Raw genomic sequence first — 57,352 nt, 5'->3', positions numbered from 1 at the left:
GAGCGAGCCGCCGAATTTGCCGACCGCGGTCCGCGCGGCCGATACGATCACTACATCCGTCATTTCCCTTTCCTCCAGGCCCGCACGACACGGCGCATCGTTACCGGCCCTGTTAAAAAAACTGCGGTGCACCGGACAGCGTGCGCCGCTGTCCGGTTTTCGTCAATCGCGCTGCAACACGTAGCGCCCGGGCGCCGGCTCGATCACCGGGAATTGCGCGGAACCCGGCTGGGCCGGCGGCGCGACCTTGCGGCCGCCGTACGCGTCGAGCCACTCGACCCACGTCGTCCACCAGCTTCCCGGCTGCTCGGTCGCCCCGGCAAACCAGTCGTCCGCGGATTCGGGCAGGTCGCCCTCGTTGACCCAGTAGCTGCGCTTCTTCTTCGCCGGCGGATTGATCACGCCCGCGATGTGCCCCGACGCGCCGAGCACGAATTTCAGCGGACCCGACAGGATCGACGTCGATGCATAGGCGGTCTGCCACGGCACGATGTGATCCTCGCGCGAGCCGTAGATGAAGGTCGGCACGTCGATCAGCGACAGGTCGACCGATTCGCCGCACACGGTCAACGCACCCGGTTCGCGCAGCTTGTTTTCGAGATAGGTATGGCGCAGGTACCACGCGTACATCGGGCCCGGCAGGCTGGTCGAATCGCTGTTCCAGTACAGCAGGTCGAACGGCGCGGGCGTGCGGCCCTTCAGGTAGTTGTCGACGACGTAGTTCCACACGAGGTCGTTCGGCCGCAGGAACGAGAACGTGTTCGCGAACTCCATGCCGCGCATCAGCCCCGGTTGCGTACCGTTCTTGCCGCCGATGGTCTGCTCGCGCATCTGCACATGCGCCTCGTCGACGAACACGTCGAGGATGCCCGTGTCGGTGAAGTCGAGCATCGCGGTGAGCAGCGTCATCGACGCAGCCGGATGTTCGCCGCGCGCGGCGAGCACCGCGAGCGCGGTCGCGAGCATCGTGCCGCCGACGCAGAAGCCGAGCGTGTTGATCTGCTCGCGGCCGCTGATCTGCTGCACCGCGTCGATCGCCGCGAGCAGCCCTTCGTTCATGTAGTCGTCCCACGTCTTGTGCGCGACCGACGCATCCGCGTTGCGCCACGACACGAGGAACACCTGATGGCCGTTCGACAGCGCGTGCGCGACGAGCGAATTCTCGGGTTGCAGGTCGAGGATGTAGAACTTGTTGATGCACGGCGGCACGATCAGCAGCGGCCGCTCGAACACCTTGTCCGTCTTCGGCGTGTACTGGATCAGCTGGATCAGGTCGTTCTCGTACACGACCGCGCCCGCGGTACACCCGAGGTTCTTGCCGACCACGAACTGCGATTCGTCGGTCTGCGAAATCTTGCCGCGCTGCAGGTCGCCGAGCAGGTTCATCATCCCCTGCCGCAGGCTTTCGCCCTGCGTCTCGAGGATCGATTTCTGTGCATCGGGATTGAGTGCGAGGAAGTTGCTCGGCGCGGCGGCGGCCGTCCATTGCTGGACCGTGAAACGAATGCGCTCGCGCGTCTTCGGATCGGTCTGCAGCGCGTCGGCCAGCTCCTGCAGATAACGCGCGTTGAGCAGATACCACGCAGCCGCGAACGCATGCGCGGGCGACGCCTTCCATGCGTCGCCGCTGAAGCGGCGGTCTTTCAACTCCGGCGACTCGAGCTTCGCGGCGGCCGCCTGCTGCATCAGCGTCATGCAATCGCGCGCGTAGTCGGCCTGCAATGCCTGGAGCCGTTCGGGCGGAATCGCCGCAACTGGCAGCTTCAGCCCCGCGAACGGCGACGCCATCGCACCGAGGTCGGGCATCGACGGCAGCTGGAACGGAAACGACGTCGGGAACTGGAATGTCGCGAACGGATTGACGGTGGCCGAGGCCGTCGCGGCACGCGCCGGATCGGCAAAACCGCGCCACGCGTTCAACCACGACTCGAACATCTGCTGCATCGGCTGGGCGGCCGGATCGAAACCGGTGCTGCCCGCGGAAGTGCCCGCATGCGCGGACGTCGACGAATTTTTCGATGCTGTCATTACCTGCCTTACCGGTGATTCGTGAGCGTCAATCGTGAAATCCTGCTCGCGCGCGGCGTGCCGGCTGCGAGCCGGGCCGTCATGCTCTGGAGAGGCGTCTCCAGATTCTGCCGCAGTGCGGTATTTTTATCATTATCGTTTTCCCCATGTGAAGCGCCCGATCAAACTACTGAACATTTCACGGAGATAATCCGCGCACGACAGACGGGACAAGGGTTCCGGCGAAACATAAAACATTTTGCTTGACTTGACTCCGGGATTTTTCATTCAGTTGCGCATGCAGTGCCGCATTGCCGCCTCAATATCGAGATAACCCGATTTCGCGACGCAACAAAACCCGCGCATGCGCATGCGATCAATCGGCCAGCCAGATTGCCGCGGCCATGCGGCCCGTCACACGGTCGCGCCGGTACGAATAGAAGCGCGCGGGTTCGGCGACCGTGCAAGCTGTCCCGCCGCTCACGTGCACCACGCCCGCACGCACGAGTCGCACGCGCGCGAGCGCGTAGAGATCGGTAAGAAACTTGCCGGGCGCGCCGTCGATGGCAACGAACGCATGACGGGTTTCATCATGCTCCGACTGCGCAGCCGTGTCGAGAAACGCGTCGCGCACCTCGGCGCCGACCTCGAACGCCCGCGGGCCGATCGCCGGGCCGAGATACGCATGCAGCGTGTCCGTCGCGCCGCCCGCGAGCGCCGCGACGCGCGCCGCCGTCTGCTCGACGATGCCGGCCGCGAGCCCGCGCCAGCCCGCATGCGCGGCGCCGACCGCGCGACCCTGCGCGTCGCACAGCAGCACGGGCAGGCAATCGGCCACCATCACCACGCAGACGGCGCCTGCCTGGTTCGTGACGCTCGCGTCGGCCTGCACCGGCGCCGTGGCCGCAGGCGCCGCGGCGATCACCTCGTCCGCCTGCACGATCCGTGCACCGTGAACCTGCTCGAGCCATGCGGCGCTCGACTGCCCGGCGAGAGCGAGCACGCGCGCGCGATTGACCGCGACATGGTCGGGATCGTCACCGGTATGCAGGCCGAGATTCATCCCGCCCGGCAGCGCCACACCGTCCTGCCAGCGCCCGTACGGGCCCTCGCTCACACCACCGTCGCGCGTCGTGATCAGCGCGCGCACGCGCGGCGACACCTGCCAGTCGGGCTGCACGCAGTCCTGCCACGTCAACGGCGCCAGGTTCGTCATCGGCACTCACTCCTCCTCGTCGTCCAGGTACGGCTCGTCGTCGTGATACTCGCCGCCGAAGTCGTCATCGTCGTAGACACCGTCGTCGTCGTCGAATTCCTCGTCGCCCTGCCCGAAGCCCAGCGCGGCGACCAGCGTGTTCATGTCGTCCGGCAGCGGGCAGCGCCACTGCATCGCCTTGCCCGTGACCGGATGTACGAGGCCGAGCCGCCACGCATGCAGCGCCTGTCGTGCGAACCCGTCCGGCAGCGGCGTGACCGAGCGCTTGCCGCGCGCACGCCCGTAGACCGGATCGCCGAGCAGCGGATGCCCGGCGTGCGCGCAGTGCACGCGGATCTGGTGCGTGCGGCCGGTTTCGAGATCGCACTGAATCGCCGAAACCGGCTGACGTTGCCACAGGCATGTGTCAACCGTGCGGAAATGCGTGCGCGCGGGCTTGCCCGACGCGCCGGTGACGACGGCCATGCGCGTGCGCTCGCGCGGATCGCGGCCGATCGGCGCGTCGATCGTGCCCTCCTCGGGCATCGTGCCCCACACCAGCGCGAAATAGCGGCGCTTCACCGTGCGGGCCTGCAACTGGCGCACGAGGTCCGTCTGCGCGGCCAGCGTGCGGGCGACCACCATCAGGCCGGAGGTTTCCTTGTCGAGCCGGTGGACGATCCCCGCGCGCGGCAGGCCGGCCGCCGCGTCGCCGTAGCGATGCAGCAGACCGTTGAGGATCGTGCCGCTCCAGTTGCCGGCGGCCGGGTGCACGACAAGGCCGGCCGGCTTGTTGATGACGACGAGCGCGTCGTCCTCGTAGATCACGTCGAGCGGCACGGGCTCCGGCGTGAACGCGAGCTGCTCGGGCAGCAGATCGGGCACGAGCGCGATCTTCGCGCCGAGCGGCACCGGCTGACGGATCTTCGCCGGCGCGCCGTCGACGAGCACGCGCTGCGCCTCGATCCAGCTCTGCAGGCGGCTGCGCGAGAATTCGGGGAACAGTTGGGCAAGCGCCTTGTCGAGGCGTTCACCCGCGAGCGACAGCGGCACTTCGACGACGCGCGGCGCCTCGTCGACCGCCGCGGACGGCACGACGGGCGGCTGCATCGCGTCGCCGGGCAGATCGTCATCGAGGGAATCCCCCGACGCAGCGTCGGCGGGCCGATCGCTTGGGCTATAATCTTCGCGATTTGGTGTGCCCGGCTGGGCATTCTGCGAACTTGAACGGGTCATTTAGACTGGGTCACCGAGACTTGAAGCTAGGACATGCGAGCATGATGAATTCGACCAAACGCACGGCCAGAACCGTCGCCGCCCGGGCTGCGGCGGTAGCGGCCGCGGCCCTCATCGCCGGCTGCCACGGCTTGCCGCAGAAGCAGGACGAGACGGCTACCTGGTCGAACAACAAATTATACTCAGAGGCCCAGGACGCACTGTCCGGCGGCGACTGGGGCAAGTGCGCGAAATATTTCGAATCGCTGCAAGGCCGCGATCCGTTCGGCCATTTCGCGCAACAGGCGCAGATCAACGTTGCATACTGCAACTGGAAGGATAACGAAGCAGCAGCGGCCGACCAGGCCGTCGATCGCTTCATCCAGCTCCACCCCGATCATCCGGACATCCCGTACGCGTACTACCTGAAGGGGATGATCCACTTCAACGACGATCTCGGCCTGTTCGGGCGCTTCTCCGGCCAGGACATGAGCGAGCGCGATCCGCAGGCACTGCGCGAATCGTACGATGCGTTCAAGGTCGTGGTCGATCGCTTCCCGAAGAGCAAGTACGCGCCCGATGCGGCCGCGCGGATGCGCTACATCGTCAACGCGCTCGCGTCGCACGAAGTGCACGCGGCCGACTACTACTACCGTCGCGGCGCGTATGTCGCGGCCATCAACCGCGCGCAGCTCGCGATCAAGGACTACAAGGGCGCGCCGGCGATCGAGGATGCGCTGCACATCATGATCCTGTCGTACGGCAAGCTGAACCAGCCGGAACTCGCCGAGGACACCAAGCGCGTGCTCGCGGGCACGTTCCCCGACAGCCCGTACGTGACGGGCCATTCGCGCCCCGGTGCGAAGAAGTCGTGGTGGCAGTTCTGAAGCACGGCACGATGTAACACCCGTTGCGCACACAAAAAACCCGGCCATCGAGCCGGGTTTTTTATTGGCGCCGCATGCAAGCGGCACCGGGGCGATCAAGCGACAAGCGTCGCGCGTGCAATCAAGCGTGCTTGCCCGAGCGGTGCTCGTCGAAGAAATCCTGCACGACCGCGATCTCGCGCGTGCGCTTGAACGGCGGCAGGCTTTGCCAGATCCGACGCCCGTACGGCTTGTCGACGAGCCGCGTGTCGCAGATCATCAGCACGCCGCGATCCGTCTCCGCACGAATCAGCCGGCCCGCGCCCTGCTTCAGCGTGATCACGGCCTGCGGCAGCTGATGCACGGCGAACGGGCTCAGCCCCTTCTTCGTCAATGCATCGAGCCGCGCGGCCAGCACCGGATCGTCCGGCGGCGCGAACGGCAGCTTGTCGATCACGACCAGCGACAACGCATCGCCGCGCACGTCGACACCTTCCCAGAAGCTCTGGCTACCGACCAGGATCGCATTGCCGTACGCGCGGAAGCGGTCGAGCAGCTCGGTGCGGCTTGCGTCGCCCTGTACGAGCAGCGGCGTGTTCCAGCCGCGCGCTTCGATCACGTCGCGCAGCTTCGACGCGATCCGGTCGACCGCACGCAGCGTCGTGCACAGCATGAACACGCCGCCGCCGGATGCCTCGATCGCCGGCAGCGCGGCATCGAAGACGGCATCGGTAAACGCCGGCGAAGACGGCTGCGGCAGGTTGCGCGGCACGTATAGCAGTCCCTGCGACTGGTAATCGAACGGGCTGGCGAGCGTCATCGAACGACGCGAGCTGAGGCCCATCTGCGCCGCGTAGTGCGTGAAATCGCCGCGCACCGATAGCGTAGCCGACGTAAACACCCATGCACGCGGCACGCCCGCACGCTGTTTCGCGAAGATCGGCGCGACCGACAGCGGCGTTTCGTGCAGCTGGACGGTATGCGCGAACACCTCGACCCAGCGCACCTTCTCGTTCGGATCGCCGTCGGCTGCCGCTGCCGCGTCGGCTTGCGCGGCCGCTTCCGCCGCGCCGGGCGCGACCCAGCCGGCCAGCAGGTCCTGCAGCTCGCGCGCGCGCCGCAGGCACGCGCCGAGCGATTCCGCGCGCTCGGCCTGGCTCGCGAGCGCCGAGGCGAGCGCATCGAGCGCCACGTCGAGCGCGTCGAGCGCACCGAACATCGGGTGATCGTCGCCGAGCTGCGCAAGCGACATACGCACGATCTGGCCATCCGCGAACGCGAGGCGCAGGTCGCGCGCCGCGCGCTCGAGATCCCCGCCGAGCTTCACCCACTCGACCGCGTCGCGCGCATGGCTCAGGCCTTCGGCGACCGTGTCGCGCGCGAGTTCGAGGATCTGCGTCGTCGACAGCGTCTCACCGAAGAACAGCGTCGCCGTCTCCGGCAGCTGATGCGCTTCGTCGAAGATAATCGTGTTCGCATTCGGCAGCAGTTCGGCCATCCCCGTGTCGCGCAGCATGATGTCCGCGAAGAACAGGTGATGGTTGACGACGACGATGTCGGCCTGCTGCGCCTCACGCCGCGCCTGCATCACGAAGCATTCCTTGTAGTGCGGGCATTCCTGGCCGAGGCAGTTGTCGCGCGTCGACGTGACCATCGACCACACGGGCGCGTTTTCCGGCACGCTCGCGAGTTCGGCCTTGTCGCCGCTCTTCGTGATCTTCGCGAAGCGGACGATTTCCTGCAGATAGGCCGTGTCCTGCCGCGACGGCAGCCGGCCGTTGTCGGCCGTGCGTTGCAGGTAGTAGTGGCACAGGTAGTTGGCGCGGCCCTTGAGCATCGCGACCGACACCGGCACCGCGAGCGCATTGCGTACGGTCGGGATGTCGCGCTGGAACAGCTGGTCCTGCAAGTGCTTCGTGCCGGTCGACACGATCACCTTGCCGCCCCACAGCATTGCGGGCACCAGATACGCGTAGGTCTTGCCGGTACCCGTGCCGGCCTCGACGATCAGCGTGTTGTCGCCTGCGTCGCTGTCGGATTCGGCTGCCGCGGCATCGTCCGCGGCCGCCCCGGCCGTCTTGTCGGCATCGCCCAAGCGGCGTGCCGGCCGCTTGCGGGTTTCGAAGATCTCGGGCTCGGGCATCCGGCGCGCGGATGCCTCCATCGCGGACGCGACCGCGCGCGCCATCTCGATCTGCGACGTACGCGGCCGGTACCCGTCGAGCGCGCGCGCCAGCAACCCGCCTTCGCCAAAGATCGTGTCGAGCTCGTCGACGCGCTTGCGGCTCAGCTCGAAGGTGCCTTCGGACGCACGAACACGCCCGGCGGACGTCGTGTCACGCCGGGCATCGGGGGTGGCTTCAAGCGGTGAATTCAAGGCAAGCGTTCCTGTGTCCAGCGCCCGGGCGGCGCCGGCGCTTGCCAGGCCGCGCTCAGGCGCGCTTATCCGGTTCGAGCTGCGATTGCAGCAAAATGATTTTGTCCTTGGCCGCCAGCTTTTCCTTCTTCAGCCGATGCAGCGTGATGTCGTCGATGTCGGAGTGCCCTTCCTTCAGCTCGATCTCCCGAGCGAGCTGCTGGTGCTGCTCCTGCAATGCAGCCAAACGGTTGTGCAATTCCTGCTGCTGTTCCGTGTGACGGTTTTGCATACTTGCCTCCTCATCGAAGCAGCGCGACGACTGGCGTGCCGACGCGCCCGAGACTGATCCCGATCAATTCAACACGTTACTGCCCCTGCTGTTGCTGCTGCTTGGCCTTCTCGGCCGCTTCCTGCTGACGCCGCTCGACATCGGCCTTGTGCTGCGCGGCGTCCTTCTGCTTCTGCTCGTAGCGCGTGGCGTTGTCCGCCCGCTCCTGCGCCTTCTGCGCCGCCTGCTGGTGCGCCTGGTCGAGCTTGCGCTGGAAATCCGCCTGCTTCTGGTCGTATGCCTGCTTGCTCGCCGCGCGTTGTGGCCCTTCCGCGCCGCGCTGCGCCTGCTTCAGTGCATTCTGCTCCTGCTTGTCGCGGAATGCAGCCGCGTTCGCCGCGTCGTTCGCCGCCCGCTGCGGCGCTTCCGCCTCGTTCCGGGCCTGCTTCAACGCCTGCTGCTGGTCGCGCTGCTGCGCCCGCACCGCGCGCTGCTCGTCGTTCAGCGCGAGCTGTTCCTGGCGAATGCTCGCCCGCTCCTCGCGCATCTGGTCGCGCGCCTTGCCGAGACAGTGGTTGACGAAGAACTTGCTGTAACAGTCGTGCTCCGCCACCGCATAACGATAATCGTTTTCCGCGGAGCGTTGATTGAGCACTTTTTGACGGGCGTCGAAATCCGGGGCGGCGGAGGCTGCAACGGGCGCGGACGCGACGGTGTCCGGCGCGCTGGCGCCAGTGGCCTGCGCAAATGCACCGGAAGGCCCGGCAGACAAAGCCGCGGCGAGCGCTGCGCCGAGCGCGACGAGAGAAATGCGGGAAGTTGGCAACGTCGTAGGAAAGCTGCGGGACATGTGTCAAATTCTATCACCCCCGGCTGGACGCTCCGCCATTTATGGCAAAATGCCCCGCTTCATTCACCCGCGGCCTCTGGCCCGTCGGGCCCGCCGGGCAGCCCGCCGCTTCGGGCCTGCCGGCCCGCGCCGCGATTTCAGCAGGCAGACAGACCATCCACGACATGACGGAAACCGTAGCACTCAAGATCGTACAGCGCATCGCCACCGAACTGTCCGTCCAGCCGCGCCAGGTCGCGGCGGCCGTGCAACTCCTCGACGAAGGCTCGACCGTTCCGTTCATTGCCCGGTACCGCAAGGAAGTGACCGGCAACCTGGACGACACGCAGCTGCGCAACCTCGAGGAACGCCTCCTGTATCTGCGCGAACTCGAGGATCGCCGCGCCGCGATCCTGTCGAGCATCGACGAACAGGGCAAGCTGACCGACGAACTGCGTGCCGCGATCGACGCGGCCGACAGCAAACAGGTGCTCGAAGACCTTTATCTGCCGTACAAGCCGAAGCGCCGCACGCGTGCGCAGATCGCCCGCGAAGCCGGCCTCGAGCCGCTCGCGCAGGCGCTGCTCGCGAACCCGCTGCTCGACCCGCAGGCCGAGGCGGCCGCGTATGTCGACGCCGACAAGGGCGTCGCCGACGTGAAGGCCGCGCTCGACGGCGCGCGCGACATCCTGTCCGAGCAGTTCGGCGAGACGGCAGAGCTGCTTGGCAAGCTGCGCGACTACCTGCACAACCAGGGCGTCGTGTCGTCGGCCGTCGTCGAGGGCAAGGAAAACGAGGAAGGCGAGAAATTCCGCGATTATTACGACTACGCGGAAACGATCAAGACCGTGCCGTCGCACCGTGCGCTCGCGCTGTTCCGCGGCCGCAACGCCGGCGTGCTGACGATCAAGCTCGGCCTCGGCGAAGAGCTTGACGCGCAGGTGCCGCATCCGGGCGAGGCGATGATCGCGCGCCATTTCGGCATCGCGAACCAGAATCGCCCGGCCGACAAATGGCTGTCCGACGTCTGCCGCTGGTGCTGGCGCGTGAAGGTGCAGCCGCATATCGAGAACGAACTGCTCACGCAGCTGCGCGAAACGGCCGAAACCGAAGCGATCCGCGTGTTCGCGCGCAACCTGAACGACCTGCTGCTGGCCGCGCCGGCCGGCCCGAAGGCCGTGATCGGCCTCGACCCCGGCCTGCGCACGGGCGTGAAGGTCGCGGTCGTCGACCGCACCGGCAAGGTGCTCGCGACCGACACGATCTACCCGCACGAGCCGCGCCGCGACTGGGACGGCTCGATCGCGAAACTCGCGCGCATCGCCGCGCAGACGCAGGCCGAGCTGATCAGCATCGGTAACGGCACCGCGTCGCGCGAAACCGACAAGCTCGCGAGCGAACTGATCGCGAAACACCCGGAGCTGCGGCTGCAGAAGATCGTCGTGTCGGAAGCCGGCGCGTCGGTCTACTCGGCGTCCGAGCTCGCCGCGAAGGAATTCCCGGATCTCGACGTGTCGCTGCGCGGCGCCGTGTCGATCGCCCGCCGCCTGCAGGACCCGCTCGCCGAGCTCGTGAAGATCGAGCCGAAGGCGATCGGCGTCGGCCAGTACCAGCACGACGTGAACCAGCGCGAACTCGCCCGCTCGCTCGACGCAGTCGTCGAGGATTGCGTGAACGCGGTCGGCGTCGACGCGAACACCGCGTCGGCCCCGCTGCTCGCCCGCGTGTCGGGCCTGAACGCGACGCTCGCGCGCAACATCGTCGACTATCGGGATGCAAACGGCCCGTTCCCGTCGCGCGAGCACCTGCGCAAGGTACCGCGCCTCGGCGACAAGACTTTCGAACAGGCCGCCGGCTTCCTGCGCATCAACGGCGGCGAGAACCCGCTCGACCGCTCGTCGGTGCACCCGGAAGCGTATCCGGTCGTCGAGCGGATGCTCGCGAAGATCAACAAGCGCATCGACGACGTGCTCGGCAACCGCGAAGCGCTGTCGGGTCTGTCGCCGACGGAATTTGTTGACGAACGTTTCGGCCTGCCGACCGTGCGCGACATCCTCGCCGAACTGGAGAAACCGGGGCGCGATCCGCGTCCGGAATTCAAGACGGCCACGTTCCGCGAAGGCGTCGAGAAGGTCTCGGACCTCGTGCCGGGCATGATGCTCGAAGGCGTCGTGACGAACGTCGCGGCGTTCGGCGCGTTCGTGGATATCGGCGTGCACCAGGACGGCCTCGTCCACGTGTCGGCGATGTCGACGAAGTTCATCAAGGACCCGCACGAAGTCGTGAAGGCCGGCCAGGTCGTCAAGGTGAAGGTGATCGACGTCGACGTGAAGCGCCAGCGCATCGCGCTGACGATGCGCCTCGACGACGACGCGGCAGCGCCCGGCATGACGTCGCGCGGCGGCCAGGACCGCGGCAATGCGGGGCGCGGCGCCGCCCGCCCGCAGCGTTCGCGCGAACCGGAGCCGGCCGGCGCGATGGCCGCGGCATTCGCGAAGCTGAAGCGCTGAGCACGCGAACAGCCGTCGACGTACAAAAAAGCCCGCCGAAAGGCGGGCTTTTTTATTATCTGGACAAACGCGGCGCGCGCCGCGCTCGTCAGATCTCGATCTTCGTCCCGAGCTCGACGACGCGGTTCGCCGGAATCGCGAAGAAATCGGTCGGCTTCGCGGCATTCTGGTGCATCCACGCGAATACGCGCTCGCGCCAGATCGACATCCCCGGCAAATGCGTCGGCACGACCGTTTCGCGCGCGAGGAAGAACGACGTGTCCATCAGCTCGAACGTCATGTCGTGCGTCCGGCCGAATTCCTCGAGCACGGCCTTCACGTCCGGCGTCTCGTTGAAGCCGTACTCGGCCTTGACGATGTACAGGCCGCCGCCCGCGTCGCGCGCGCTCTGGCGCTTGTCGTCGCGCACGTACGGAATGTCGCGCGTGACGAACGTCAGGAAAATGGTCCGCTCGTGCAGGACCTTGTTGTGCTTCAGGTTGTGCAGCAGGCTGACGGGCACCAACTTGTCGTTGCCGGTCAGGTAGATCGCGGTGCCGGACACCCGGTGCGGCGGATGCGCGAGCAGCCCCTGCAGGAACGGCTCCAGCGGAATACCGTCGGCCGCCGTGCGTTCCTTGACGATGTGACGCCCCTTGTACCAGGTCATCAGCAGGAAGAACAGCAACGCGCCGATGCCGAGCGGCAGCCAGCCGCCCTGCGCGACCTTCAGCAGGTTTGCGCCGAAAAAGCCGAGGTCGATCGCAAGGAACACCGCGATGATCGCGCCGACCAGCAGCCGGTTCCAGTTCCACACCTTCACCATCACGACGCACGCGAGCACGGTCGTGATCACCATCGTCGCCGTCACCGCGATGCCGTACGCAGCCGCGAGGTTGTCCGAGCTCTTGAAACCGACGACGATACAGAGGATCACGGCCAGCAGCAGCCAGTTCACGACCGGCACGTAGATCTGGCCGATCGCGAGCTCGGACGTATGCAGCACCTTCATGCGCGGCACGTAGCCGAGCTGGATCGCCTGCGACGTCAGCGAGTACGCGCCGGAGATCACCGCTTGCGACGCGATCACGGTCGCGACCGTCGACAGCACGACGAGCGGCAGCAGCCCCCATTCGGGCGCCAGCAGGAAGAACGGGTTTTCGATCGCTTTCGGATTCTGGATCAGCAGCGCGCCCTGACCGAAGTAGTTCAGCACGAGCGACGGCATCACGAGCCCGTACGCGGCGTACCGGATCGGCTTGGCACCGAAGTGGCCCATGTCCGCATAGAGCGCTTCCGCGCCGGTCAGCACCAGCACGACCGAGCCGAGCACGACGTAGGCCTGCAGCAGGTGGTCGGCCATGAACGACGCCGCGTAATACGGATTGATTGCCGCGATGATGCCCGGCACGCGCACGATGTGATACACGCCGAGCGCCGCGATCACGACGAACCACAGCACCATGATCGGGCCGAACAGCTTGCCGACCAGCGCGGTACCGTGCCGCTGGATCCAGAACAGCGCGATCAGGATCACGATCGTGATCGGCAGCACGAGATGGGACAGGTGCGGCGTCGCGATCTCGAGACCTTCGACGGCCGACATCACGGAAATCGCCGGCGTGATCACCGCGTCCCCGTAGAACATGCACGCGCCGAATATCCCGAGCGCCATCAGCGCGCCCGCGACACGGGTTTTCGAATCGAGCGGCCGCAGCGACAGCGCCATCAGCGCGAGCACGCCGCCTTCGCCGTTGTTGTCCGCCCGCATCACGAACAGCAGGTACTTGACGCCGACCACCAGCAAGATGGCCCAGAACAGCAGCGAGATCACGCCGAGAATCGACCCTTCGGTCAGCGGAATGCCGTGCGCGGGGCTGAACGCTTCCTTGAGCGAATACAGCGGGCTGGTGCCGATGTCGCCGAACACGACGCCGATGGCTGCTATCGCTAGCGCCCGCATCGAGTGTTGTTGCGTCGAATGCGGCGAGTGTGCGGCGTCGGTCGCGTGAGTCGTGTCGTTCATATGAAGCGTAATAATCGGGTCCGGGTCGGACAAAACGAGCGCTATTCTACTCGCGCCCCCGTGAAACGCCGCCCTGCCGTGTTGCCGTGGAACCACGTGATCCACGCTGCGCATGCAATCCGGCGCGACCTGTGGCAGGGCTGCCATCATAGCCGGGGCCGCGCCGCCTGCCTATCGGGTCCGCAAGGCGCCCCGCGTGGCGCCACGCGCGCGCCAATGAAAAACGGCGCCGCAAGCGGCGCCGTACAAGGCTTTCCTTCGATCGGCCGGCCGCTTACGCGCCCGAACCGTCGCGCTGTGCGCGACCGCGCTTGATCCACGCCTCGAGGTTGTGCGGACGAACCGTGTCCCACTCCTCGAACGGCTGATGAATCCACGGATTCGTCGGCAGGAACTGCGTGTGATAGTCGGGCTTGACCTTCGAGCAACCCTTGTACCAGAGCACGGCCGAACGTACGGCCGTGACCGCCGGATAGCGCTCCTTCAGATGCTCCTGCACGCGTGCGAGCGTGACGCCGGAATCGACGAGGTCGTCGACCAGCAGCACGTTGCCCGCGAGATGGCCGCGCGTCATCGTGATGTACTGCGCGATGTCGAGCTCGCCCTGCTCGGTGCCGGCCGCTTCCCGGTACGAACTCGTCGCGAGGATCGCGAGCGGCACGTCATAGATGCGCGACAGCTGGTCGCCGACGCGCAGGCCGCCGCGCGCGAGGCACAGGATCTGGTCGAACTTCCAGCCCGAGGCGTGCACCTGGAGCGCGAGCAGCTCGATCAGCCGGTGATACTCGTCCCAGCCTACCCACAGGTTCTTGTCGTCGTTGCGCGGATCGGTCATCAAGTCTGCCGCCGTCATCGTGATTTGCTGCGTCATCTCGGAATTACACCTTGAACGGATGGCGGAGCAGGATCGTTTCGTCGCGGTCCGGGCCCGTCGACACCATGTCGACCGGCACGCCAGCCACTTCCTGGACGCGTGCGAGGTAGGCCTGCGCGTTCGCCGGCAGTGCGTCCCACGTGTTGATCCCGACCGTGCTTTCCTTCCAGCCGGCGAACGTCTCGTACACCGGTTCGCAACGCGCGACATCAACCGCGCCACGCGGCAGGATGTCCACGTCCTTGCCGTCGACCTTGTAGCCGACGCACAGCTTGACTTCGTCGAGGCCGTCGAGCACGTCGAGCTTCGTCATGCACAGGCCCGACACGCCGTTGATCTGGATCGAGCGGCGCAGCGCAGCCGCATCGAGCCAACCGGTGCGGCGCGGACGGCCGGTGACCGAGCCGAATTCCTTGCCGACGTTCGCGAGCGTGACGCCGATCTGGTCCTGGCGCTGCGGGTTGTCCGCATCGTACAGCTCGCTCGGGAACGGGCCCGAGCCGACGCGCGTGCAATACGCCTTCGTGATGCCGAGGATGTAGTTGAGCTTCTGCGGACCGACGCCCGCGCCGGCCGACGCCGCACCGGCGACGCAGTTGCTCGACGTGACGAACGGATAGGTGCCGTGGTCGATGTCGAGCAGCGTGCCTTGCGCGCCTTCGAACAGCAGGTTCTGGCCCGCATTGTTCGCGTCGTACAGGCGGCGCGACACGTCGGCCACCATCGGCTTCAGGCGGTCGGCATAGCCGAGCATCGTATCGAGCGTGGCCTGGAAGTCGACGGCCGCGCCGCCCAGATACTGGGTCAGCACGAAGTTGTGGTAATCGAGATTTTCGCGCAGGCGATCGGCGAAGGTCTTCGCGTCGAACAGGTCCTGCACGCGCAGCGCGCGGCGACCGACCTTGTCTTCGTACGCAGGGCCGATGCCGCGGCCCGTCGTGCCGATCTTGCCCGCACCCTTGCGCGCTTCGCGCGCCTGATCGATCGCGATGTGGTACGGCAGGATCAGCGTCGTGGCTTCGGAGATGAACAGACGGTCGCGCACGTTCACGCCTGCTTCTTCGAGCTCGCCGATTTCCTTGAACAGTGCTTCGGGGGACAGAACGACGCCGTTGCCGATGTAGCAGGCGACGCCTTCACGCATGATGCCCGACGGAATGAGGCGCAAGATCGTTTTCTTGCCGCCGATGATGAGGGTGTGGCCGGCGTTGTGACCGCCCTGGAAACGCACGACGCCCTGAGCGTGGTCCGTCAGCCAGTCGACGATCTTGCCCTTGCCTTCATCACCCCATTGCGTTCCCACGACGACGACATTGCGCCCGGGAGTCACGTTCACTGCGCTGGCAGACATGTTGATTCGTTAGCTGGTTAAAAACGTATTCTACCTATGTTCGCGGGCGATTCCGAATTTTTCCGTTTCGCTTCAACGATATGCACGCCGAAGCACGGCCCGCGAACGCCTCTTTACCGGGGTTCGACCACCCATGCGCCGTTGCGCTCGACGAGCGAACGATCGCATGCGAATTCGTCGAGTACGTGGTCGTGGCCCGGCAGTGCCTGGATCACGACCTCGCCCGCATCGCGCAGCGCCGCGACCGCCGCGCCCAGCGCGTCGTCCTGCGCCCACGGCGCGAGGATCGCGGTGCCGCGCGCCTCGACTGGCGAAATCCGCGCGAGCTCGCGCAGATCGAGCGAGAAGCCGGTTGCCGGACGGGAGCGGCCATAGGCCTGCCCCACGTGGTCGTAACGACCGCCGCGCGCGATCGCGTTCGGCACGCCGTCGATGTAGGCGCTGAACATCGCGCCGCTGTGATACGCGTAGCCGCGCAGGTCGGCGAGATCGATCGCGACTTCGACGCCCTTCGCCTGCGACGCAAGCTGCGCGAGATCGTCCAGCGCCCGCGTGATTTCCGGCAGCACCGGCAGGCGCGTGCGCGCCTCGGCGAGCACGCTCGCGTCGCCGTAGAGGTTCGGCAGCGCGCGCAGCGCGGCACGCGTGTCGGCGCCGAGATCGTCGGTGAGTTCGTTCAGCAGCGGCACGTCCTTGCCCGACAGCGCGTCGTACAGCGACTCGCCGCGCTCGGCGGCCTGCGCGTCGCGCGCCAGCAGCGCCGCGAGCACGCCCGCGTGACCGAGGTCGAGACGGATGCGCGACAGGCCCGCGAGGTGCAGCGCGTCGAGCATCAGTTGCTGGATCTCGAGATCGGCTTCCAGCCCCGCGTGCCCGTAGATTTCGGCGCCGATCTGAATCTGCTCGCGGGTCGCGTGCAGGCCGCGCGGACGCGTATGCATCACATGGCCCGCGTAGCAGAGGCGCGTCACGCCCTGACGGTTCAACAGGTGCGCGTCGATCCGCGCGACCTGCGGCGTGATGTCCGCGCGCAGGCCGAGCGTGCGACCCGACAACTGGTCGACCAGCTTGAAGGTGCGCAGGCGCAGATCGGCGCCGCCGCTCGTCAGCAGCGACTCGAGATACTCGAGCAGCGGCGGCATCACCATTTCGTAGCCGTACGAACGGAAGCGGTCGAGCAGCCTGCGGCGCAGCTCCTCGATCTTGCGCGCTTCCGACGGCAGCACGTCGGCGATATTCTCGGGAAGTAACCAGGTCGACATCGGTACGGTCCTACGACGGGAAACGGCGCGCGACACGCGCGCCGCGAGTTGAATCGGAACTTCGAAATCGGGCGGAACGAACGGCGGATGCGCCGTCCGGATCGGGGCTCCGTCAGGTCGCGAGCAGCAGCAGCACGAGCCCGAGCACCATCACGATCAGCCCGCCGATCCGGATATGATGCGGCGGCCGCTCGGCTATTCTACGAAACGTGTCGCGCCAGGCGACGGGAAACACGAAGGGGAACGCCCCCTCGATGATCAGCATCAGCGCTACTGCGAGCAACAACGAGCCAGCCAGGTCCATGCGAGCGACGGCGCCGCTCGACGCGGCGCCCCAAGGTCAATGTTTGCGGGGAGCAGGCGCCGCCGGTGCGGCACCGCCCGTCGGGCTGCGCATGAAGCGGAAGAACTCGCTGTCGGGATCGACGACGATGATGTCGTTGCGCTTGAACGTATTCCGGTAGGCCTGCAGGCTCGCGTAGAACTGATAGAACTGCGGATCGCGGCCGAACGCATCGGCGGCGATCGTCGCGGCCTTCGCGTCGCCCTCGCCCTTGATCGTCTGCGCGGACTTGTATGCGTTCGCGAGCACGGCCTGCTGCTCGCGTTCGGCGTCGGCCTTGATCTGCTCGACGTCGGCCGCGCCTTGCGCACGCACCTGGGCCGCCTGGTCGCGCAACGCGCCGATCATCCGCTGATAGACGGCGTCCGTCTGCGCGGCCGGCAGGTCGACCCGCGTCAGCTGGACGTCGACCACGTCGACGCCGAAACCGGACGCTTGCGCCTTCGCCGCATCGCGCGCCGCATCGGCGATCGCGCGCTGACCGCCGAGGGCATCGTCGAGCGCGAGCTTGCCGAATGCGTCGCCGAGCGCGCTCTTCAGCGCGCCCGACAGTCGTTCGACCGCCGCGGCCGGGTCACCCCCCGTCGCCGTGAAATATTTCATCGGATCGCTGATCCGGTACTTCACCGCATACGCGACGAGCAGGTCATGCTTGTCTTCGGTTGCCAGCTGCAGCGGATCGGCCGACTCGAGCGACTGCAGGCGCGTGTCGATCAGCGTGGCCGTCTGCAGCGGCGGCGGCAGCTTGAAGTGGACGCCGGGGCCCGCGAGCTCCGGCTGCGTACCGTCGCGGCCCGACAGCACGGCCGCATGGCGCGGATCGACGGTCAGGACCGTCGACGATGCCGCGAAGGCAACGATCACGATTGCGACGACGAGCGCAATGATTCGGTTCATGTTCTGCGCTCCCCGTTACTTCGTATCGTCTTCACGCGACCGGCTGCGAAACGCGTCGCGCGATCGCAGCACGTCGACACCCGACGCGGTGGCGGCCGGTGCGGCGCTCGCCGGCGCGGCAGCGGCTGCCGAGGGCGCCGTTGCGGCCGGTGCCGACGCCGCATCGGGCGCGGATGCGCCGGTCGACGCCGCGGCGTTTTGCCGCCCCTGCTCGACGAGCTTGTCGAGCGGCAGATACACGACGCTGTTGCCGCCCTTGTTGCCGACGAACACCTTCGTCGCGTTCGAATAGATTTCCTGCATCGTCTCGAGGTACATCCGCTCGCGGATGACCGCCGGCGCCTTCGAGTACTGCGCGTAGACCTGCTTGAAGCGGTCCGCGTCGCCTTCGGCTTCGGTGACCACACGATCGGCATACGCCTTCGCTTCGTCAATGAGCTTCGCCGCATCGCCCTGCGCCTTCGGCAGCAGGTCGCCTGCATACGCCTGCGCGGCGCGCTTCGCGGCCTCGCGCTCGTCCCGCGCCTTCGCGACTTCGGCGTACGCGGCCTGGGTCTGCTCGGGCGCCGCGACACTCTGCATCGTGACGGCCGTCACCTCGAGCCCCGACTGGTAGCGGTCGAGGTCGCGCTGGATCGCGGTGGAAAGCTGCTCGCGCAGCGCATCGCGATCCTGGTTCAGCATGTCGGCCGCGCTACGCGTGCCGACGATCGCGCGCACCGCGGCCTGCGCGGCCTGCGACACGCTGCGCTCGGGATCGACGCTGCGGAACAGGTAATCGGTGGCGGAACGAATCCGGTACTGGACGATGAAGCGCACGTCGACGATGTCGGCATCGCGCGTCAGCATCGCGGCTTCCTTCACGTTTGCAAGGCGCACGACGTTGTTGCGGCCGATCTCGATCGAGCGCACCTGCGACGTGTCGACGATCTCGTGCGACGCGAACGGATACGGCGCGCGCCAATGCACGCCCTGGCCGACCGTGCCCGACAGCTTGCCGAGCTGCAGTACGACGCCCGTCTGGCCTTCCTGCACGACGAACAGCCCGCTGCCCGCATACACCGCGACCAGCACGCCGATCACGATGCCGACGCCGACCCGTGCGGCCCGGCCGTTGTCGGGACGGAAGCCGTTGCCGCCCTTGCCGCCGAACAGGCCGCTCAGGCGCCGGTTGAAGTTGCGCCACATCTCGTCGAGATCGGGCGGACCATCGCCGTCGCCGCCTTGCGGACGCTTCGATTCGTTCGCGCGCGGGCGGGACCCGTCCTTGCCATTGCCTTCGCCGCGTCCCCAGCGGGGATCGTTGATCGACAGCAAGGCGCGCATCCGCCGCCAGGTACTCCGCTCGTTGTATTCGTTCACCAGAGTTTGTTCACCAGATTGGACGCCGGCGAACCGGCCGGGACCGGTTAGCGCCCGTGTTCGGAAATCGTGTGGTCTTCGTGCGGTTCAGCGGACGTGCCATCGAGCGCGTCGGGTAACGTCGCGCTGGAAAGGTGTTCCGCGGAGGCGATTTCGGCGATGGCGGCACGCAACGTATCAAGACCCTGACCGGTGCGCGCGCTCAAAAAGACGCGCGAAATATTACCATACTCGTCCCGCTCGACCGCGTCGCCGCGGGCCGCCAGCTCGGGCACGGCGTCGATCTTGTTGAACACCAGCACCTGTCGGATCGTGTCCGCGCCGATCTCGTGCAGCACGCCGTTGACCTGCTCGATCTGCTCGAGCCTGACCGCGCTCGACGCATCGACCACATGCAGCAGCAGATCCGCATGGATCGTTTCCTCGAGGGTCGCGCGGAACGCCGCGACGAGCTGGTGAGGCAGCTCGCGGATGAACCCGACCGTATCGGACACAACGATCTGACCGACCTCGTCGCCGAGATACACGCGCCGCGACGTCGTATCGAGCGTGGCGAACAGCTGGTCGGCCGCGTACGCCTGCGCTTTCGTCAGCGCATTGAACAACGTCGACTTGCCCGCGTTCGTATAGCCGACGAGCGACACCGACATCGTGCCGCTGCGCGCGCGCTGCCGGCGCTGCGTGCTGTGCTGGCGGCGCAGCCGATCGAGCCGCGACTTCAGCATCTTGATGCGTTCGCCGATCAGCCGACGGTCGGTTTCGAGCTGGGTTTCGCCGGGGCCGCGCAGGCCGATACCGCCCTTTTGCCGCTCGAGGTGGGTCCACGCGCGAATGAGCCGGGTCGACAGGTATTGAAGCTGTGCGAGTTCCACCTGCAGCTTGCCTTCGTGGCTGCGGGCACGCTGCGCGAAGATGTCGAGGATGAGGCTCGTGCGATCGACCACGCGCCTGTTAAGTGCCTGCTCCAGATTGCGTTGCTGGGCGGGCGCCAACGCGTGGTTGAAGATGACGATTTCGACGTTGTGCGCATCGCAGGCAAGCCGCAATTCTTCGGCTTTGCCGCTGCCGATGAACATCTTGGCATCGGGACTGGCGCGACGACCGGTGAGGGTGACGGCGGGACGGGCCCCCGCGCTGGAGGCGAGAAGACTGAGTTCTTCGAGACTGGCTTCGAAATCGGTCTTGCCGAAATCGATGCCGACGAGCGCTGCGTTGATCAAATTATCGGGTGTCAAGATAAGGCGGCTGGCATCGGTCGCTCGCGGCGACCGGATGCCGGCCGCTGCGATAAGTTAGGACGAGGCTTCCGCGTCCGGGTGGAAATTCACCGGGCGCGCCGGCACGACCGTCGAGATGGCGTGCTTGTAAACCATCTGGGTCACCGTATTACGGAGCAACACGACGTACTGGTCGAACGATTCAATGTTCCCTTGAAGCTTGATGCCGTTGACGAGGTAGATCGAAACGGGAACGTGCTCTTTGCGCAGTGCGTTCAAAAACGGGTCTTGTAACAATTGCCCTTTGTTGCTCATGGCGTACTCCATCTTTTTTTGCAGGTTGATCTGGATTGGCGACGAAGAAAAAGAGATCCGGCGCCAATCGCTACACTATAGCTGATTTTGCCTGCCCCGCCCGGCCACTGGCCATGGGGCCGATGCCTTGCAGGGCGTGCTTCAGCCCTTGTCCGCGTACGGGTTGTTCGACGAACGGAACTCTATGCGCAATGGAGTCCCGGTCAGCGAGAAAGTTTCGCGGAATCGGTTTTCGAGGTAACGCTTGTACGTTTCCGTCACCGCGTCGAGCGCGTTGCCGTGGATCACGATGATCGGCGGATTCTGGCCGCCCTGGTGCGCATAGCGCAGCTTCGGACGCACCGGGCCGCGACGGCGCGGCTGCTGGAACTCGACGGCCTCGATCAGCGCGCGCGTGAGCTTCGGCGTCGGCAGCTTCGCCATCGCGGCCGCGTACGCGTCGTCGACCGAGCGCATCAGCGCGCCGATGCCCGTCTTCTTCGCGGCCGAAATGAAGTGCGATTTCGCGAAGTCGAGGAATTTCAGCTTGCGGGTCAAATCCGCTTTCGCGCGGTCGCGCGCGTGGTCGTCCAGGCCGTCCCATTTGTTGACGCCGATCACGAGCGCGCGGCCCTGCTCGACGACGAAGCCGGCGATGTGTGCGTCCTGGTCGGAAATATCCTGCTGCGCATCCAGCAGAAGAATGACGACGTTCGCGTCGGAGATCGACTGCAGCGTCTTCACGACCGAGAACTTCTCGATCGCCTCGAACACCTTGCCGCGGCGGCGCAGGCCGGCCGTGTCGATCAGCGTGTATTTCTTGCCGTTACGTTCGAAGTCGACGTAGATCGAATCGCGCGTCGTGCCCGGCATGTCGAACGCGATCACGCGGTCTTCGCCGATCAGCGCGTTGACGAGCGTCGACTTGCCGACGTTCGGCCGGCCGACGATCGCGATCTTGATGCCGCGCGACGGATCGTCCTCGTCCGCTTCCTCGGGCTGGCCCGCGTACGCGACTTCGAGCGCCTCGTTGATCATGTCGGTCACGCCGTCGCCGTGCGCGGCCGAGATCGCGCGCGGATCGCCGAGCCCCAGCTCGTAGAAGTCCGTCGCGACCGCCGTGTACTTCATCCCTTCGGCCTTGTTGACGACCAGGAAGATCGGCCGGCCGGTCTTGCGCAGGTAGTCGGCGATCGACTTGTCCTGCGGCGCGAGCCCGTTACGGCCGTCGACGATGAACACGACGACGTCGGCTTCCTCAACGGCCTGCCGCGTCTGGCGCGCCATTTCGTGCAGGATGCCGTCCTTCGCGACGGGTTCGAAGCCGCCCGTATCGACGACCAGGTAAGGCCGTTCGCCGACGCGCCCTTCGCCGTAATGGCGATCGCGCGTCAGGCCGGGCAAGTCGGCGACCAGCGCATCGCGCGAGCGCGTGAGCCGGTTGAACAGCGTGGATTTCCCCACATTGGGGCGCCCAACGAGGGCAATGACCGGTTTCATCTGTGTTTTCTACGGTGAAGCGCAGCAGCGGGAGGCCCGCTGCTGCGGGCGGCTGCGCTGAATGAAAATATCACGAATTCGCGCCGCGCCGGATGCGCGCGCCCGGCACGCGTTGCGTGCCGTCGTCTTTCGTCTCGAACTGCCTTTCAAATACCGAGCGGCCGGGAACACCGGCCGCCTTCAAGTCGCGCGGCCGCGGCGCGCGGGAACTGCCCGCCGCGCCACGGCCGCACCTGTTTGCTGCGCGTCAGCGCGGACGGAACCCGTACAGGCCGCCGTCCTTCGTCTGCACGACGAGCGTGTTGCCCGCGAGGACCGGCGCCGCCGTGATCGCGCTGCCGTCGGTCTTCATCCGCGCGATGAAGCTGCCGTCCTCGCGCGACAGGAAATGCACGAAGCCCTTGTAATCGCCCATCACGACCGCATGCCCGAGCAGGTACGGCACGCCGACGTCACGGCTCTTCAGCTTGTCGTTGCGCCAGAGCTGATTGCCCGTGGCCGCATCGTACGCGGTGACGACCGACCAGTCGTCGCCGCCGGCGACCACCGAATCGTCCTGCGCAAGGCCGCTGCGGCTCGAGAACGGCTTTTCCCACAGCGGCCGGCCCGAGTTTGCATCGAAGCAGCCGAGCTGCCCCTGGAACGTCACCGCGCAGGCTTCCGCGCCCACGAGTGTCGGCGGGCCGCTGACGTCGTTGATGCGCTCGACTTCGGTCACACCCTTCGGGAACGACACCGGGGTTTGCCAGAACGGCTCACCCGTCTGCAGGTTGATCGCGACCAGACCGCCGCCCGGGAAGCCCGCGAGCACGGCCGCGTCGCCCGCGAACGTCATGCCCGCCGACACGCGCAGGTTCAGCGGCACCGCACGGTTGCGGTAGTTCCACTTCTGCTCGCCCGTCTGCGCGTTGAACGCGATCACCTGGCCGTCGATCGTGCGGACGACCACGAGGCCGTTGCCGACGAGCGGCGGCGAGAAGATCTCGCCCTGCACGCTGGTCTTCCACAGTTGCTTGCCGTCCGGGCCCAGCACGAACACGCCGCCCTTCAACGCACCGACCGCGGTCAGGTTGCCGTCGCTGCCGACACCGGCCGACAGATCCGAACCGACCTTCGAGCGCCACAGCGTCTGGCCCGTCTTCGCGTCGATCTTCTCGACCGCACCGTTTTCGCCCGCCGCATAGACCGCGTCGCCCACGGCCACCGGCGAGAACAGGTAGCGTCCGCCCTTGCCGACGCTCGCCTTCCAGACCTGTTGCACGTCCATGACGGGCTTGAACTCGGTGAGCGGCGTCGGCACGCGGCGCGCGTCCTTCGACGACGAGCAAGCCGTCAAAGCGAGGACAGCCGCCGCGCAGGCAACGGGCACAGCGTAACGTTTCAGCAAATTCATCGGTTAGCGAAGCAGAGTTAAGAGGTTGAGGGGACCTGAATTCAGCCGCCGAGCGCGTCCAGCTTGAACTGCACGAGCTGGCGCGCGGACTGGTCGTCCTTCGACAGGCCGTCGAGCGCGAGCTTGTAAGCCGCGCGCGCGTCGTCGGTCTTGCCTTGCGCGGCAAGCAGATCGCCGCGACGATCGGCCACGAGGCCCTTGAATGCATCGACCGGCGTACCCGACAGCAGCGCGAGGCCCGCATCGTACGCCTTCTCGTCGAGCAGCAGCGACGCGAGGCGCAGCTTCGCGATCTGCTTGTACTCGTCGTCCTTGGCGTGATCGACGGCCCATTGCAGCTGCTCCTTCGCGCCTGCCGCGTCGCCAGCCGCATACAGCGTCTTCGCGGCCGCGAGCGCCGTCATCTGCGCATACGGCGTGCTGCCGAACTTGTCTTCCATGTCGGCAGCCGCGCGGGCCATCGTTGCCTTGTCGTTCGCGGCGGCAGCCTTCTGGACCTGCTCGTACAGCCCGGACGCCTCGGCGGCCTGACGGCGCTGCCAGTAGTTCCAGCCGTTGAAACCGGCCGCGACGACGAGCGCCGCGAGCACGATCCACGTGGTGAGGTTGCCCCAGCGGGCCCACCACGCCTTGAGACTTTCAATCGATTCTTGTTCGTCGTGATAACTCATCGGCGAGCGATTCCTTCTTCCTGTTCAGGCTTTTCTTGTCGAGCGGATGCCAGCGCGATCAGTCGTCGCCGTCTTCGGCGGATGCAACCATCGCATTGATTAGGAATTCGGTCAAGCTTTCGACCGGTACGGTCTGCTGAACGTTCTTTTCCCCTTCCGCACCCGCGCCGCGCAACGCTTTCACGCCCACCGTGCCGTTCGCGACCTCTTCTTCGCCGAAGATCACCGCGAACGCGGCGCCGCTCGCATCGGCCCGCTTCATCTGCGACTTGAAGCTCGCCGGCGCGCCGTCGGCGCTGCAGTGGAAGATCACGTCGAGGCCCGTGTCGCGCAGGCGCTCGGCCGCGATGAACGCCTGTTCGCGCGCGGTGTCGCCCTGGTGCACGACGTACACGTCGACGCCTTCCTGCTCGGGCGCGAGATCCTCTTCCTTCAGCAGCTCGAGGATGCGCTCGATGCCCATCGCCCAGCCGCACGCGGCGGTCGGCTTGCCGCCGAGCTGCTCGATCAGCGGATCGTAGCGGCCGCCGGCCGCGACCGTGCCCTGTGCGCCGAGCTTGTCGGTCACCCATTCGAACACGGTCAGATTGTAGTAATCGAGGCCACGCACCAGACGCGGGTTGATCTTGAACGGAATGTTGTTCGCGAGCAGCAGGCGCTGCAGCCCTTCGAAATGCGCGCGCGATTCGTCGCCGAGGAAATCGATCAGCTTCGGTGCGTTCTGCGCGATGTCCTGCAGCGCCGGGTTCTTCGTGTCGAGCACGCGCAGCGGGTTCGTATACAGGCGGCGCTTCGCGTCCTCGTCGAGCACGTCGGCGAACTGCTCGAGGTACTTGATCAGTTCGACGCGGTGCGCGGCGCGCTCTTCGGCGAGGCCGAGCGAGTTGATCTCGAGCTTGATGCCGGTCAGGCCGAGGTCGTCCCACAGGCGCTGGCACATCATGATGATCTCGGCATCCGCATCGGGACCCGCGAAGCCGAGCGCCTCGACGCCGACCTGGTGGAACTGGCGATAGCGGCCGCGCTGCGGACGCTCGTGACGGAACATCGGGCCGATGTACCACAGGCGCTTCGGGCCGTCGTACAGCATGTTGTGCTCGATCGACGCACGCACGACGGCCGCGGTGTTTTCCGGGCGCATCGTCAGGTTCTCGCCGTTCAGCGCGTCGGTGAAGCTGTACATCTCCTTCTCGACGATGTCCGTGACTTCGCCGATGCCGCGCGTGAAGAGCTGCGTATGTTCGACGATCGGCGTGCGGATGTTCTGGTAGCCGTACGCGCGCAGCAGCGATTTCACGGTAGCTTCGAAGAATTCCCACAGGCCGGCATCCTGCGGAAGGATGTCGTTCATGCCTTTGACGCCGGTGAGCTTCTCGATCTTGCGTTTCTGTTCAGTCATCGTTCGTGTGTGTGGACGAATTAGTTCAGGGCCTCGGTGCGGCCGTAATTGCGTGCGACGTAGTCGCTGACGATCTGCTGGAATTCCTCGGCGATCCGCTCGCCGCGCAGCGTCTTGACCTTCTCGCCGTCGATGAAGACGGGTGCGGCCGGGTTCTCGCCCGAACCCGGCAGGCTGATGCCGATGTTCGCGTGCTTCGATTCGCCCGGGCCATTGACGATGCAGCCCATCACCGCGACGTTCATCTTCTCGACGCCCGGATATTCCTTGCGCCAGACCGGCATCTGCTCGCGCAGGTAGGTCTGGATCTGCATCGCGAGTTCCTGGAACAGCGTGCTCGTCGTGCGGCCGCAGCCCGGGCACGCGATCACCATCGGCGCGAACGAGCGCAGGCCCATCGTCTGCAGGATTTCCTGGCCGACGATCACTTCGCCCGTGCGCGACGCGCCCGGCTCCGGCGTCAGCGAGATGCGGATCGTGTCGCCGATGCCTTCCTGCAGCAGCACGCCGAGCGCGGCCGTCGACGCGACGATCCCCTTCGAGCCCATGCCGGCCTCGGTCAGCCCGAGGTGCAGCGCGAAGCCGCAGCGGCGGCCGAGTTCGCGGTACACGGCGATCAGGTCCTGCACGCCGCTGACCTTGCACGACAGCACGATGCGGTCACGGCCGAGGCCGAGCTCGACCGCGCGTTCGGCCGAGCCGATCGCCGACTGGATCAGCGCCTCGTACATCACGCTCTGCGCGTCCCACGGCTGCGCGCGCGCGCCGTTCTCGTCCATCATGCGTGCGAGCAGGTCCTGGTCGAGGCTGCCCCAGTTCACGCCGATCCGCACCGGTTTGTCGTACTTCGCCGCGGCCTCGATCATCTGCGCGAACTGCGTATCGCGCTTCGCACCCTGACCGACGTTACCGGGGTTGATCCGGTACTTCGACAGCGACTCGGCGCAGCCCGGATAGTCGCGCAGCAGCAGGTGGCCGTTGTAGTGGAAATCGCCGACGAGCGGCACGGTTACGCCCATCCGGTCGAGCTGCTCGCGAATCGCCGGCACGGCGGCCGCGGCTTCGGGCGTGTTGACCGTGATGCGCACCAGCTCGGAGCCCGCATTCGCGAGTTCCTTGATCTGGATCGCCGTGCCGATCGCATCGGCCGTGTCGGTATTCGTCATCGACTGCACGCGCACCGGCGCGTCGCCGCCGATCGTCACGAGTTGCCCGCCCCAGCGGACATCCACCGCATGCGATACGCGGCGCGGCTGATGCCCGCCGAACACCGGCTCGGTTGAACAAATCTGACTGCTGCGTGGGGATTGAGCTTCGGATTGCATCGATAGATCCATTTACGCGGAATGCGCCGCGACGCGGCGCATGAATTGAAAAAGCGCCGTGCCCTCACGGCCTGCCGAGATCGACGACAGGCCTTCGCCACGGCGCTTGACGTCAGGGCAACGTGAACCGCGCCACGTTACCCCGCGCTGCCGAATATTTTGCCGGATCGACCGGTTTTCCGTCGAACGCAACCGCGTCGAGGCCGGCCTTGTTGCCAATCGTGACCTTGAACGGCCCGTCACCGGCCACCTGCTTCGTTTCGCCGGCACGCACCAGCGCCGAGAACAGCTCCTTGCCGTTCTTGTCGCGCACGCTGAACCAGCAATCCTGCTTGACCTTCAGTTCGACCATCGACTGGCCTGCCGCCACCACGACGCTCGCCGGCTGGGCCGGCGCGGCCGCGCTGGCAGCCGCCGTTGCCGCCACGGGCTGCGACGCAGCCGCCGTCGCGACCGGGGCCGCAGGCGCCGGAACCGCCGACGCGATCGCCTGCGCCGGGGCAGCCGATGCAGCAGCCGGGGCCGGAACCTCATTCGCCACCGCTGCCGACGCGCCGTTCGTGGCCGCTTCTTCAGCCGACGACGATGCCGCCGTCGCACTCGCGGCCGACGCATGCTCGGCCTCGCCGCCCTTGAAGCGTGCAAGCAGGCTCGACGAATCGCCGCCAGTGTGCCACATCAGTACGGCGACCACCGCGACGATGACGATGCCCGTTCCCCACAGCCAAGGGTGGTGGCGCGACGAGCCGCCCAGCGGAATCGACACGCGGCCGCGCGGCAGATCCGTGCCCGACGACGCAGGCATCGACAGGTCGACTTCCGGTACCCCGCGCTCGCGGCGCAGCGCCTGCGCGAACGGTTCCGGATCGACGCCGAGCATCTTCGCGTAGCTGCGCACGACACCGAGCGCGAACGTCACACCGGGCAAATGGCTGATGTCGCCAGACTCGAGCGCCCGGAGCTTCTGCGGTGCGACCTTGAGTCGCGCCGACACGTCGTCGACTGACCAGCCCTTCGTCTCCCGAAGCTGCGCCAGCCGGCTGCCGACCGCCGCCAGCGATTCCAGTCCGGCCGGTGCCGGCTTCGCGGCATTCGTCTCTGCGCCGTTAGACGGCTGCGGCTCACTCATCCTTGTCCTCGCGTCGATTCTTCTTCACTGGCGGCTGCCGCCGACTCCTGCCGACCGGCACCCGCAACGGTTCATACCATGCGCGGCGCCGAGACGCCGCGACCGATCGCTATTCGCGTGTTGCACCGCCAAAGGGTTCGGGCACCCCGGCCAGGTGCCCCCGTCAAACTGCCCGAACTTCGATGATTTTTCCTGCTGCGCCCGTTCGTTCCGCGAGGCGCGTGCGATCCTTCACCGCGCCGGCCAACTGCCCGCACGCGGCGTCGATGTCGTCGCCGCGCGTCTTGCGCACGGTCGTGACGACACCCGCATCGATGAGGACTTGCGCGAAGCGCTTGATCTGCTCCGGCTTCGAGCGGATGAGGCCCGATTCCGGAAACGGATTGAACGGGATCAGGTTGAACTTGCACGGCACGTCACGCGTGACGGCCAGCAGTTCGCGCGCATGCGCTTCGGTGTCGTTGACGCCGTCGAGCATGCAGTATTCGAAAGTGATGAAGTCGCGCGGCGCGACCTTCAGATAACGCTGGCACGCAGCCATCAGCTCGCGAAGCGGATACTTCTTGTTGAGCGGCACCAGCTCGTCGCGCAGCGCATCGTTCGGCGCATGCAGCGAAACGGCCAGCGCGACCGGCAACTCGGCGCCGAGGCGGTCCATCATCGGCACCACGCCGGACGTCGACAGCGTGACGCGACGGCGCGACAGGCCGTACGCGTTGTCGTCGAGCATCAGCCGCATCGCGGGGACGACCGCGCTGTAATTCAGGAGCGGCTCGCCCATGCCCATCATCACCACGTTGGTGACGACCCGTTCGGCCTTGCCGTTCGGGCCGGGCGCGCGGCCCAGCGACGCTCGCAGTGCAAATTCGGCCATCCGGAGCTGGCCGATGATTTCGGCTGTCGACAGGTTGCGGGAGAAGCCCTGCTTGCCCGTCGAGCAGAAGCGGCAGTTCACCGCGCACCCGGCCTGCGACGACACGCACAGCGTGCCGCGCGTCTCTTCCGGGATGAACACGGTTTCGACCGCATTGCCGTTTCCGACGTCGATCAGCCACTTGCGCGTGCCGTCGGTGGAAACGTGATCGCTGGCGATGTCCGGCATCACGATCGACGCGCGGCCCTTGAGCTTTTCTCTCAGGGACTTCGCGAGATCGGTCATGCCGTCGAAATCGCCGGCGTTGTACTGGTGGATCCAGCGCTGCAACTGCTTGGCGCGGAACGGCTTCTCGCCCAGGCTGCCGCAGTACGCGACAAGACCCTCGGCGTCGAAGTCGAGAAGATTGACGGAAGTTTCGCTCGTCATGATGTGCTGCCTTGCCGCGTGCGCTGAATCCTGCCTACTTGCTGTCAGCCAGGGCTTAACGCGAGTAAACGTTCATTTCCGGGAAGAAGAACGCGATTTCGACCGCTGCCGTTTCCGCAGCGTCCGAGCCGTGCACGGCGTTCGCGTCGATGCTGTCGGCGAAGTCGGCGCGGATCGTGCCCTTTTCCGCCTTCTTCGGATCCGTCGCACCCATCAGGTCGCGGTTCTTCAGGATCGCGCCTTCACCTTCCAGAACCTGGATCATCACCGGGCCCGAGATCATGAAATCGACGAGATCCTTGAAGAACGGACGCGCTGCGTGAACTGCATAGAACTTCTCTGCGTCAGCACGCGACAGGTGTGCCATGCGCGATGCGACGATCTTCAGGCCGGCGCCTTCGAAACGGCTGTAGATCTGGCCGATCACGTTCTTTGCCACCGCATCCGGCTTGATGATCGACAGGGTGCGCTCGATTGCCATAAAAACTCCAAAAAATTAAGAAGTTACAGGTTCAAATGAATCCGCTATTGTAGCACGATCCCGTGTATCATTGCGATTGAACCCTTACACGAATGAAAGGTTCAGAATCCATATGTTTTGTTCCGCCGGGCCATTGAAACCTCCCGGCACGGAACGTATCTTAGCCATAGCTGCCCCGGTTTGCTGCGCCGCACATCGCGCGCGCCGAACCGGCCCCGGACGCCCACGCGTTCAATGTTAGGAGAAACCATGAACGACTATCCGTACAATTTCGGCCGCGGCGGTTCCGTCAGCACCGCCGAGGTTCGCAACCGCGTGCTGCGGAACACGTACTGGCTGCTCGCGCTGTCGATGGTGCCGACCGTGCTGGGCGCCTGGGTCGGCGTCGCGACGGGCTTCTCGCTGTTCGCGGCCACGAGCCCGATGATGAGCCTGCTCGCGTTCTTCGCGATCGCGTTCGGCTTCATGTTCGCGATCGAGCGGACGAAAAACAGCGCGGCCGGCGTGTTCGTGCTGCTCGGCTTCACGTTCTTCATGGGCCTGATGCTGTCGCGGCTGCTGAGCTTCATCCTCGGCTTCTCGAACGGCCCGTCGCTGATCATGCTCGCGTTCGGCGGCACCGGCATCATCTTCGCCACGATGGCAACGATCGCCACCGTCAGCAAGCGCGACTTCTCGGGGCTCGGCAAGTGGCTGTTCATGGGCGTGATCGTGATCCTGCTGGCGTCGGTCGCGAACATCTTCCTGCAACTGCCCGCGCTGATGCTCACCGTGTCGGTACTCGCGATCGCGATCTTCTCGGCCTACATGCTGTTCGACGTCCAGCGCGTCGTGAATGGCGGCGAGACGAACTACATCTCGGCCACGCTCGCGATCTACCTCGATCTGTACAACGTGTTCACGAACCTGCTCGCGCTGCTCGGCATCTTCGGCGGCAACCGCAACTGACGTTCGGCACGCACCATGAAAAACCGGCCCGCGGGCCGGTTTTTTTACGTCCGCCGCCCGGCTCAGTCGCGCTCGAACAGCGCGATCGATTCGACGTGCGACGTATTCGGGAACATGTTCACGACCCCGGCGCCCTTCAGCCGGTAGCCGGCCTCGTGCACGAGCAGGCCCGCATCGCGCGCGAGCGTCGACGGGTTGCACGACACGTAGACGATGCGCTTCGGCAACGGGCCTGCGCCGCTCTGCGCGATCTCGGCCAGCGCCTTCGATACCGCGAGCGCGCCTTCGCGCGGCGGGTCGATCAGGAACTTGTCGAATGCGCCGAGCGCGCGGAGATCGTCGCCCGTCACCTCGAACAGGTTCCGGCACGCGAACGTCGTGTGGCCGTCGACACCGTTCTCGCGTGCGTTCGCCAGCGCGCGCGTGGTCAGCGTGTCGCTGCCCTCGATGCCCATCACTTCGCGCGACAGCCGCGCGAGCGGCAGCGTGAAGTTGCCGATCCCGCAGAACAGGTCGAGCACGCGGTCGTCGCGCGACGGTGCGAGCAGGCGCAGCGCGCGGCCCACCAGCACACGGTTGATCTGGTGATTGACCTGCGTGAAATCGGTCGGCTTGAACGGCATGCGAATGCCGAATTCCGGCAGCGTGTAGTCGAGCGACACGTCGAGCGGATAGAACGGCGTCACCGTGTCCGGCCCCTTCGGCTGCAGCCAGAACTGCACCTTGTGCTCGTCAGCGAACGCGCGCAGCAGCGCTTCGTCGTCCGCGTTGATCGGCTCCAGCACGCGCAGCACGAGCGCCGTGACGGTCGAGCCGACCGCGAGCTCGATCTGCGGCATCCGGTCGCGAATCGACAGCCCCTCGACGAGCCGCCGCAGCGGCACGAGCATCGCCGACACGTGCGGCGGCAGCACTTCGCAGCTCGTCATGTCGGCCACGTAGCTGCTCTTCTTCTCGTGGAAGCCGACCAGCACGCCGCCCTTCTTCGCGACGTTGCGCACGGTCAGGCGCGCCCGGTAGCGATAGCCCCACGACGGGCCGTGGATCGGCGCGAACATCGTTTCCGCGCGCAGCTTCGCCAGGTGCCACAGGTTATCTTCCAGCACGCGCTGCTTGACCGCCACCTGCGCGCGCATGTCGAGATGCTGCATCGAGCAGCCGCCGCAGGTGCCGAAGAACATGCACTTCGGCTGGGTGCGCATGACGCTCGGGCGCAGAATGTCGACAACCGTCGCCTGCTCGTAGCTCGGCTTGCGACGATAGCTCGAATAGGTCACGCGTTCGCCCGGCAGCGCGCCTTCGACGAAGATCACCTTGCCCGGCTCGCCGTCCTCGGTCATCGTGCGGCCGACACCGCGCGCTTCCATGTCGAGCGATTCGATCTCGAGAACCGGGGCGGGCCCGGGCGCGACGGGCGCGTTTTTCGATTTGCGCGCAGAAGTGGGGACGGCTTCGGACACCAGCTTTTCCTGACAAACGTTGAAGAAGGCGAGATTGTAGACGACGAAGGCCCCCGTCGCGCGCTTTCGTCGCGCAAGCGCCGCTGCTGATGCGCAGGCCGCGCTGCGTCGCACGTGGGCGACTGACGACCGCCCCCCGTTGCCCGCAGGGAGGCCGCGTGCGATACGCAACGCGGCCCCACCGCGGCACGGGTTCTGCTCGCAGCAGCAGACCAAGGAGACTCGACCATGCGATTGATCGACTGGAACATCCAATGGGGTCGGGACGCGGACGGCGTCGTCGATCTTCCCCGCACCGTCGCGGCCATCCGCCGGCTCGGCGACTTCGACGTGCTCTGCCTGCAGGAGCTCACACGCGGCTTCGATGCTCTACCCGGCCGGCCCGGCCCCGACCAGTTCGCCGAACTCGCGGCGCTGCTGCCCGGCTATACGATCGTCGACGCCATCGGCGCCGACTTGCCGGCCATCCGGCCGGGCGCCCCGCGCCGCCAGTTCGGCAACGCAATTGCGACGCGGCTGCCGGTCGGGCGCGTGCTGCGCCAATCGCTGCCGTGGCCGGCCGATGCCGGCGCGCCGTCGATGCCGCGCGTCGCGCTGGATATCGAGTTGCAGGCGCCCTTCGGGTCGTTGCGCGTGGTCACCACGCATCTGGAGTACTACTCGGCGCACCAGCGGCTTGCGCAGGTCGACGCGCTACGCGACCGGCATCGCGAGGCCTGCGCGCACGCGGATCAACCCGCTCCCGCCGAAACGCCCGAGGGGCCGTTCAGCGCGACCGGACAGCCCCGCGATGCAATCGTCTGCGGCGATTTCAACAGCGCATTCGACAACGATGCGTACCGGCACTTCCTGGAGCCGATTGCCGACGCACCAGGTTTCGTCGACGCGTGGATCGCGCGGCATCCCGGCCATACACCGCCGCCGACGGCCGGCATCTACGATACGGTGCAATGGTCGGACGGGCCGCTCGCGTGCGATTTCGTGTTCGTGACCGACACGCTGTTGCCGCGCGTCATCGGCTGCGAGATCGACGGCGACGTACGCGCGTCCGATCACCAGCCGGTGCTGCTCGAACTCGGCTGATCGCCCCGGCGACGGCGCGGCGCGCTCGCGCTACGCGTCGAAGCCGGCGAGGTATTCGACCCAGTGCGGCGCCGGTTCCAGCGCAAGCGCGTTCTTCACGAGCAGGATCTCGTCCGCATACTCGCTCGGCGTCAGGCCGCCGCGCATCAACTGGAACCGGCAATACAGCAGGTAGGTGTTGACGACGTCGGTTTCGCAATAGTTGCGGATTTCGTCGATCCGCCCGTCCCGAAACGCCGGCCACACCTGGCTGCCGTCCATCCCGAGCTTGCCCGGAAAGCCGCACAGCTTCGCGAGCGCATCGAGCGGCGCGTTCGCCCGCGCCTGATACATCGCGAGCACATCCATCAGGTCGGTATGCCGCGAGTGATAGCGCGAAATGTAGTTGTTCCACTTGAATTCACGGTCGTCCTCGCCGAGATCCCAGTAGCGGGTGGCGGGAATGCCGTGCACGAGTGCGCGGTAATGGAGCACCGGCAGATCGAAGCCGCCGCCGTTCCACGACACGAGCTGCGGCGTGTATTTCTCGATCACGCGGTAGAACGACTGGATCAGCGTCGCTTCGTTGTCCTGCGGCGTCCCGAGCGAGCGCACGCGAAAACCGTTGTTGTCGCGAAACACGCACGAGATCGCCGCGATCCGCTGCAGGTGGTGCGGCAGGAAATCACCGCCGGTCTTCTCGCGGCGTGCGGCGAACGCGTGTTCGGCCACCGCGGCATCGTCGAGCGTCGCGGGCAGGTCTTCCAGACGGCGAATGCCGTCGACATCGGGAATCGTCTCGATGTCAAAAACAAGAATCGGGGTCATCGGTTACAGAACGGCGTCCTTGCGCACGCCGTTGGAGGCGAAGAACCGCTTGAGGCGCACCAGCGCTTCCTGCTGGATCTGCCGCACGCGTTCGCGCGTGAGCCCCATCTCGTCGGCGAGCTCCTCGAGCGTCGCCGGTTCGATGTGGTTCAGGCCGAAGCGGCGCTCGATCACGTGCCGGTGCTTGTCGGACAGCCGCGACAACCACGCGCGCGTCAGCGTTTCGAGCTCTCGGTGCTGCACCTCGGCGTCGGGCGACTGGCTCTGGTCGTCGGGCAGCAGGTCGAGCAGGCTGCTCGCGGGATCGAGGTCGAGCGGCGCATCGAGCGACGCCGTATGCTCGTTGAGCGCGAGGATATCGGTGACTTCCTCGGCGGTCTTGCCGGTGAGATAGGCGATGTCGTCGATGCTGGCTTCACGGCGTTCGGCCGCCTCGCCCGTCGACATCGAATTCTTTTCGAGGTGGCGCTTCGCGCGCAGCACCTGGTTCAGTTCGCGGATCACGTGCACGGGCAGGCGCACCGTGCGGGCCTGGTTCATGATCGCCCGCTCGATGCTCTGCCGGATCCACCATGTTGCGTAGGTCGAGAAACGGAAACCGCGCGTCGGGTCGAATTTCTCGATCGCGTGCATCAGGCCGAGGTTGCCTTCCTCGATCAGGTCGAGCAGCGGCACGCCGCGGTTCAGGTAGCCCTTCGCGATACTGACGACGAGCCGCAGGTTGCGCTCGATCATCACCTGTCGCGCCTCGAATTCGCCGGCCTTCGCGAGACGCGAATAACGCTGCTCTTCCTCGACGGTCAGCAGCGGCTTCACGCTGATACGGTTCAGGTAATGCTGGATCGTGTCGGCCGTGAGTTCGGCCTGCAACAGCGTGCGGAAATCGTCGACGTCGGGCGCGGCTTCCTGGCGGCCTTCGCGCTCGTCGTCGCCACCGTCCGCGTCGGCGTCGCGTGCCTCGAGATCACGTTCGTTTTCCGCGACATCCTCTTCGTCGTCCGTCGAAGCACCCACTCGCCCCACCGATGCTTGCGTGGCACGACTGATCTTCTCAGACTCGGCTTGCGGCTCGTGGCGCTTCGATTTCGGCATGGTCGTCTCGGTTATTGAGGCGGCAAATACTTCAGCGGATCGACAGGCTTACCCTGCCGGCGAACCTCGAAATGCAGCATCACGCGGTCGGCATCGCTGTTACCCATCTCGGCGATCTTCTGCCCCTTCGTTACCGCGTCCCCCTCTTTTACCATCAAAGCGCGATTGTGTGCATACGCCGTGAGGTAAGTTGCATCGTGTTTGATGATAATGAGGTTGCCGTAACCACGCAGACCGTTGCCGGAGTAAACGACGCGGCCGTCCGCCGCCGCCTTCACGGCCTCGCCGGCCGTCCCGCCGATATTGACACCTTTGTTCTTCGCATCGTCGAACCCGTTCAGCACGGGGCCGCGCGCGGGCCACGCGAACGTCACGGGGCCGCTCGGCGCCGCCGCCGTATCGCTCGATCCGGTCGCCGCGGCCGGCGGCGTGGCGGCGAGCGCGGACGACGTGCCGGCGGCCGGCGCGGCCGGACCGCTGCTCAGCGGCGCGGTCGCGACCGCACCACCGACGATCGGCGCGGCGGCCGGCGTGCCCGCCACTGCAGCGCCGCCCGGCGGCGCCACGCGCAGCAACTGGTCGACTTCGATCTGGTTCGGGTTCGCCAGATTGTTCCACGTCGCGATGTCGCGATAGTTCTGGCCGTTCTCGAGCGCAATCCGGTACAGCGTGTCACCCGGCTTCACACGATAGAAGCCCGGCGGCGGCGGACCGAGCGGCACCGCGGGTTGCGCGGCGGCGGTCGTGCCGAGCGACCCGGAGCGGTCGACGACGGGCGCGTTGTCGAGCCGCGTCGCACAGGCGGCCAGTAGCGTGGAGAACGCAGCCACACAGATCGCGCGCTGGGCGAACGTGAGCGGTTCCCTGGATCGGTTGTTTTGCATCGCGCGCAACATACTCATCGGTTTCAAATCACTCCGGATTTTAAAGGGACAAAGAAAACGCGATCAAGCCGGGACTCTCGCCATTGCGCGTGCGCGACGCGCTCGACGAGCGTGAGCACCTGGTGCTGCCCGCTCTGCGCGCCGACCGGCGCGACGAGCCGCCCGCCGATCGCGAGCTGCTCGAGCAGCGCCTGCGGCACGTCGAGCCCCGCCGCCGCGATCACGATCGCGTCGAACGGGGCCGCGGACGGCAGGCCGACACGCCCGTCGCCGTAGTGCAGTCGGATGTTCGGCACGCGCAGCGGCCGCAGGTTCAGCTTGGCGCGCTCGTAGAGCGGCTTGATGCGTTCAATCGAATACACGTCGCGTGCCACGTGACTCAGCACGGCGGCCTGATAGCCGCAACCCGTGCCGATCTCGAGCACGCGCTCGAGGGTGCGGCCGGCCATCGCGAGCTCGATCATGCGCGCGACGACCGACGGCTTTGAAATGGTCTGCTGGTGGCCGATCGGCAATGCCGAATCCTCGTAGGCCTGCGTCGCGAGCCCCGGATCCACGAACAGGTGGCGCGGCACCGCGGCCATCGCGTCCAGCACGCGCGCATCGGTCACGCCGTTCGCGCGCAGGCGTTCGACCATCCGCTCGCGCACACGTTCCGACGTGAGGGCGAACGCGCCGGCCGGCGCGATGCTCGGCGCGGCCGGCTTCGGCAGCGCAGGCTTCAGCGCGGTGGGCTTCGGTGCGGTCGCCGGCTTCGCGGCGGCGATACCCGGCAGCGGCGCCCGCACGGCGGCCGGCTTCACGGCAACCGGCTTCAGCACGGCCGCGGGTTTGTCGGCGGCCTTCGGCACCGCCCCCGCCGCCTGGCGTTCACCGGGCCGACCTTCCGACTTGCGTGGCGCTCGCTTGAGATCTTCGAGCGCGAGCGGGAACCGCTTCGCGCGCTCGCCGCTCATGAAGCCCGCCCTCCGGCGCGCGCCCATTCGCGCGTCGCGGGCAGCATCTGCGTATGCGTGAGATCGAGTTGCAGCGGTGTGATCGAGACGAAACCGTTTGCAACGGCGTGGAAATCGGTGCCGTCGCTGGCGTCCAGCGCCTCGCCCGCGGCACCGATCCAGTAGATCGGCTCGCCGCGCGGGTCGGTCTGGCGAATCACCGGCTGCGACGGATGACGCTTGCCGAGGCGCGTGACCTTCCAGCCCTTCAGTTCGTCGTACGGCAGGTTCGGAATATTGACGTTCAGCAGCGGGTTGCCCGGCAGCGGATGCGCGAGGTAGTGCGCGACGATTTCCGCGGCGACGCGCGCGGCGTCGGCCAGACGGGCCCAGCCCTTGTCGACCAGCGAGAACGCGATGGCCGGCACACCGAACATGATGCCTTCGGTGGCGGCCGCAACTGTCCCCGAATAGAGCGTGTCCTCGCCCATGTTCTGACCGTTGTTGATGCCGGACACGACGATGTCCGGCTTCGCGTCGGCCATCCCCGTCAGCGCGACGTGCACCGAATCGGTCGGCGTGCCGTTCACGTAGAAGAAACCCGTACCCGCCGCCCGCTGCACCGACAGCGGCCGCGACAACGTGAGGGAATTCGACGCGCCGCTGCAGTTCTGCTCGGGCGCGATCACCGTAAGCTCGGCCAGCGGCTGCAGCGCTTCGCTGAGCGCGGCGAGACCGGGGGCGAGATAGCCGTCGTCGTTGCTGAGTAGGATTCGCATCCGGCGATTGTAACCGAGGAAAGATGGCGCGAGAGCGACAGTCCGGCCACCGCGGACGGGCGGGTATACGCATGGACACGCGGTGCGCCGCCGCACGACGCGGCGGCGTTCCGCGCGCTGGGGAAAACACCGGGCCGACGGGGTTTTCCGCCCAGAGAAAATCGCCTTGGGGAAACCTTCGTCGGGAGGGCCGGCGCGAAGCGCGCAGGCCTTGCAGCACTCAGATCGCGCCCGCCTCGCGCAGCGCGGCAATCGCCGATGCGTCGTAGCCGAGGCCGCGCAACACCTCGTCGGTATGCTCGCCGAGCTCGGGCCCGAGCCAGCGCGTTTCGCCCGGCGTGTCCGACAGCTTCGGCGTGATGTTCGGCAGCGGAATGTCGGTGCCGTCGGCCAGCTTGAAACGCTGGATCATCTGGCGCGCGACGAACTGCGGATCGGTGAACATGTCGGCCGCGCTGTAGATGCGCCCGGCCGGCACGTCGGCCGCATTGAGCACGACGAGCGCCTCGTCGATCGTGCGCGGCGCGAGCCACGCGGCGATCGCGTCGTCGATTTCCTGCGTGCGCGGCACGCGTCCGTCGTTTTGCGCGAGCGCGGGATCGTCGGCGAGGTCGTCGCGCTCGATCGCCTTCATCAGCCGCTTGAAGATCGGATCGCTGTTGCCGCCGATCACGATGCTGCCGTCGCGGCATGCGTACGTATTCGACGGCACGATGCCCGGCAGCGACGCGCCGGTGCGCTCGCGCACCATCCCGTACACGCCGTACTCGGGCACCACGCTTTCCATCATGTTGAACACCGCTTCATACAGTGCAACGTCGACCACCTGCCCCGCGCCGCCGTTGACCTTGCGGTGATGGAGCGCCATCAGCGCGCCGATCACGCCGTGCAGCGCCGCGATCGAATCGCCGATCGAGATGCCGATGCGCGGCGGCGGCAGATCCGGATAGCCGGTGATGTGGCGCAGCCCGCCCATCGATTCGGCGATCGCGCCGAAGCCGGGCCGGTCGCGGTACGGGCCCGTCTGCCCGTAGCCGGACAGGCGCACCATCACGAGGCCCGGATTGTCGGCCGACAGCACGTCGTAGCCGAGCCCGAGCTTTTCGAGCAGGCCCGGGCGGAAGTTCTCGATCACGATGTCGGCCTCGCTCGCGAGCTGCCGCGCGATCGCCTTGCCGGCGTCGGCTTTCAGGTTCAGCGTGACCGATTTCTTGTTGCGCGCCTGTACCGACCACCACAGCGACGTGCCGCCCTGCTCCGGGTGGAGCTTGCGCCACTTGCGCAGCGGGTCGCCGCCGTTCGGATCCTCGATCTTGATCACTTCCGCGCCGAATTCGGCGAACAGCCGCGACGCGAACGGCCCCGCGATCAGCGTTCCGAATTCGAGCACTTTGACGCCCGCGAGCGGGCCCTGGCTGGTGCTCATGTGTCTCCCTGGCATGAGGAACGGCGCCGCCGGCAGGCGGCGCCCGGCTTACATCGTGCGGCGGTCGAGCATCGCGCGAGCGATGGTGCCCGCGTCGACGTACTCGAGCTCGCCGCCCACCGGCACGCCGCGCGCGAGGCGCGTGACCGCCAGCCCGCGCGCCTTGAGCGTCTGGCCGAGGTAGTGGGCGGTGGCTTCGCCTTCGTTCGTGAAGTTGGTCGCGAGCACGACCTCCTTGACGACGCCGTCCGACGCGCGCCGCACGAGGCGGTCGAAATGGATTTCCTTCGGACCGATTCCGTCGAGCGGGCTCAGTCGGCCCATCAGCACGAAATACAGCCCGCGGTAGGTCATCGTCTGCTCGAGCATGATCTGGTCGGCAGGCGTCTCGACGACGCACAGCAGCGTCGGATCACGCTCCTCGTCGCTGCAGACCTCGCAGATCTGCGCTTCGGTGAACGTGTTGCACTTCTCGCAGTGCTGCAGGTGTTCGGTCGCGAATAGCAGCGACCGGCCGAGCCGCTCCGCGCCCTCGCGATCGTGCTGCATCAGGTGAACCGCCATGCGCTGCGCGGATTTCGGCCCGACACCGGGCAGCACGCGCAACGCTTCGACGAGAGCGGACAGGGCGGACGGCTGTTTCATACGGCGGCAAAGAGTGGCAAGGACGCCGCGCTCAGAACGGCAGCTTGAAGCCCGGGGGCAGCGGCAGGCCCGACGTCATGCCGCTCATCTTTTCCTGCGACGTGGCTTCGGCCTTGCGTACCGCGTCGTTGAATGCAGCGGCGACGAGATCCTCGAGCATGTCCTTGTCGTCCGCGAGCAGGCTCGGGTCGATCGACACGCGGCGCACTTCGTTGCGGCACGTCATCGTCACCTTCACGAGGCCGGCGCCCGACTGCCCTTCGACTTCGATGAGCGCAAGCTGCTCCTGCATCTTCTTCATGTTTTCCTGCATTTGCTGCGCTTGCTTCATCAGTCCGGCGAGGTTGCCTTTCAACATGGGAATACTCCTTCTTGATCGTGTGAAAACCGGCACGCGGCGCGTGCCGGCCAATGTGTGCGGGGCGTGATTGTGCCTGTCGCGGGGCGGTCAGTTCAATGGAGTGTGGGCGGCACGCCGTCCGGCGCCGAATCGGCGAGCGGACGCACCGACCCCTCGACGATGCGCGCACCGAACTCGCGCACGAGCTGCTGGACGAACGGATCGCCGTGAATCTCCTGCTCGGCTTCGCGCTGCCGCGCCGCGCGCGCGGCCGCATCGAGCGCCGCCGCGGTGCGCCGTGCGGGCCCGACCTCGACGCTCACCTCGACCGGCTTGCCGAGCGCATCGGCCAGTGCGGCCTTCAGCTTCGTCACCTGCGCGGCGTCCGCATACTGCGGCACCGGCACGGACAGTTTCAATGTGCCCGCATCGACGGCCGTCAGCTCGCTGTTGAACGCGAGCTGGTACGCGACACCCTTCAGCGGCAGCCGTGCGGCGAGCGCCGGCCATTCGCCGTCGAAGCCGATCGGATCGAGCGCGATCGCGGGCGGCAGCGGCCGCGTGTCGATCGGCGCGGCCGGACGGGTTTCCGCCGGCTTCGGCGTCACACGCACATCGTCGGGACCGCTGTCGAACACCGGCACGAAGCCGTCGTCGGAACCGCCGAACATTTCGTCGGCGCTGAGCGGCACGTAGTCGTCGGGCGGAATGTCCTCCCACGGCGGCGACGGCTGGCGCGACTCGGCTGCTTGCGGCGCGCGGGCAGCGGTACGCGGCGTCGGCACCTGGACGGCCGGACGCGGCGCGGCCGGCTTCTCGGCGGCCGGCTGGGCCGCCGGTTTGGCTGCCGCGCCTGCGCGCCCGCCGCGGTCCGACGACACGCGCATCCCTGCATTGCGCAGCACGTCGAGCGCGGCGGCGGCACCGCCTGCGCGCGCCGACGGACGCACGGCGGCCGGCTCGGGCGACGCGGCGCGCGGCGCCGGTTCGGCCTGCGGAGCCGGTTCGTCGTTTCGCTGCACGGCGGCAACGGCAGGCGGCTCGGGTTCCTTCCGGGCGGGAGGCGGCACGTCGCCAGCGGGCGCCGCCTTCGTTTCCGGCTGCGGCAGCTCGATCGCTTGTGCGTCGGCCGCTGCCGGTACCGGGGCTGCGGCCTCTGCCGGTGACTGGGCGGCAGGCGGCTTGGCGGCCGGCCGTTCGGCTTCATCGCTTGACTGCGCGGGCGCCGAACGGGCGACTGGCGCAACCGGTGCAGCCGGCGCCGCAGCTTGCGGACGCGCTGCGCCGGTGGGCGTGGCCGACACCGGCTTCGCCGCGGCAGCGGTCGGCGCCGCGGCAGCACGCGGGGCCGGCGCGGCACGCGGCGGCACGGACGGCTGGCCGCCCGGCGCGCTGCTGGCGCCAGCGGCCGGCTCGAACGCGAGCATCCGCAGCAGCGTCATCGTGAAACCAGCGTACTCGTCGGGCGCCAGGCCGAGCTCGGCGCGCCCGACCGTCGCGATCTGATAGAACAATTGCACCTGCTCGGGGCTCAGCGTCTCCGCAAAACGACGCAGGTCGGCCGCTTCCGGCCATTCGTCGAGCACCGAGCCTGGCGCGAACTGTGCCCAGGCGATCCGGTGCAGCAGGCTCGCGAGATCCTGCAGCGCGGTCGAGAACGACAGGCTGCGCAGCGACATCTCGTCGGCAATCGCGAGGATTTCCGGGCCATTGGCCGCCGCGAGCGCGTCGAGCAGGCGCACCATGTATGTCTGGTCGAGCGCGCCGAGCATGCCCGACACCGCCGACTCGGTCACCTCGTTCGCCGAATAGGCGATCGCCTGATCGGTCAGGGACAGCGCGTCGCGCATGCTGCCCTGCGCGGCGCGCGCGAGCAGGCGCAGCGCCTGCGGCTCGAACGTGATCTGCTCTTCGCCGAGGATCCGCTCGAGATGCGACACGATGTGCCCGGCCGGCATCTGCTTCAGGTTGAACTGCAGGCAGCGCGACAGCACGGTCACGGGGATTTTCTGCGGATCGGTCGTCGCGAGGATGAACTTGACGTGCGGCGGCGGCTCTTCGAGCGTCTTCAGCATCGCGTTGAACGCGTGATTCGTCAGCATGTGCACTTCGTCGATCATGTAGACCTTGAAGCGCGCATCGACGGGCGCGTACACCGCGCGCTCGAGCAGCGCGGCCATTTCATCGACGCCGCGGTTGCTCGCCGCGTCCATCTCGACGTAATCGACGAAACGGCCCTCGTCGATCTCGCGACAGGCGCGACACACGCCGCACGGCTGCGACGTGACGCCGGTTTCACAGTTGAGCGCCTTCGCGAAGATCCGCGACAGCGTCGTCTTGCCGACACCGCGGGTTCCGGTAAACAGATAGGCGTGATGGAGACGCCCGCCGTCGAGCGCGTGCGTGAGCGCCCTGACGACGTGCTCCTGGCCGACGAGCGAAGCGAAATCCTTCGGACGCCACTTGCGTGCGAGAACTTGATAGGTCATCGGGAAATTGTATCAGTAACGCTGCGTCGCGCCGACACGCGAAACGGTGCGGAAGACGGGCAAGAGGCAGGTCGAACGGAGTGTGACGCAGAAATAAAAAACGCCCTGCGAACGGGGCGAGAAGGAAGGTGACGAGCCCAACCCTCGGCACTGGCGGAAAACGATTGTGGCTGCTTCGTTCCCGACCTGACCAGGTTCACCGCCCCACCATGCGAGGAGGCCCGTCACGGCATATTCTATCACCGCTTCCGGATGAATGCGACCGTTTGTTCGCATCAATGCGAATATCGCCGGGCAAACCGGCGCGTCGCCCCTTCGCACGGGCTGAATGCGGCCCAACCCTTGCAATTGGCGGACCGGCCTCCATCTGCGTGGCACGACGGTCGAACGTCGCGTCGTACCCCTACTCGCGTAGCGGCTACTATCGCCGCCCGCAGCAGATAGCAATTTAGGCTAATATGACGCCCGAACGACCCGCGAGCCGCGGCATGCAGCGCTTACGCCCCTCCTTTCCGGAAAGGCGGAGTGACCTGCCGCAGCGGCCGGCAGCCTACGGCGGCCGGTACGCCGCAACGCGCAAGCAGGCAGTCCCCGAACCGTAAGAGGTATTGACCCAATGAGCGAACAGATCAAACACATCAGCGACGCATCGTTCGAACAGGACGTCGTCAAGTCCGACAAGCCCGTACTCGTCGATTTCTGGGCCGAATGGTGCGGCCCGTGCAAGATGATCGCCCCGATCCTCGACGAAGTCGCGAAGGACTACGGCGACAAGCTGCAGATCGCGAAGATCAACGTCGACGACAACCAGGCCACGCCCGCGAAATTCGGCGTGCGCGGCATCCCGACGCTGATCCTGTTCAAGAACGGCGCGGCCGCCGCGCAGAAGGTCGGCGCGCTGTCGAAGTCGCAGCTCACCGCATTCCTGGACAGCCACCTGTAATACCGGCAGTTCCGCGGACGTGTTGTCAGTCGGCAACACGTCCGCCGTCACGCCGCCGATCGCTCGCTCAAGCGCGAATCGGGCTATGCTAGAATTAAAAAACGTCGACAAGACGCATTTAAGTCTCTGAGCGCTTCCGCTCGCCCTCCTCCCTTATTTCTTTCGTCGCATCTCCTCCCTGGCGGGTTCTCCGTATGCATTTATCCGAGCTCAAGTCTCTGCACGTCTCCGAACTGATCGAAATGGCCAATGGCCTGGAGATCGAAAACGCGAACCGCCTGCGCAAGCAGGAGTTGATGTTTGCCATTCTCAAAAAGCGCGCCAAGACGGGAGAGACGATCTTCGGCGACGGTACGCTCGAAGTGCTGCCGGACGGCTTCGGCTTCCTGCGCTCGCCGGAAATGTCGTACCTCGCGAGCACCGACGACATCTATATCAGCCCGTCGCAGATCCGCCGCTTCAACCTGCACACCGGCGACACCATCGAAGGTGAAGTCCGCACGCCGAAGGACGGCGAGCGCTACTTCGCGCTGGTGAAGGTCGACAAAGTCAACGGGCAGCCGCCCGAGGCCTCGAAACACAAGATCATGTTCGAGAACCTCACGCCGCTGCACCCGAACAAGCCGCTGTCGCTCGAACGCGAAATGCGCGGCGAGGAAAACGTCACGGGCCGCATCATCGACATGATCGCGCCGATCGGCAAGGGCCAGCGCGGCCTGCTCGTCGCGTCGCCGAAGTCGGGCAAGACCGTGATGCTCCAGCACATCGCGCACGCGATCAAGCAGAACCACCCGGACGTGATCCTGTTCGTGCTGCTTATCGACGAGCGCCCGGAAGAAGTGACCGAAATGCAGCGCTCGGTCGCCGGCGAAGTGATCGCGTCGACGTTCGACGAACCGGCCACGCGCCACGTCCAGGTCGCCGAAATGGTGATCGAGAAGGCCAAGCGCCTCGTCGAAATGAAGCACGACGTCGTGATTCTGCTCGACTCGATCACGCGTCTCGCGCGTGCGTACAACACCGTGATCCCGGCATCGGGCAAGGTGCTGACGGGCGGTGTCGACGCGAACGCGCTGCAGCGTCCGAAGCGCTTCTTCGGTGCGGCGCGCAACATCGAGGAAGGCGGCTCGCTGACGATCATCGGCACCGCGCTGATCGAAACCGGCAGCCGCATGGACGACGTGATCTACGAAGAGTTCAAGGGCACCGGCAACATGGAAGTGCACCTCGAGCGCCGTCTCGCGGAAAAGCGCGTGTATCCGTCGATCAACCTGAACAAGTCGGGCACGCGTCGCGAGGAAATGCTGATCAAGCCCGAGATCCTTCAGAAGATCTGGGTGCTGCGCAAGTTCATCCACGACATGGACGAGGTCGAGGCGATGGAATTCCTGCTCGACAAGATCCGCCAGACGAAGAGCAACTCCGAGTTCTTCGACCTGATGCGCCGCGGCGGCTGATCGCCCCCGCTCCGCAACACGGCCGCCCGTGCACCCTGCCCGGCGGCCGTTTTTCGATCCCAACCTGAACGTGAACGTACAGGTTGATCTATAATCGCGTCATTGTCCCTTCGAATTCCCCGCACCCGATGCCGAACGATGCCGCCACCCCGCTCCTGACCGTCAGCGACGCCGCGTCGCGACTCGGCGTCACACCGCGCACGCTCAAATATTACGAAGAGCGCGGGCTCGTCACGCCATCGCGCAGCGAAGGCCGCTACCGCCTCTACGACGAAGCCGACCTCGAACGCTTCGCGCGCATCCTGCGGCTGCGCGCGCTCGGCTTCTCGCTGCACGGCATCACCGAAATGCTGAAGCGTCCGCTGGAAGAAACGGGCGACGGCCGGCGCCGCTATTCGGATGCCTCGCTGCGCGACATCCGCACCGGCCTCGCCGAGCAGATCGATACGCTCGACCGGCGGATCGCCGCCGTCCAGCGCGAGTTGAAGGAAGCCGTCGCGCTGCGCAAGGAGTTGCAGCACGACATCGACTACGTCGAGCGGCGCCTCGCCGGCGAAAACGCCGATGAACTGATCGCGCAGCGGCGGGCCGAAGCCGGCGCGCGGCGCGCCCGCAAGGACCGCGAATGAACGCGGTGCCGGGCCGGCCGCCGCTATGGAGCCGCGCGAACCTGCGCGGGGACCTGTTCCCGTGGGCACTCGCGCTCGTCACCGGCATCGACTACTTCGACAACGCCGTCTTCTCGTTCTTCGCGAGCTACATCGCGGGTGGCATCAACGCGTCGCCCGACGAACTGGTGTGGTCGTCGAGCGCCTACGCGGTCACAGCCGTGCTCGGCATCCTGCAGCAGCAATGGTGGGTCGACCGGCTCGGCCATCGCCGCTACGTCGCGGGCTGCATGCTGATGTTCTCGTTCGGCGCGATCGCGGCGGCGCTGGCCGACACGTCGCTGGAGCTCGCGTTCGCGCGCGGCTTCCAGGGCTATTTCATCGGCCCGATGATGGGCGCGTGCCGGATCCTGATCCAGATCAGCTTCAAGCCGCAGGAGCGACCGCCCGCAACGCGCGCGTTCCTGATCATGATCCTGCTCGGCAGCGCGCTCGCGCCGATCGTCGGCGGGCTGCTGGTCGCGCATTCGACGTGGCGCGCACTGTTCGCGTGCACGGCGCCGGCCGGCATCGCGTTCGCGATCCTCGCGTTGCTCACGCTGCCCGATTCCGGCCGCACGCCGGACGACGAACGCGGTTCCGGACATTTCTGGCCGTACGTCGTGTTCGCGCTCGCGCAAGGGGCGCTGCAGATCGTGCTGCAGCAGGTGCATTACCAGCTCTACAGCGGCTCGCCGATGCTGATCGTGTTGACGTTCGCCGGGCTCGGCGCGCTCGCGTGGTTCGCGTATCACCAGTGGCACCATCCGACGCCGCTCGTGCGGCTGCATGCGTTCCGCGAGCGGACGTTCCAGGTCGGGCTGCTGCTCTACATGTTCTATTACTACGAGACGACGGGCTTCAGTTACCTGACGGCGCGGCTTCTCGAGGGCGGGCTCGGCTATCCGGTCGAGAATGCCGGGCGCCTGGTCGGCACGATGTCGCTGATCTCGGCCACCGCGCTGTTCGCCTACCTGCGCTACGCGAAATTCGTCGCGCACAAGAAGTGGTTCGTCGTGCCGGGGTTCGCGATCGCCGTCACGGCCGCAGTGTGGATGACCCGGATGACGCCGCAGGTCGGCGAAGCCGCGCTGATCGTCCCGTTGCTGCTGCGCGGGCTGCTGCTGCTCTTCATCGTGCTGCCGGTCGCGAACCTCACGTTCCGGATCTTCGCGATCGACGAATACACGCACGGCTACCGGCTGAAGAACATCGTGCGGCAACTGACGATCTCGTTCGCGACGTCGTCGGTGATCATCGTCGAGCAGCACCGCGTGGCCGTGCACCAGACGCGGCTCGTCGAGCGCGCGAGCGTGTTCGACCCGCTGTTCCAGCAGACCGTCGATGCACTGACGCGCAGCTATGCGGCCGCCGGCCACGCGCTGAACGACGCGCACGGCCTCGCGATCGCGTCGATCGCGCGGATGGTCGCGCAACAGGCGTCGTTCCTCGCGTCGCTCGACGGTTTTTACTTCCTCGCGGGCGTGGCGCTCGTCGGCGGCCTCTTCGCGGCATGGCAAAAACAGATCGATTGAGTTAAAAGACAGGCTTTGGATTTTCGTCCGCCGCCTCCATGCTTTCGAAACTGACCCGCTGGTTCGACGACCGCCGCCGCGACCGCGCGCTGCGCAGCCATCCGGTTCCCGACGCGCTGTGGCAGGAAACCGTCGAGCGCCTGCCGTTCCTCGCCACCCTGCCGCCCGACGCGCTCGGCCGGCTGCGCGAGCTGACGAGCCTGTTCGTCGCGAAAAAATCGTTTTCGACCGCGCACGGGCTCGAACTGACCGACGCGATGATCGTCGCGATCGCCGCGCAGGCCTGCCTGCCCGTGCTGAATCTCGATTTGTCGCTGTACGACGGCTGGGTGGGCGTCGTCGTGTATCCGGGCGAATTCGTGATCCGCAAGACGGTGCAGGACGAGGACGGCGTCGTCCACGAAGTCGAGCAGGATGCGAGCGGCGAGGCATGGGAAGGCGGCCCCGTGATCCTGTCGTGGGAAGACGCGCAGATGACGGACGGCCGGGACGCGTACAACGTCGTGATCCACGAGTTCGCGCACAAGATCGACATGGTCAACGGCGCGGCCGACGGCTATCCGCCCCTGTTTCGCCGCTGGCATGCGCCGCACCTCGACGCGCAGGCGTGGGCCGACGTGTTCGAACATGCGTACGACCAGTTCTGCGCACGCGTCGACGCGGTGCCGGATCGCGCATGGGCGCGCTTCGAGCGGGACTCGCTGATCGATCCCTATGCAGCCGATCACCCGTCGGAATTCTTCGCGGTGTGCAGCGAGGCGCTGTTCGTCCGGCCGAAAGCGTTCGAATCCGAATTTCCGGAGCTGTACCGGCTGCTGGCGCGCTACTACCGGCAAGATCCGGCCGGCACCGGGGCCCTCGACGCACCGTGAAAATTATTCGTCAACCGTCTGATTTTCTGGCATAATCACCGTTTTTCGACCTTAGGCAAGTGGCTCGCGCCGGGCTTGGCGTCGGCCGAATCGCTCCCATCGGGGCGGCTCGACACGGCAAGCGGCGGGTTGGCTACCGCTATCACCAAGGAAAATCATGAAACCTGGCATTCACCCGGACTACCGCGAAGTCGTCTTCCAAGACATGTCGAACGGCTTCAAGTTCATCACGCGCTCGACGATCCAGACGCGTGAAACCATCGAACACGAAGGCAAGACCTACCCGCTCGCCAAGATCGAAGTGTCGTCGGAATCGCACTCGTTCTACACGGGTCAGCAAAAGATCATGGACACGGCAGGCCGTGTCGAGAAGTTCAAGAACAAGTTCGGCGCACGCGCCAACGGCAAGGCTGCAGCAAAGTAAGCTTTGCACCGTTCCGGTGGTTGCTACGCACCGGTACCGCACGAAAGGGCAGCCCAGGCTGCCCTTTTTTGTCTCTGCTCGCCCGGAAAGACGCCGCCCGGCGCCCGGGAAACGACCTGACGCACAACAGCGGGCGCGACTACAATGCCGGATGCTCGAAACCGGCTCGACCGCGCGCCACCGCGCCGGCCGCCCGCCCATAACAAATCGCTCATCTGCATGAAGCCTGTCGTCCGTCTCACCGCCTCCGCCACGCGTGCGCTGCCACGCTGGCTGCTGCTCACGCTCTGCTTCGTCTACGCGGCGTTCGGCCTGTTCGGCCGCGACCCGTGGAAAAACGAGGACGCGGCGGGCTTCGGCGTGATGTGGACGATGGCCAAGGGCGGCTGGCACGACTGGCTGCTGCCGAACCTGGTCGGCAAGTTCATCACGACCGACGGGCCGCTCGGCTACTGGCTCGGTGCGCTGTCGATCCGCGGCCTCGGCCCGTGGGTCGACGCGAGCAACGCGTCGCGCGTCGATACCGGCGTGCTGTTCTGCGTCGCGTGCGCATTCGTCTGGTACGCGGCCTACCTGCTCGGCCGGCGCGCCGAGGTTCAACCGTTCAAATACGCATTCGGCGGCGAACCCGAGCCGCGCGACTACGGCCGCACCCTCGCGGACGGCGCGCTGCTGGTGCTCGTCGCCTGCTTCGGCCTCGCGGAACGCGGGCACGAAACGACGCCGCAGCTCGCGCAGTTCGCGTGGATCGCGATGCTCGTGTACGGGATCGTGCGCGGCATCGACAAGCCGCTGCAAGGCGCACTGTGGTGGGGCCTCTCGATCGGCCTCGTTGCGCTGTCCGGCAACCCGGTGCTGGTCGTCGCGCTGCTCGCGGGAACGGCCGCGCTGTGGCTCGTCACGCCCGAGATGCGCAACCTGCGCCTGCCGCTGGTCGGCGTGCCGCTCGCGGCCGCGATCTTCGCGCTGTGGCCGCTCGCCGCCTTCGTCGCGGCGCCCGACGACGCCGCGTGGTTCTTCAACCAGTGGATCCACGGCAGCCTGATGCGCTTTTCGGGCCCGCCGACGGCCGTGCTCGGCTATGCGGCGAAGAACCTGCCGCTGTTCACGTGGCCTGCGTGGCCGCTCGCGATCTGGGCGTGGTGGAGCTGGGCCGGCATGCGTCGCCGCGCGCACATCGCGATTCCGCTGTCGGTCGCCGTGCCGCTCGTCGCGCTCGTGATCCTGCAAAGCCAGCAGTCGAACCGCATGTACATGCTGCTGCTGCCGCCGCTCGCGGTGCTCGCGACGTTCGCGCTGCCGACCCTCAAGCGCGGCGCGATCAACGCGATCGACTGGTTCGCGGTGCTGAGCTTCACGATCCTCGGCACCTTCGTGTGGCTCGTCTGGCTCGCGTCGCTCACCGGCTTCCCGCATCCGCTCGCGCGCAACCTCGCGCGCCTCGTGCCCGGCTACGAGCCGCATTTCAAGATCCTGTCGTTCATCTGCGCGGTGATCGTCACCGTGTGCTGGTGCTTCCTCGCGCGCTGGCGCGTGTCGCGACAGCCGAAGGTGCTGTGGCGCAGCGTCGTGCTGTCGAGCGCGGGCACCACGCTGATGTGGGTGCTGCTGATGACGCTGTGGCTGCCGATCGTCAACTACGGCCGGACCTATCGCGACGTCGCGCAACAGATCGCCGTGCACCTGCCGTCCGACTACGAGTGCATTTCGCCGGTGCGGCTCGGCGATGCGCAGATCGCGACCTTCGCGTATTTCGGTAACATGCGCTTCGATTTCTCCGGCGACTGCGACGTGATCCTGCGTCAGGACCGCGCCGACTTCGGCGAGCCGAGCGCGATGTCGCAATACGTGTGGCGTCTCGTCTGGGAAGGCCGCCGCGTCGCCGACCGCGACGAGCGCTTCCGCCTGTACGAGCGCATCGAACGGCCGAAGACGCCCGTCAAGCGGCGTCCGCCGCGCCGCCAGGCGGCCGATTGACGATGTTCGGCGACATCCGCCGGATCGTCGGTCTCGCGTGGCCGGTGCTGGTCGGCCAGCTCGCGATCATCGCGTTCGGCGTGATCGACACCGCGATGGTCGGCCGCTACTCGGCCGTCGATCTCGCCGCGCTCGGGCTCGGCTCGTCGATCTACGTATCGATCTACATCGGCCTGACGGGCATCCTGTCCGCGCTGCAGCCGATCACCGGGCAACTGTACGGCGCGCGGCGCTATGCCGAGATCGGCGAGGAAGTGCGCCAGGCGCTGTGGCTCGCGCTGCTGCTCTCGATTCCGGGCTTCCTGCTGCTGCATTTTCCCGAGCCGCTGCTGCGCGTCGCGCATGCGCCCGCCGCGCTGCACGACCGCACCGTCGACTACCTGCGCATCCTGTCGTACGGGCTGCCCGCCAGCCTCGTATTCCGCATCTACAACGCGCTGACCAACGCGGCCGGCAAGCCGCGGCTTGCGATGATCCTCCAGATCGGCGCGCTGCTGCTCAAGTTTCCGCTGAACGTGTGGTTCATCTTCGGCGGCTTCGGCGTACCGGCGCTCGGCGGCCCCGGCTGCGGGCTGGCCAGCACGCTGATCAACTGGGCGCTCGCGCTGATCGGCTACACGCTGCTCGCGAAGCTCGACGTGTTCGCACCGCTCGCGATCTTCTCGCGCTTCTGCTGGCCCGTCTGGGCGCGCCAGAAGGCGATCCTGAAGCTCGGCGTGCCGATGGGCCTGTCGTACCTGATCGAGGTCACGTCGTACACGTGCATGGCGCTGTTCATCGCGCAGTTCGGCACGACGACGCTCGCCGGCCACCAGATCGCCGGCAACATCGGCGCGGTGCTGTACATGACGCCGCTATCGATCGGCGTAGCGGCGTCGACGCTGGTCGCGCGCGCGCTCGGCGCGGGACGCGCCGAGGAAGCCCGGCTGCTCGGCCGGCACAGCGTGATCTTCGCGTGCGGGGTGGCGGCCGCCTACGGCGTGCTCGTGTTCGCGCTGCGCCCGCTGATCATCGGCGGCTATACGCCGAACCCGGCCGTCGCCGTGGCCGCGATGCCGCTCGTCGCGATCGTCGCGTGCTACCACGTGTTCGATGCGCTGCAGGTCACGTCGGCGTTCGTGCTGCGCGCGTACAAGGTGGCGGTCGTGCCGACCGTGATCTACGCGGTCGCGCTGTGGGGCGTCGGACTCAGCGGCGGCTACGTGCTCGGCTTCGACGTGGGCGGGATCGCGCCCGCGTGGCTGACCGGCGCGCGCGGCTTCTGGTTCGCGAACACGGTCAGCCTGATGCTCGCGGGCGCGGGGCTCGTGCTGTACCTGCGCCGCATCAGTCGCGCGCACGCCGCCGCGGCCTGACGCGCGGCGCGCTACGCGCTCTCCAGCACGTCGGCCGCGTGATATGACGAGCGCACGAGCGGGCCGGCGACCACTTCCCTGAAACCGAGCGCGAACGCCTCGTCGTGCCATGCGGCGAAGGCCTCGGGGCTCACGTAGCGCCGCACCGGCAAATGGTGTTCCGACGGCGCCAGATACTGGCCGAGCGTCAGCACGTCGACCTCGTGCGCGCGCAGGTCGCGCAGCGTGTCCCGCACCTCGTCGTCGCGCTCGCCGAGCCCGAGCATCAAGCCCGATTTCGTCACGAGCGTCGGCCGCGCGGCCTTCGCCTGCGCGAGCAGTTCGAGCGAGCCGCGATAGTCGGCGCCCGGCCGCGCCGCGCGATACAGCGACGGCACCGTCTCGATGTTGTGGTTGAACACATCGGGCCACGCCGACGACAGCGCGTCGAGCGCACGCGCCGCGCGGCCGCGGAAGTCCGGCGTCAGCACCTCGACACCGATACCCGGCACGCTCGCGCGCACCGCCGCGATGCACGCGGCGAAATGCGCGGCGCCGCCGTCGCGCAGGTCGTCGCGGTCGACCGACGTGATCACGACGTAGCGCAATCCGAGCGCCGCCGCGTCGGCCAGCCGCTCGGGCTCGTCGGGATCGAGCGGCTCGGGGCGGCCGTGCGCGACATCGCAGAACGGGCAACGCCGCGTACACAGCCCGCCCATGATCATGAAGGTCGCGGTGCGCTGCGCGAAGCATTCGCCGATGTTCGGACACATCGCCTCCTCGCAGACGGAATGCAGCCGATGCTCGCGCAGCACGGCGGCCATGTCGGCCACCGCCGCGCTCATCATCGGCCGTGCGCGCAGCCACGGCGGCTTCGGCAGCGCCGCGCCGGCCGCGGGCTCGACGCGCACCGGAATGCGCGCGAGCTTGTCGCGACTTCTCGCGCCGGGCTGGCCGAGCGCCGTGAGGCTGGGTCGTTCGAGCGCGGCGGTCATCGTCAGTCTCCGAGGAACGCGACGATCAGGCGGTTCACGTCGGCGGCCGCTTCCATCTGCACCATGTGCCCGCTGCCGGCGATCACCTCGGCGCGCACGCCGTCCGACAAGCCCTGTGCATGCTGCGCGGGAATCACCTGGTCGCGCTCGCCCCAGATCACGAGCGTGCGCGGCGCCAGCGTCGCGAGCCGGTCGCGGAACACACGCCGCTGCGCGGCGCCGTCGAACGCGGCGTGCGCGATCTTCTCCAGCGCGGCCTGCACGCCTTCGAGCCGCTTGTACTTGACGAGATCCTCGACGAGTTGCCGCGTGACCAGCGCGTCGTTCGCGAACAGCGCGCCGAGGTGCGGTTTCAGCGTGTTGCGGCTGTTGCCGGCGACGAACCCGTCGATGTACGCGCGATTGATGTCGGTGCCGAGCCCCGCGCTCGCGATCAGCGTGAGCGATGCAACGCGTTGCGGTGCGCGCTCGGCCACCGTCATCGCGACCGCCCCGCCCATCGAATGGCCGATCAGGTGCGCGCGCTCGATGTGCTGCGCATCGAGCAGCGCGAGCACCGCGTCGGCCAGTTCGTCGAGGCTGCCGGTCTCGACCGCCTTGCCCGATTCGCCGTGGCCGGGCAGATCGAGCGCCCACACCGGCCGGTGCGCGGCGAGCTCCGCGTGGTTGAACAGCCAGTTGTTCAGGTCGCCGCCGAAGCCGTGGATCAGCACGGCGGGCGTGCCCGACCCCTCGCCCAGCTTCAGGAAGCGGACCGTGCGACCGCCGATCTGCGCCTTCTCGGGCTGCGGGCCGGCCGCCTCGTCGGACGCCGCGCTCGGCACGAAATCGCGCTGGAAGTCGGCGATCGCCGCGTCGATGTCGGCATCGCTCGCCTCGGCGGCCGCGACGACGCCGAGCAGCGCGCCGACGGGCAGCGTCTCGCCCTCCTGCGCGACCTGCCGGCGCAGCGTGCCGTCGAATGCGCATTCGACACCCGACGAGATCTTGTCGGTCTCGACGTCGAGCACTTCGTCGCCCTTCGCCACGCGTTCGCCGACCGCCTTCAGCCAGCCGTTGACCTGCCCCTGCTCCATCGACAGCCCCCATTTGGGCATCGTGATCATGTGAATCGACATCGTGTCAGCTCCTCGTCTTGAGTACCGCCTGCGCGATCGCATCGGCGGACGGGATATACAGGTCTTCCAGCACGCCGGCGAACGGCGCGGGCGTGTGCGGCGCGGTCACGAGTTCGATCGGCGCCTCGAGCGACCGGAACGCGCGCTGCGCGACGAGCGCGGCGATGTCGGTCGCGATCGAGCAGCGCGGATTCGCTTCGTCGACCACCACCACGCGCCCGGTGCGCGCCGCGCTTTCGAGGATCGTTTCCTCGTCGAGCGGCGACGTCGTGCGCAGGTCGATCACGTCGCACTGGATGCCGTCCTTCGCGAGCGTCGCGGCCGCGTCCATCGCGAGATGGACCATCCGGCCGTACGTGACGATCGTCGCGTCGTCGCCGTCGCGCAGCACGTTCGCCTCGCCGAACGGAATCGCATAGGATTCCTCCGGTACGTCGCCCTCGCGCGTATAGAGCAGCTTGTGTTCGAGGAAGATCACGGGATCGTTGTCGCGGATCGCCTGGATCAGGAGCCCCTTCGCGTCGTACGGCGTCGACGGGCACACGACCTTGAGCCCCGGGATGTGCGTGAACAGCGACGTGAGCATCTGCGAGTGCTGCGCGGCCGCGCGCAGGCCGGCGCCGTACATCGCGCGGATCACGACCGGCGTCACGGCCTTGCCGCCGAACATGTAGCGGAATTTCGCGGCCTGGTTGAAGATCTGGTCGAAACACACCCCCATGAAATCGATGAACATCAGTTCCGCGACGGGACGCATCCCGCACGCGGCGGCGCCGACCGCCGCGCCGATGTAGCCGCCCTCCGACAGCGGCGTATCGAGCACGCGGCCCGGAAACTTGTGGAACAGCCCCTTCGTCACGCCGAGCACGCCGCCCCATGCGTCGTCCTCGCCCGGCGCGCCCGCACCGCCCGCGTTGTCCTCGCCCATCACGATCACGCTGTCGTCGCGCGCCATTTCCTGCGCGAGCGCCTCGTTGATCGCCTGCGAATAAGTGATCTTCCTTGCCATGTCTGTCTCCTGGAATGTTCGGTTCGCCGTGCCGGCTGCTGGATCAGGCCGCGCTCACGGATACGACACGTAGACGTCGGCCAGCAGGTCGGCGGCATCCGGCAGCGGCGCCGCTTTCGCCTGCGCGACCGCGTCGTCGATCAGCGCCTTCACCTGTGCGTCGACCGCGCGCAGGTCGTCGGTCGTCAGCGCTTCGGCGCGCACGACGCGCGTTTCGAAATGCTTCAGGCAGTCCTTCTCGTCGCGCAGCTTCTGCACTTCGCCCGGTGCCCGGTAGGTTTGCGCATCGCCCTCGAAGTGGCCGAAGTAGCGCGTGAACTTCACTTCGACGAGCGTCGGGCCGCCGCCGTTGCGCGCCCGTTCGACGGCCTCGCCGAGCGCCTCGTGCACCGCGAAGAAGTCGAAGCCGTCGACGATCACGCCCGGCATCCCGAACCCGTTCGCACGATCGGCGATGTTGTCGGTCGCGACCGACCAGCTCGACGACGTCGCTTCCGCATAGCCGTTGTTCTCGGCGACGAAGATCGCGGGCAGCCGCCACACCGACGCGAGGTTCATCGATTCGAAGATCACGCCCTGGTTCGACGCACCGTCGCCGAAGAAGCACACGCCGACGCCGCCCGTCTTCTTGTGCTTGGCCGCGAGCGCCGCGCCGCACACGAGCGGGCCGCCCGCGCCGACGATGCCGTTCGCGCCGAGCATCCCCATCGACAGGTCGGCGATGTGCATCGAGCCGCCCTTGCCGCGGCAGACGCCCGTCTTCTTGCCGTAGATCTCGGCCATCATCCCGTGCACGTCGACGCCCTTCGCGATGCAATGGCCGTGGCCGCGGTGCGTGGTGGCCACGTAGTCGTCGAGGCCGAGGTGCAGGATCGTGCCGACGGCGGATGCCTCCTCGCCCGCGTACAGGTGAACGAAGCCGGGTATCTCGCCGGTCGCGAATTCGACGTGCAGGCGTTCCTCGAATTCGCGGATCGTGCGCATCAGCCGATAGGCGTCCAGCAGCTTGTCCCTGCCGAGCTGTGTCGAAGCGTTCATGTGTGTCTCCTGGGTAGGTCTGACTGCGAATGCCGCCCCGGCCATGCCGTGGCGGCGGATTGCACGGCCTGGTGCCGTCAGTGGAACGTGAAGCCGCCGTCGACGTTCACAGCCTGGCCGGTCACGTTGTCCATCGTCGCGAAGAACAGCGCGAGCCGGCCCATGTCTTCCGGTGTCTGCGCGCGGCCCTGCGGAATCAGCGTCAACTGGTGCCGCTGCCACGACTGCTCGACCGATTCGCCGTCGGTCTTCCATTCGTCGGACAGCCGGTCCCACATGTAGGTACGGACGATGCCGGGGCAGATCGCATTGACGGTCACGCCGTCGCGCGCAAGCTCCTTCGCCAGCGCGTTGGTGAAGCCGACGACCGCAAATTTCGATGCGCTGTAATGCGCGAGATTCGGAAAGCCTTCCTTGCCCGCGATCGACGCGACGTTGATGATCCGGCCGCGCCCTTGTGCCTTCAGGTGCGCGAGTGCCGCCCGGCAGCCGAGGAACGTGCCCTTCGCGTTCACGTCCATCACGAAATCCCAGTCGCGCTCGGTCAGTTCGGCGACCGGATGAATACTGATCACGCCCGCGCAGTTCACGAGGATGTCGAGCCCGCCGAGGTCGGCGAGCGCCTGCGCGACCATCGCGTCGACCTGCGCGGCCTGCGTGACGTCGACCTTCGCGATCGCGGCCCGCCGGCCGAGCGCGCGTACCTCGCGCGCGGTGGCGTCGAGTGCGTCGTCGAGCAGGTCGGCCAGCAGGATGTCGGCGCCGGCGCCGGCGAGCGTCAGCGCGATGCCGCGGCCGATGCCGCGCGCGCCGCCCGTGACGATGGCGACCTGTCCTGCGAGAGGGGCTGTCATGGCGATGTCTCCTTGATGATCGTGATGGATGTCGAAATGCCGGTGCGTGAAACCAACCGTCGATCGTTAGTCATGCCACGCACCCGCGTCGCGCAGCAGTTGCCGCGACGACGCGTAGCGCAGCGTGCGGCCGACGTCGACCGTCAGCGGCCCGTGCCAGTCGAGCGCAATCTCGTAGCGATCGCCGCGCGCGACCTCGATCTCGC

At 67.0% G+C, this 57,352-nt stretch carries 52 protein-coding genes and 1 other RNA gene (2 of these 53 running past the window's edge); 12 read left to right on the top strand and 41 right to left on the bottom strand.

The window, feature by feature from the left end; translation table 11 throughout:
- From BLS50_RS16005 to BLS50_RS15990, 4 genes are all read right to left on the bottom strand, one after another.
- Positions 1-63, bottom strand: the 5' portion of a protein-coding gene (locus BLS50_RS16005) for an acetyl-CoA C-acetyltransferase (protein ID WP_074802606.1). The gene continues 1,119 nt to the left of window position 1, outside the view; only the first 63 of its 1,182 coding nucleotides appear in the window; its start codon is at positions 61-63; the stop codon falls past the left edge of the window.
- 99 nt (positions 64-162) lie between these two features.
- A complete protein-coding gene (gene phaC, locus BLS50_RS16000) occupies positions 163-2,028 on the bottom strand; it encodes a class I poly(R)-hydroxyalkanoic acid synthase (protein WP_074802605.1) in 1,866 nt (621 codons plus the stop codon).
- A 355-nt stretch (positions 2,029-2,383) separates the two neighbouring features.
- On the bottom strand, positions 2,384-3,223 hold the full coding sequence (pgeF, locus tag BLS50_RS15995) for a peptidoglycan editing factor PgeF (protein WP_074802604.1): 840 nt from the start codon (positions 3,221-3,223) through the stop codon (positions 2,384-2,386).
- Positions 3,224-3,229: 6 nt separating this feature from the next.
- A complete protein-coding gene (locus BLS50_RS15990) occupies positions 3,230-4,438 on the bottom strand; it encodes an RluA family pseudouridine synthase (RefSeq protein WP_074802603.1) in 1,209 nt (402 codons plus the stop codon).
- Positions 4,439-4,479: 41 nt separating this feature from the next.
- Here BLS50_RS15990 and BLS50_RS15985 point away from each other — a divergent pair, with 41 nt between their 5' ends.
- The gene (locus BLS50_RS15985) at positions 4,480-5,304 is read left to right on the top strand and encodes an outer membrane protein assembly factor BamD (protein WP_011549700.1); all 825 of its coding nucleotides are present in this window, start codon (positions 4,480-4,482) and stop codon (positions 5,302-5,304) included.
- 121 nt (positions 5,305-5,425) lie between these two features.
- Here BLS50_RS15985 and BLS50_RS15980 read toward each other — a convergent pair whose 3' ends face one another.
- The 3 genes from BLS50_RS15980 to BLS50_RS15970 all read right to left on the bottom strand — a co-directional run bounded on the left by BLS50_RS15980 (position 5,426) and on the right by BLS50_RS15970 (position 8,760).
- A complete protein-coding gene (locus BLS50_RS15980; RefSeq protein ID WP_074802602.1) occupies positions 5,426-7,660 on the bottom strand; it encodes an ATP-dependent DNA helicase in 2,235 nt (744 codons plus the stop codon).
- 55 nt (positions 7,661-7,715) lie between these two features.
- Positions 7,716-7,931 (bottom strand): YdcH family protein, encoded by a 216-nt coding sequence (locus tag BLS50_RS15975; RefSeq protein ID WP_006478692.1) that lies wholly within the window; start codon positions 7,929-7,931, stop codon positions 7,716-7,718.
- Positions 7,932-8,007: 76 nt separating this feature from the next.
- Positions 8,008-8,760, bottom strand: coding sequence for a hypothetical protein (locus BLS50_RS15970; protein WP_074802601.1), 753 nt, complete (start codon positions 8,758-8,760; stop codon positions 8,008-8,010).
- Between the two features lie 164 nt (positions 8,761-8,924).
- Between BLS50_RS15970 and BLS50_RS15965 the strand changes: the two genes are divergently transcribed.
- Entirely contained in the window at positions 8,925-11,249 is a 2,325-nt protein-coding gene (locus tag BLS50_RS15965) for a Tex family protein (RefSeq protein WP_011694298.1), read from the top strand.
- Between the two features lie 88 nt (positions 11,250-11,337).
- Here the strand turns inward: BLS50_RS15965 and BLS50_RS15960 are convergent, their stop codons facing one another.
- The 17 genes from BLS50_RS15960 to ndk form a co-directional block, all read right to left on the bottom strand.
- On the bottom strand, positions 11,338-13,254 hold the full coding sequence (locus BLS50_RS15960) for a potassium transporter Kup (protein ID WP_006478689.1): 1,917 nt from the start codon (positions 13,252-13,254) through the stop codon (positions 11,338-11,340).
- 274 nt (positions 13,255-13,528) lie between these two features.
- Entirely contained in the window at positions 13,529-14,125 is a 597-nt protein-coding gene (locus BLS50_RS15955) for a phosphoribosyltransferase (RefSeq protein ID WP_006478688.1), read from the bottom strand.
- Positions 14,126-14,132: 7 nt separating this feature from the next.
- Positions 14,133-15,479 carry an adenylosuccinate synthase gene (locus BLS50_RS15950; RefSeq protein WP_006478687.1) on the bottom strand — a complete coding sequence of 449 codons (1,347 nt, stop codon included), beginning with the start codon at positions 15,477-15,479 and terminating at the stop codon, positions 14,133-14,135.
- A 113-nt stretch (positions 15,480-15,592) separates the two neighbouring features.
- Positions 15,593-16,741, bottom strand: a complete 1,149-nt coding sequence (locus BLS50_RS15945) for an ATP phosphoribosyltransferase regulatory subunit (protein ID WP_011549695.1) — start codon at positions 16,739-16,741, stop codon at positions 15,593-15,595.
- Positions 16,742-16,853: 112 nt separating this feature from the next.
- A complete protein-coding gene (locus tag BLS50_RS15940) occupies positions 16,854-17,045 on the bottom strand; it encodes a DUF2065 domain-containing protein (RefSeq protein WP_006478685.1) in 192 nt (63 codons plus the stop codon).
- Positions 17,046-17,081: 36 nt separating this feature from the next.
- Entirely contained in the window at positions 17,082-17,981 is a 900-nt protein-coding gene (hflC, locus tag BLS50_RS15935; protein WP_074802600.1) for a protease modulator HflC, read from the bottom strand.
- A gap of 15 nt (positions 17,982-17,996) precedes the next feature.
- Positions 17,997-19,343, bottom strand: coding sequence for an FtsH protease activity modulator HflK (hflK, locus tag BLS50_RS15930; protein WP_074802599.1), 1,347 nt, complete (start codon positions 19,341-19,343; stop codon positions 17,997-17,999).
- A gap of 47 nt (positions 19,344-19,390) precedes the next feature.
- Positions 19,391-20,563: a GTPase HflX gene (gene hflX / locus BLS50_RS15925; RefSeq protein ID WP_006483315.1), complete on the bottom strand. Its 1,173-nt coding sequence runs from the start codon at positions 20,561-20,563 to the stop codon at positions 19,391-19,393.
- A 72-nt stretch (positions 20,564-20,635) separates the two neighbouring features.
- Entirely contained in the window at positions 20,636-20,875 is a 240-nt protein-coding gene (gene hfq, locus BLS50_RS15920) for an RNA chaperone Hfq (RefSeq protein WP_006399927.1), read from the bottom strand.
- A 141-nt stretch (positions 20,876-21,016) separates the two neighbouring features.
- Positions 21,017-22,354 carry a ribosome biogenesis GTPase Der gene (der, locus tag BLS50_RS15915; protein ID WP_011549692.1) on the bottom strand — a complete coding sequence of 446 codons (1,338 nt, stop codon included), beginning with the start codon at positions 22,352-22,354 and terminating at the stop codon, positions 21,017-21,019.
- A 247-nt stretch (positions 22,355-22,601) separates the two neighbouring features.
- The gene (bamB, locus tag BLS50_RS15905; protein ID WP_011549691.1) at positions 22,602-23,747 is read right to left on the bottom strand and encodes an outer membrane protein assembly factor BamB; all 1,146 of its coding nucleotides are present in this window, start codon (positions 23,745-23,747) and stop codon (positions 22,602-22,604) included.
- 41 nt (positions 23,748-23,788) lie between these two features.
- A complete protein-coding gene (locus BLS50_RS15900; RefSeq protein ID WP_074802598.1) occupies positions 23,789-24,418 on the bottom strand; it encodes a tetratricopeptide repeat protein in 630 nt (209 codons plus the stop codon).
- Positions 24,419-24,476: 58 nt separating this feature from the next.
- Positions 24,477-25,817, bottom strand: coding sequence for a histidine--tRNA ligase (hisS, locus tag BLS50_RS15895; protein WP_011549689.1), 1,341 nt, complete (start codon positions 25,815-25,817; stop codon positions 24,477-24,479).
- Between the two features lie 20 nt (positions 25,818-25,837).
- Entirely contained in the window at positions 25,838-27,142 is a 1,305-nt protein-coding gene (gene ispG / locus BLS50_RS15890; RefSeq protein WP_006483314.1) for a flavodoxin-dependent (E)-4-hydroxy-3-methylbut-2-enyl-diphosphate synthase, read from the bottom strand.
- Between the two features lie 112 nt (positions 27,143-27,254).
- The gene (locus BLS50_RS15885) at positions 27,255-28,271 is read right to left on the bottom strand and encodes a helix-turn-helix domain-containing protein (protein ID WP_074802597.1); all 1,017 of its coding nucleotides are present in this window, start codon (positions 28,269-28,271) and stop codon (positions 27,255-27,257) included.
- A 163-nt stretch (positions 28,272-28,434) separates the two neighbouring features.
- The gene (gene rlmN / locus BLS50_RS15880; RefSeq protein WP_011549686.1) at positions 28,435-29,574 is read right to left on the bottom strand and encodes a dual-specificity RNA methyltransferase RlmN; all 1,140 of its coding nucleotides are present in this window, start codon (positions 29,572-29,574) and stop codon (positions 28,435-28,437) included.
- A 55-nt stretch (positions 29,575-29,629) separates the two neighbouring features.
- Positions 29,630-30,055 carry a nucleoside-diphosphate kinase gene (gene ndk / locus BLS50_RS15875; protein WP_006478674.1) on the bottom strand — a complete coding sequence of 142 codons (426 nt, stop codon included), beginning with the start codon at positions 30,053-30,055 and terminating at the stop codon, positions 29,630-29,632.
- A gap of 249 nt (positions 30,056-30,304) precedes the next feature.
- On the opposite strand from ndk, the gene BLS50_RS15870 reads away from it, so the two are divergent.
- Positions 30,305-31,003: a Bax inhibitor-1/YccA family protein gene (locus tag BLS50_RS15870; protein WP_006484459.1), complete on the top strand. Its 699-nt coding sequence runs from the start codon at positions 30,305-30,307 to the stop codon at positions 31,001-31,003.
- 62 nt (positions 31,004-31,065) lie between these two features.
- Here the strand turns inward: BLS50_RS15870 and rlmD are convergent, their stop codons facing one another.
- The gene (gene rlmD / locus BLS50_RS15865; protein WP_249191959.1) at positions 31,066-32,370 is read right to left on the bottom strand and encodes a 23S rRNA (uracil(1939)-C(5))-methyltransferase RlmD; all 1,305 of its coding nucleotides are present in this window, start codon (positions 32,368-32,370) and stop codon (positions 31,066-31,068) included.
- Between the two features lie 321 nt (positions 32,371-32,691).
- Here rlmD and BLS50_RS15860 point away from each other — a divergent pair, with 321 nt between their 5' ends.
- Entirely contained in the window at positions 32,692-33,546 is an 855-nt protein-coding gene (locus BLS50_RS15860; protein ID WP_074802595.1) for an endonuclease/exonuclease/phosphatase family protein, read from the top strand.
- A gap of 30 nt (positions 33,547-33,576) precedes the next feature.
- Here BLS50_RS15860 and BLS50_RS15855 read toward each other — a convergent pair whose 3' ends face one another.
- The 10 genes from BLS50_RS15855 to ffs form a co-directional block, all read right to left on the bottom strand.
- Positions 33,577-34,353, bottom strand: coding sequence for a 3'-5' exonuclease (locus BLS50_RS15855; RefSeq protein WP_074802594.1), 777 nt, complete (start codon positions 34,351-34,353; stop codon positions 33,577-33,579).
- A gap of 3 nt (positions 34,354-34,356) precedes the next feature.
- Positions 34,357-35,445 (bottom strand): RNA polymerase sigma factor RpoS, encoded by a 1,089-nt coding sequence (gene rpoS, locus BLS50_RS15850; protein WP_011694300.1) that lies wholly within the window; start codon positions 35,443-35,445, stop codon positions 34,357-34,359.
- 11 nt (positions 35,446-35,456) lie between these two features.
- Positions 35,457-36,347, bottom strand: coding sequence for a peptidoglycan DD-metalloendopeptidase family protein (locus BLS50_RS15845; RefSeq protein ID WP_006478669.1), 891 nt, complete (start codon positions 36,345-36,347; stop codon positions 35,457-35,459).
- Between the two features lie 5 nt (positions 36,348-36,352).
- On the bottom strand, positions 36,353-37,285 hold the full coding sequence (locus BLS50_RS15840) for a protein-L-isoaspartate(D-aspartate) O-methyltransferase (RefSeq protein ID WP_074802819.1): 933 nt from the start codon (positions 37,283-37,285) through the stop codon (positions 36,353-36,355).
- A complete protein-coding gene (surE, locus tag BLS50_RS15835) occupies positions 37,282-38,043 on the bottom strand; it encodes a 5'/3'-nucleotidase SurE (RefSeq protein WP_027809456.1) in 762 nt (253 codons plus the stop codon). Before surE ends, BLS50_RS15840 begins: the two co-directional genes overlap by 4 nt.
- A 220-nt stretch (positions 38,044-38,263) precedes the next feature.
- Positions 38,264-39,469: a CaiB/BaiF CoA transferase family protein gene (locus BLS50_RS15830; RefSeq protein WP_074802593.1), complete on the bottom strand. Its 1,206-nt coding sequence runs from the start codon at positions 39,467-39,469 to the stop codon at positions 38,264-38,266.
- A 48-nt stretch (positions 39,470-39,517) separates the two neighbouring features.
- On the bottom strand, positions 39,518-40,114 hold the full coding sequence (gene recR / locus BLS50_RS15825; protein ID WP_006478665.1) for a recombination mediator RecR: 597 nt from the start codon (positions 40,112-40,114) through the stop codon (positions 39,518-39,520).
- Between the two features lie 31 nt (positions 40,115-40,145).
- Positions 40,146-40,472, bottom strand: coding sequence for a YbaB/EbfC family nucleoid-associated protein (locus tag BLS50_RS15820; RefSeq protein WP_006482124.1), 327 nt, complete (start codon positions 40,470-40,472; stop codon positions 40,146-40,148).
- A gap of 95 nt (positions 40,473-40,567) precedes the next feature.
- Positions 40,568-42,943: a DNA polymerase III subunit gamma/tau gene (locus tag BLS50_RS15815; RefSeq protein WP_074802592.1), complete on the bottom strand. Its 2,376-nt coding sequence runs from the start codon at positions 42,941-42,943 to the stop codon at positions 40,568-40,570.
- A 127-nt stretch (positions 42,944-43,070) separates the two neighbouring features.
- Positions 43,071-43,169: signal recognition particle sRNA small type (gene ffs, locus BLS50_RS15810), an RNA gene on the bottom strand.
- A gap of 390 nt (positions 43,170-43,559) precedes the next feature.
- On the opposite strand from ffs, the gene trxA reads away from it, so the two are divergent.
- The 8 genes from trxA to BLS50_RS15770 all read left to right on the top strand — a co-directional run bounded on the left by trxA (position 43,560) and on the right by BLS50_RS15770 (position 52,153).
- On the top strand, positions 43,560-43,886 hold the full coding sequence (gene trxA, locus BLS50_RS15805; protein WP_006402348.1) for a thioredoxin TrxA: 327 nt from the start codon (positions 43,560-43,562) through the stop codon (positions 43,884-43,886).
- A gap of 194 nt (positions 43,887-44,080) precedes the next feature.
- Positions 44,081-45,343: a transcription termination factor Rho gene (gene rho / locus BLS50_RS15800; protein WP_006478662.1), complete on the top strand. Its 1,263-nt coding sequence runs from the start codon at positions 44,081-44,083 to the stop codon at positions 45,341-45,343.
- 128 nt (positions 45,344-45,471) lie between these two features.
- Positions 45,472-45,972, top strand: a complete 501-nt coding sequence (locus BLS50_RS15795; RefSeq protein WP_074802591.1) for a MerR family transcriptional regulator — start codon at positions 45,472-45,474, stop codon at positions 45,970-45,972.
- Positions 45,969-47,525, top strand: a complete 1,557-nt coding sequence (locus BLS50_RS15790; RefSeq protein ID WP_074802590.1) for an MFS transporter — start codon at positions 45,969-45,971, stop codon at positions 47,523-47,525. Before BLS50_RS15795 ends, BLS50_RS15790 begins: the two co-directional genes overlap by 4 nt.
- Positions 47,526-47,563: 38 nt before the next feature.
- Entirely contained in the window at positions 47,564-48,397 is an 834-nt protein-coding gene (locus tag BLS50_RS15785) for a M90 family metallopeptidase (RefSeq protein ID WP_006478659.1), read from the top strand.
- Positions 48,398-48,554: 157 nt separating this feature from the next.
- Entirely contained in the window at positions 48,555-48,821 is a 267-nt protein-coding gene (locus BLS50_RS15780) for a type B 50S ribosomal protein L31 (protein ID WP_011549676.1), read from the top strand.
- A gap of 144 nt (positions 48,822-48,965) precedes the next feature.
- A complete protein-coding gene (locus BLS50_RS15775) occupies positions 48,966-50,798 on the top strand; it encodes an ArnT family glycosyltransferase (RefSeq protein WP_080486868.1) in 1,833 nt (610 codons plus the stop codon).
- 2 nt (positions 50,799-50,800) lie between these two features.
- Positions 50,801-52,153 (top strand): MATE family efflux transporter, encoded by a 1,353-nt coding sequence (locus tag BLS50_RS15770; protein WP_074802588.1) that lies wholly within the window; start codon positions 50,801-50,803, stop codon positions 52,151-52,153.
- An 11-nt stretch (positions 52,154-52,164) separates the two neighbouring features.
- On the opposite strand, the gene lipA is transcribed toward BLS50_RS15770, so the two are convergent.
- The 6 genes from lipA to BLS50_RS15740 all read right to left on the bottom strand — a co-directional run.
- Positions 52,165-53,127, bottom strand: coding sequence for a lipoyl synthase (lipA, locus tag BLS50_RS15765; RefSeq protein ID WP_074802587.1), 963 nt, complete (start codon positions 53,125-53,127; stop codon positions 52,165-52,167).
- A gap of 2 nt (positions 53,128-53,129) precedes the next feature.
- On the bottom strand, positions 53,130-54,245 hold the full coding sequence (locus tag BLS50_RS15760) for an acetoin dehydrogenase dihydrolipoyllysine-residue acetyltransferase subunit (RefSeq protein ID WP_074802586.1): 1,116 nt from the start codon (positions 54,243-54,245) through the stop codon (positions 53,130-53,132).
- A 4-nt stretch (positions 54,246-54,249) separates the two neighbouring features.
- The gene (locus BLS50_RS15755; RefSeq protein WP_074802585.1) at positions 54,250-55,254 is read right to left on the bottom strand and encodes an alpha-ketoacid dehydrogenase subunit beta; all 1,005 of its coding nucleotides are present in this window, start codon (positions 55,252-55,254) and stop codon (positions 54,250-54,252) included.
- Positions 55,255-55,308: 54 nt separating this feature from the next.
- Positions 55,309-56,292, bottom strand: a complete 984-nt coding sequence (locus BLS50_RS15750; protein WP_074802584.1) for a thiamine pyrophosphate-dependent dehydrogenase E1 component subunit alpha — start codon at positions 56,290-56,292, stop codon at positions 55,309-55,311.
- A gap of 77 nt (positions 56,293-56,369) precedes the next feature.
- Positions 56,370-57,146, bottom strand: coding sequence for an SDR family NAD(P)-dependent oxidoreductase (locus BLS50_RS15745; RefSeq protein ID WP_074802583.1), 777 nt, complete (start codon positions 57,144-57,146; stop codon positions 56,370-56,372).
- 66 nt (positions 57,147-57,212) lie between these two features.
- Positions 57,213-57,352: the 3' end of an ATP-NAD kinase family protein gene (locus tag BLS50_RS15740; protein ID WP_074802582.1), read on the bottom strand. The gene runs 919 nt beyond the window's last position; the window shows 140 of its 1,059 coding nt (coding positions 920-1,059); its start codon lies beyond the right edge, outside the window; it ends in the stop codon at positions 57,213-57,215.

Source organism: Burkholderia orbicola (genome assembly GCF_900100915.1).
Lineage (GTDB): Bacteria > Pseudomonadota > Gammaproteobacteria > Burkholderiales > Burkholderiaceae > Burkholderia > Burkholderia orbicola.
Note: the sequence above shows the minus strand (reverse complement) of the source record. Positions and strands in the feature narration are given on the sequence as shown.

Coding starts and splice junctions, on each gene's coding strand:
- BLS50_RS15860 (WP_074802595.1), top strand. CDS start 32,692: ATGCGATTGATCGACTGGAACATCCAATGGGGTCGGGACGCGGACGGC.
- trxA (WP_006402348.1), top strand. CDS start 43,560: ATGAGCGAACAGATCAAACACATCAGCGACGCATCGTTCGAACAGGAC.
- surE (WP_027809456.1), bottom strand. CDS start 38,043: ATGCGAATCCTACTCAGCAACGACGACGGCTATCTCGCCCCCGGTCTC.
- BLS50_RS15840 (WP_074802819.1), bottom strand. CDS start 37,285: ATGAGCGGCGAGCGCGCGAAGCGGTTCCCGCTCGCGCTCGAAGATCTC.
- BLS50_RS15845 (WP_006478669.1), bottom strand. CDS start 36,347: ATGAGTATGTTGCGCGCGATGCAAAACAACCGATCCAGGGAACCGCTC.
- BLS50_RS15985 (WP_011549700.1), top strand. CDS start 4,480: ATGATGAATTCGACCAAACGCACGGCCAGAACCGTCGCCGCCCGGGCT.
- hflC (WP_074802600.1), bottom strand. CDS start 17,981: ATGAACCGAATCATTGCGCTCGTCGTCGCAATCGTGATCGTTGCCTTC.
- BLS50_RS15830 (WP_074802593.1), bottom strand. CDS start 39,469: ATGAGCACCAGCCAGGGCCCGCTCGCGGGCGTCAAAGTGCTCGAATTC.
- BLS50_RS15820 (WP_006482124.1), bottom strand. CDS start 40,472: ATGTTGAAAGGCAACCTCGCCGGACTGATGAAGCAAGCGCAGCAAATG.
- BLS50_RS15945 (WP_011549695.1), bottom strand. CDS start 16,741: ATGTCGACCTGGTTACTTCCCGAGAATATCGCCGACGTGCTGCCGTCG.
- recR (WP_006478665.1), bottom strand. CDS start 40,114: ATGAAACAGCCGTCCGCCCTGTCCGCTCTCGTCGAAGCGTTGCGCGTG.
- pgeF (WP_074802604.1), bottom strand. CDS start 3,223: ATGACGAACCTGGCGCCGTTGACGTGGCAGGACTGCGTGCAGCCCGAC.
- BLS50_RS15755 (WP_074802585.1), bottom strand. CDS start 55,254: ATGGCAAGGAAGATCACTTATTCGCAGGCGATCAACGAGGCGCTCGCG.
- BLS50_RS15940 (WP_006478685.1), bottom strand. CDS start 17,045: ATGGACCTGGCTGGCTCGTTGTTGCTCGCAGTAGCGCTGATGCTGATC.
- BLS50_RS15990 (WP_074802603.1), bottom strand. CDS start 4,438: ATGACCCGTTCAAGTTCGCAGAATGCCCAGCCGGGCACACCAAATCGC.
- ispG (WP_006483314.1), bottom strand. CDS start 27,142: ATGCAATCCGAAGCTCAATCCCCACGCAGCAGTCAGATTTGTTCAACC.
- hisS (WP_011549689.1), bottom strand. CDS start 25,817: ATGACTGAACAGAAACGCAAGATCGAGAAGCTCACCGGCGTCAAAGGC.
- phaC (WP_074802605.1), bottom strand. CDS start 2,028: ATGACAGCATCGAAAAATTCGTCGACGTCCGCGCATGCGGGCACTTCC.
- BLS50_RS15795 (WP_074802591.1), top strand. CDS start 45,472: ATGCCGAACGATGCCGCCACCCCGCTCCTGACCGTCAGCGACGCCGCG.
- BLS50_RS15970 (WP_074802601.1), bottom strand. CDS start 8,760: ATGTCCCGCAGCTTTCCTACGACGTTGCCAACTTCCCGCATTTCTCTC.
- BLS50_RS15775 (WP_080486868.1), top strand. CDS start 48,966: ATGCCGGATGCTCGAAACCGGCTCGACCGCGCGCCACCGCGCCGGCCG.
- BLS50_RS15780 (WP_011549676.1), top strand. CDS start 48,555: ATGAAACCTGGCATTCACCCGGACTACCGCGAAGTCGTCTTCCAAGAC.
- bamB (WP_011549691.1), bottom strand. CDS start 23,747: ATGAATTTGCTGAAACGTTACGCTGTGCCCGTTGCCTGCGCGGCGGCT.
- der (WP_011549692.1), bottom strand. CDS start 22,354: ATGAAACCGGTCATTGCCCTCGTTGGGCGCCCCAATGTGGGGAAATCC.
- rpoS (WP_011694300.1), bottom strand. CDS start 35,445: ATGCCGAAATCGAAGCGCCACGAGCCGCAAGCCGAGTCTGAGAAGATC.
- BLS50_RS15855 (WP_074802594.1), bottom strand. CDS start 34,353: ATGACCCCGATTCTTGTTTTTGACATCGAGACGATTCCCGATGTCGAC.
- lipA (WP_074802587.1), bottom strand. CDS start 53,127: ATGACCGCCGCGCTCGAACGACCCAGCCTCACGGCGCTCGGCCAGCCC.
- rlmN (WP_011549686.1), bottom strand. CDS start 29,574: ATGACGAGCGAAACTTCCGTCAATCTTCTCGACTTCGACGCCGAGGGT.
- BLS50_RS15950 (WP_006478687.1), bottom strand. CDS start 15,479: ATGTCTGCCAGCGCAGTGAACGTGACTCCCGGGCGCAATGTCGTCGTC.
- BLS50_RS15745 (WP_074802583.1), bottom strand. CDS start 57,146: ATGACAGCCCCTCTCGCAGGACAGGTCGCCATCGTCACGGGCGGCGCG.
- rho (WP_006478662.1), top strand. CDS start 44,081: ATGCATTTATCCGAGCTCAAGTCTCTGCACGTCTCCGAACTGATCGAA.
- BLS50_RS15885 (WP_074802597.1), bottom strand. CDS start 28,271: ATGAGTGAGCCGCAGCCGTCTAACGGCGCAGAGACGAATGCCGCGAAG.
- BLS50_RS15770 (WP_074802588.1), top strand. CDS start 50,801: ATGTTCGGCGACATCCGCCGGATCGTCGGTCTCGCGTGGCCGGTGCTG.
- BLS50_RS15955 (WP_006478688.1), bottom strand. CDS start 14,125: ATGACGCAGCAAATCACGATGACGGCGGCAGACTTGATGACCGATCCG.
- BLS50_RS15785 (WP_006478659.1), top strand. CDS start 47,564: ATGCTTTCGAAACTGACCCGCTGGTTCGACGACCGCCGCCGCGACCGC.
- BLS50_RS15960 (WP_006478689.1), bottom strand. CDS start 13,254: ATGAACGACACGACTCACGCGACCGACGCCGCACACTCGCCGCATTCG.
- BLS50_RS15870 (WP_006484459.1), top strand. CDS start 30,305: ATGAACGACTATCCGTACAATTTCGGCCGCGGCGGTTCCGTCAGCACC.
- BLS50_RS15750 (WP_074802584.1), bottom strand. CDS start 56,292: ATGAACGCTTCGACACAGCTCGGCAGGGACAAGCTGCTGGACGCCTAT.
- BLS50_RS15965 (WP_011694298.1), top strand. CDS start 8,925: ATGACGGAAACCGTAGCACTCAAGATCGTACAGCGCATCGCCACCGAA.
- BLS50_RS15815 (WP_074802592.1), bottom strand. CDS start 42,943: ATGACCTATCAAGTTCTCGCACGCAAGTGGCGTCCGAAGGATTTCGCT.
- rlmD (WP_249191959.1), bottom strand. CDS start 32,370: ATGGAAGCGCGCGGTGTCGGCCGCACGATGACCGAGGACGGCGAGCCG.
- BLS50_RS15975 (WP_006478692.1), bottom strand. CDS start 7,931: ATGCAAAACCGTCACACGGAACAGCAGCAGGAATTGCACAACCGTTTG.
- BLS50_RS15760 (WP_074802586.1), bottom strand. CDS start 54,245: ATGTCGATTCACATGATCACGATGCCCAAATGGGGGCTGTCGATGGAG.
- BLS50_RS15900 (WP_074802598.1), bottom strand. CDS start 24,418: ATGAGTTATCACGACGAACAAGAATCGATTGAAAGTCTCAAGGCGTGG.
- ndk (WP_006478674.1), bottom strand. CDS start 30,055: ATGGCAATCGAGCGCACCCTGTCGATCATCAAGCCGGATGCGGTGGCA.
- BLS50_RS15790 (WP_074802590.1), top strand. CDS start 45,969: ATGAACGCGGTGCCGGGCCGGCCGCCGCTATGGAGCCGCGCGAACCTG.
- hfq (WP_006399927.1), bottom strand. CDS start 20,875: ATGAGCAACAAAGGGCAATTGTTACAAGACCCGTTTTTGAACGCACTG.